We start from the raw sequence: 57671 nt of genomic DNA, 5'->3' as shown, positions 1-57671 counted from the left end.
AGCGATCCAGTAACCGGATTTACCACGCGGATCGACCACTTTTATCGGCGCAGCGGCGCGGGCGCGATGGCCCAGGCGGGTCAGCTGGATACCGCGGATATGCTCCAGCGGCAAGTTGGGAATGTTCACGTTCAGTACCGTGCGCGGTGGCAGATCGAGGTCCGCGTGGGCCTCTACCAGTTTGCGCGCAAAATAGGCCGCCGTGGGAAGGTTCTCCACTTGCCGTGAGACAAACGAAAAGGCAAACGAAGGACGCTCCAGGAAACGTCCCTCAAGGGCCGCCGCCACAGTACCGGAATACAGCACGTCGTCCCCCAGGTTCGCACCCAGGTTAATACCGGAAACCACCATGTCCGGTTCAAACTCCAGCAAGCCGTTAAGGCCCAGGTGCACGCAATCGGTAGGCGTTCCGTTGAGGCTGATAAAGCCATTGGCCAAGGTATGCGGGTGCAACGGACGGTCGAGCGTCAGCGAGCTGCTGGCGCCGCTTTTGTCCTGGTCCGGGGCGATAACCACGCATTCGGTGTAATCCGCCAGCGCAGCATAAAGCGCGGCGAGACCGGGTGCGGTTACCCCATCGTCGTTAGAAATCAGAATACGCATGGGCTGTCCGTCTGCCCCACCGGCACCAGATCGACGAGTTCACGCACCAATACGGTGGCGAAGCATCCGGCCGGGAGGACGAATTCCAGTTGCAGAATGTCAGGCTCGGGATAATGCCACGTCAACCCGCCAATGGGCAGCCGCAGGATGCGACGTTCGTGGCTCATACCGGCGTTAATCAACCAATCGCGCAGATCCGCTTCGCGCGCGGCGATTGCCTGCTCCAGTTCATGGACAGCCCCCGACGCCGGCGAGTCACCTTCGCCCCACTGTGGGCCGGTCGGGTGCAAGTCGAGAATCGCCAGACGCGGGTCACTGCACTCGGCTTCACCTGCCGGGAAGAAACTGCGGCTGTCAGTGAACGCCAGCAGATCGCCGACCTGAGCACGCTGCCAAGTACCATCGGCGACGCGTGCCGCCAGCACCTGATTAAACAGAAAACTACGCGCAGTGGAGAGCAGGCGCGAACGCACATTGCGTTGTTCCGGCAGGGCCTTGCGCGCAGCCCAGGCACGGGCGTCGACGACGTTGCCGCCGTCATGCCCGAAACGCTGGGCGCCGAAATAATTGGGAATACCTTGCCTGGCGATCAGTTGCAGACGCTCTTCGATCGCGGCCTTGTCGCCAGCGAATTGAGTCAGGCGCAACGTGAAACCGTTGGCCGAATGGGCACCGCGTTGCAGCTTGCGTCTGTGCCGACCGGTCTTGAGAATTTTCAGCGTGTCGTTTTCCGCTGCCGACAGATCTGGATCAGCCTTGCCGGGCAGTTGCACGCTGAACCACTGGCGAGTCAACGCCTGACGGTCCTTGAGGCCAGCGTAGCTGACGGTACGCAATGGCACGCCCRCAGCCTTGGCAATCCGCCGTGCCGCTTCTTCGGTATTCAGACCGCGCTTTTCCACCCAGATCCATAGGTGTTCGCCATCGCCACTCAGGGGAATATCGAGGACTTCATCAACCTGGAAATCTTCCGCCGTGGCTTTCAGCACCGCGCTGCCGAGAGCGTCACCGTAGGCCCGTGGGCCGAGCAATTGCGCCTCGTTCATGCGCGCAGCAACAAGGCAACGGAGTGCACGGCAATACCTTCTTCGCGACCGACAAAGCCAAGCTTTTCGGTGGTGGTAGCTTTCACGTTCACTTGATCCAACTCAACTTGAAGATCCGCGGCAATCAGCGCGCGCATCGATTCGATATGCGGGGCCATTTTCGGGGCCTGGGCGACGATGGTGTTATCGACGTTGCCGACTTTCCAGCCCTTGGCGTGGATCAGTGCGACGACATGACGCAACAGCGCGCGGCTGTCGGCGCCCTTGAATTGCGGATCGGTGTCCGGAAAATGCTTGCCGATATCACCCAGCGCGGCAGCGCCGAGCAACGCATCGCTCAAGGCGTGCAGCAGGACATCACCGTCGGAATGGGCAAGCAGCCCGAAGCTGTGTGCAATCCGCACACCGCCCAACGTGATGAAATCGCCTTCACCGAAACGGTGCACATCATAGCCGTGGCCAATACGCATAAAAAAACGCCCCGATTTTTGTCAGGGCGTGATTCTACCTGCTTTGTCAGACATTAGGCGCTTAGAGCGCGCGCGTGATGCTGCAAGTGGTCGTCGATGAAACTCGCGATGAAGAAATAACTGTGGTCGTAGCCGGGTTGCAAACGCAACGTCAGCGGATGACCGGCAAGTTTCGCCGCCTGTTGCAGGGCTTCTGGCTTGAGCTGGGTGGCGAGGAAATCGTCGCGATCACCCTGATCCACCAGCAGCGGCAGTTTCTCGTCGGCTTCGGCGATCAATGCACAGGCATCCCACTCGCGCCATTTCGACCGGTCTTCCCCCAAGTAGCGGGAAAAGGCTTTCTGCCCCCATGGGCAATCGATCGGATTGTTGATCGGCGAGAACGCCGACACCGACTGGTAACGCCCCGGATTGCGCAAGGCGCAGACCAGCGCACCGTGACCACCCATGGAGTGGCCGCTGATGCCACGCTTTTCCGATGCCGGGAAATGCGCCTCAACCAATGCCGGCAATTCCTGCACGACATAGTCATGCATCCGATAGTGCCGCGACCACGGTTCCTGCGTGGCATTCAGATAAAAACCGGCACCGAGACCGAAGTCCCAGGCACCATCCGGATCGCCCGGCACTTCGGGACCGCGTGGGCTGGTGTCCGGTGCGACGATAATCAGCCCCAGCTCGGCAGCCATGCGCATGGCACCGGCCTTCTGCATGAAGTTCTCGTCGGTACAGGTCAGGCCAGACAACCAGTACAACACTGGCAGTTTACCGCCCTGCTCCGCTTGCGGCGGCAGGTACACGGCAAACACCATGTCGCAACCGAGCACGTCGGAGCGGTGCCGGTAGCGCTTGTGCCAGCCGCCGAAGCTTTTCTGGCAGGAGATATTTTCCAGGCTCATAAGCGACCTCAGAAATGAATGACGCTACGGATGCTTTTGCCTTCATGCATCAAGTCAAACGCCTTGTTGATATCTTCCAGGCCCATGGTGTGGGTGATGAAGGTATCCAACGGGATCTCGCCGGTCTGGGCCATTTCGACATAGCTTGGCAACTCGGTACGGCCACGCACGCCACCGAACGCCGAACCGCGCCAGACGCGACCGGTGACCAACTGGAATGGACGGGTGGAGATTTCCTGGCCTGCGCCGGCCACACCGATGATGACCGACTCGCCCCAACCTTTGTGGCAGCACTCAAGTGCGGCACGCATCAACTGCACGTTGCCGATGCATTCGAACGAGAAGTCGACGCCGCCATCGGTCATGTCGACGATCACTTCCTGAATCGGACGATCGAAGTCTTTCGGGTTCACGCAGTCCGTGGCGCCCAATTGCTTGGCGATTTCGAACTTGGCCGGGTTGATGTCAATGGCGATGATCCGGCCAGCCTTGGCTTTGACCGCGCCGATCACGGCAGACAGTCCGATGCCACCCAGGCCGAAGATAGCGACGGTATCACCCGGCTTGACCTTGGCAGTGTTGATCACCGCGCCGATGCCGGTGGTGACGCCACAGCCCAGCAGGCAGACTTTTTCCAGCGGTGCTTCTTTAGGAATTTTGGCGACGGAGATTTCCGGCAGCACGGTGTACTCGGAAAACGTCGAGGTGCCCATGTAGTGGAAAATCGTTTCGCCCTTGTAGGAGAAGCGCGAAGTGCCGTCCGGCATCAGGCCTTTACCCTGGGTTGCACGAATCGCCTGGCAGAGGTTGGTTTTGCCCGACAGACAGAATTTGCACTTGCCACATTCCGGGGTGTACAGCGGGATCACATGATCGCCCACCGCAACCGAGGTCACGCCCTCGCCGATCGCTTCGACCACCGCGCCACCTTCGTGGCCCAGGATCGACGGGAAGATACCTTCCGGGTCCGCGCCCGAGAGGGTGTAGGCATCGGTATGGCAGACACCGGAAGCGACGACGCGCAGCAGGACTTCGCCCGCCTTGGGCATGGCGACATCGACTTCAACGATCTCGAGGGGCTTCTTGGCCTCGAAGGCAACGGCGGCGCGCGACTTGATCATGCTGACTCTCCAGTGAATAAAAACGAGACAGGGAGTGTAATACAGCGGCATACGATGAATAATCGGGACAAAAGCAAAACATTATTGCCATGCAGGGATAATCCTGATGTCCGAAAACCGCTGGGAAGGCATCGACGAGTTCGTCGCCGTCGCAGAGTGCAACCAATTCACCGCCGCGGCTGAACGCCTTGGGGTGTCTTCCTCCCACATCAGTCGCCAAATCGTACGACTGGAAGAGCGACTGCAAACCCGCTTGCTCTATCGCAGCACCCGCCGGGTCACGCTGACCGAAGCCGGGCAAACCTTTCTGCAACATTGCCAACGTTTGCAGGACGGCCGCGAAGAAGCGTTGCGCGCTGTCGGCGACCTGACCAGCGAACCCAAGGGCATGCTGCGCATGACCTGCGCCGTGGCCTACGGCGAACGATTCATTGTGCCGCTGGTGACTCGCTTCATGGGGCTGTATCCACAACTGCGTGTGGACATCGAACTGAGCAACCGCCCGCTCGATCTGGTGCACGAAGGGCTGGACCTGGCCATCCGCCTCGGCCGCCTGCAGGATTCAAGATTGGTCGCGACTCGTTTGGCACCACGGCGCATGTATCTGTGCGCCTCGCCGTCCTACCTGGAACGGTACGGTCGCCCACACAGTTTGTCGGAACTGAGTCGCCACAACTGCCTCATCGGCAGCTCGGATATCTGGCAACTGGAACAGAACGGGCGGGAATTTTCCCAGCGAGTACAGGGAAACTGGCGCTGCAACAGTGGGCAGGCGGTGCTGGATGCCGCGCTACAAGGGGTTGGATTGTGTCAGCTGCCGGATTACTACGTGCTGGAGCACCTGAAAAACGGCGAATTGATCTCGCTGCTGGAAGCCCACCAACCGCCGAACACAGCGGTTTGGGCGCTTTATCCACAGCAGCGGCATCTGTCACCGAAAGTACGCAAGTTAGTGGATTATTTGAAGGAAGGGTTGGCCGAACGGCCGGAATATCGGGTTTAAGAGAAAAGATCACAGCCTGCATAGGCGGCGATCTTTTAACGGCGGTTCGCCCAGCGCTGGCGCAACCACTCAAGGTCTTCGGGGCGAGTGACTTTGATGTTGTCGGATCGACCTTCGATCAAACGGGGTGCCATACCTGCCCACTCCATCGCCGAGGCTTCATCGGTGATGACAGCATCCGCCACCAGGCTATCCGCCAACGCCCGATGCAATGCTCCAAGGCGAAACATCTGCGGTGTATAAGCCTGCCAGATCACACTGCGATCCACTGTTTCCAGCACACGCCCGTGCTTGTCGACCCGTTTGAGGGTGTCGCGCGCAGGCACCGCCAATAGGCCGCCCACCGGGTCGTCAGCCAATTCACTGAGCAATTTATCAAGATCATCGCGCGCCAGATTCGGTCGCGCGGCATCGTGAACCAACACCCAATCCTCATCGTCAGCGCCCTGGGCATGCAGATGCAGCAAGGCGTTGAGCACTGATCCGGAACGCTCGGCGCCGCCTTCAACCCGCTGAATACGCGGATCGGCAGCACAGGCCAGATTCGGCCAGTAAGGATCGTCGATGGCAAGACTGACCACCAACCCCTTCAGGGCAGGATGATCGAGGAAACAGCCAAGGCTGTGTTCGAGAATAGTGCGCCCGCCCAGTTGCAAGTATTGCTTGGGACGGTCCGCGGCCATACGGGCACCGACGCCCGCGGCAGGAATCACGGCCCAGAAGGCCGGTAACGACTCAATCATTGGGCCAACTGGTAAAGGGTTTCACCATCCTTGACCATGCCCAACTCATGGCGAGCCCGTTCTTCAACGGTCTCCATGCCCTTTTTCAACTCACTGACTTCGGCGTCCATCACCCGATTGCGCTCCAGCAACGCCTCGTTCTCGGCGTGCTGATCCGCAATCTGCTGCTTCAGCTCGGCCACTTGCGCCAGACTGCCATTACCCACCCACAGGCGATACTGCAGGCCGGCCAGCAGCAAGAGCAAGACGAGGAACAACCAATTGGGACTGCGCATCGAATATCAGGTATCCAGTGAAAAAAGACAGCCATGCCAAACTTTGAAGCTTCTGATAGCACGAAGCCTGGAAGAACCAGGCTTGTGCTCTTAAGGCATCAGATTAGTGGCAAATCCGTCGCTGTCGCGATTTTTCCGACACAATCCGGTGTCTTTTTATCGTTTACCACTCAGCCGCGGAATTCGCTACGGCCGTTGTACTTGGCTTTGCCATTCAACTGCTCTTCGATACGCAGCAGTTGGTTGTACTTGGAAACGCGGTCGGAACGGCACAGCGAACCGGTCTTGATCTGGCCAGCCGAGGTGCCCACGGCCAGGTCGGCAATGGTCGAATCTTCGGTTTCGCCGGAGCGGTGCGAGATCACGGCAGTGTAACCAGCGGCCTTGGCCATCTGGATGGCTTCCAGGGTTTCGGTCAGGGTGCCGATCTGGTTGAACTTGATCAGGATCGAGTTGGCGATCTTTTTATCGATGCCTTCTTTCAGGATCTTGGTGTTGGTCACGAACAGGTCGTCGCCTACCAGCTGAGTCTTCTCGCCGATCTTGTCGGTGAGGATTTTCCAGCCAGCCCAGTCGGACTCGTCCAGACCGTCTTCGATGGAGATGATCGGGTAACGCTCGGTCAGACCTTTCAGGTAGTCGGCGAAACCTTCAGCAGTGAACACCTGGCCTTCGCCGGACAGGTTGTACTTGCCATCTTCATAGAATTCGCTGGCCGCGCAGTCCAGGGCCAGGGTCACGTCGGTGCCCAGCTTGTAACCGGCGTTGGCCACGGCCTCGGAGATCACTTTCAAAGCGTCTTCGTTGGAAGCCAGGTTCGGCGCGAAACCACCTTCGTCACCAACGGCAGTGCTCAGGCCACGGGCCTTCAGAACGGCTTTGAGGTGATGGAAAATCTCGGTGCCCATGCGCAGACCTTCCGAGAAAGACTTGGCGCCAACCGGCTGAACCATGAATTCCTGGATGTCGACGTTGTTATCGGCGTGCTCGCCACCGTTGATGATGTTCATCATCGGAACCGGCATCGAGTAAACACCCGGGGTACCGTTCAGGTTGGCAATGTGAGCGTACAGCGGCAGGTCCTGGTCCTGTGCTGCTGCCTTGGCCGCGGCCAGGGAAACGGCGAGGATCGCGTTGGCGCCCAGGGTCGCTTTGTTCTCAGTGCCATCGAGCTTGATCATCGCGTGATCCAGCGCTTTCTGGTCGCTTGGGTCTTTGCCCAGCAACAGGTCGCGGATCGGACCGTTGATGTTGGCTACTGCCTTGAGCACGCCTTTACCCAGATAACGGCTCTTGTCGCCATCACGCAGCTCGAGCGCTTCACGCGAGCCAGTGGAAGCACCGGATGGCGCGCATGCGCTGCCGATGATGCCGTTATCGAGAAGCACGTCTGCTTCCACAGTGGGATTGCCACGGGAGTCGAGAACTTCACGACCTTTGATGTCGACGATTTTTGCCATTGTTGTAAACACTCCAAAGTTGACGAAAACGACGCAGCTGAAGGAAATCTTTTATCGTCGGCAAGTGACAGACAGCGGGCAGGCTTGCGGACGATAAGGCTCAAGCCCGAGGGCCTGAGCATTTAAACCGTGCGGTACTTTACCGGAGAATTGAGGTTTACGCGGTTTCTACCGTCGGAAAACTCTTCACCAGTTCGTCCAGTGCTTTGAGCTGGGCCAGGAATGGCTCCAGTTTGTCCAGACGCAGGGCGCAAGGGCCGTCGCATTTGGCGTTGTCCGGGTCCGGGTGGGCTTCGAGGAACAGCCCGGCCAGCGACTGGCTCATGCCGGCCTTGGCCAGGTCAGTGACCTGGGCACGACGACCGCCGGCGGAATCGGAGCGACCGCCGGGCATTTGCAGCGCGTGGGTCACGTCGAAGAACACCGGATATTCGAACTGCTTCATGATGCCGAAGCCGAGCATGTCGACCACGAGATTGTTGTAGCCGAAGCTCGAACCACGCTCGCAGAGAATCAACTGATCGTTACCGGCTTCCACGCATTTGTTCAGGATGTGTTTCATTTCCTGGGGCGCGAGGAACTGGGCTTTCTTGATGTTGATCACCGCGCCGGTCTTGGCCATCGCGACCACGAGATCGGTCTGGCGCGACAGGAAGGCCGGCAACTGGATGATGTCGCAGACTTCAGCGACGACCGCGGCCTGATCAGGCTCGTGGACGTCGGTGATGATCGGTACGCCAAAGGCTTGCTTGATGTCCTGGAAAATCCGCATGCCCTCTTCCAGCCCGGGGCCACGATAAGAGGTCACAGAAGAACGGTTCGCCTTGTCGAAACTGGCCTTGAACACGTAAGGGATACCGAGTTTTTCGGTGACCTTTACGTACTCTTCGCAGACCTGCATCGCCATGTCACGGCTTTCCAGCACGTTCATGCCACCGAACAGCACCATTGGCTTGTCGTTGGCAATCTCGATATCGCCTACGCGGATGATCTTCTGCGCCATCAGGATTACGCCTTCTTCTGGTGTTGAGCCAAAGCGGCTTTAACGAAACCGCTGAACAACGGGTGACCGTCGCGTGGCGTCGAGGTGAACTCTGGGTGGAACTGGCAAGCGACGAACCATGGGTGATCCGGTGCTTCAACCACTTCAACCAGCGCGCCATCACCGGAACGACCGGAGATTTTCAGGCCGGCCTCGATGATTTGCGGCAGCAGGTTGTTGTTCACTTCGTAGCGATGACGGTGACGCTCGACGATCACATCCTTGGCGTAGCAATCGTGCACCAGGGAACCTGGCTCAAGCAGGCAGTCCTGAGCGCCAAGGCGCATGGTGCCCCCCAGATCGGACGATTCGGTACGGATTTCGACGGCGCCGGTGGCATCTTCCCACTCGGTGATCAGACCCACCACCGGGTGACCGCTGGTACGATCGAACTCAGTGGAGTTGGCATCTTTCCAGCCCATTACGTTACGAGCGAACTCGATAACGGCCACTTGCATGCCCAGGCAGATACCCAGGTATGGAACCTTGTTTTCGCGAGCGTATTGAACGGCAGTGATCTTGCCTTCAACACCACGCAGACCGAAGCCGCCCGGTACCAGAATCGCGTCGACGCCTTCCAGCAGCGCGGTGCCCTGGTTTTCGATGTCTTCGGAATCGATGTAGCGCAGGTTGACCTTGGTGCGGTTGCTGATGCCAGCGTGACTCATCGCCTCGATCAGCGACTTGTAGGCGTCCAGCAGTTCCATGTACTTGCCGACCATGGCGATGGTGACTTCGTGCTCCGGGTTCAGCTTGGCATCAACCACCGCTTCCCACTCGGACAGATCGGCGCTGTCGCATTGCAGGCCGAAACGCTCGACGACGAAATCATCCAGGCCCTGGGAGTGCAGAATGCCCGGGATCTTGTAGATGGTGTCGGCGTCTTCCAGCGCAATCACCGCACGCTCTTCAACGTTGGTGAACTGCGCGATCTTGCGACGCGAAGAAATGTCGATCGGGTGATCGGAGCGGCACACCAGCACGTCAGGCTGCAGGCCGATGGAGCGCAGCTCCTTGACCGAGTGCTGGGTTGGCTTGGTTTTGGTTTCGCCGGCAGTGGCGATGTACGGCACCAGTGTCAGGTGCATCAGCATCGCGCGCTTGGCGCCGACTTCGAAACGCAATTGACGGATCGCCTCGAGGAACGGTTGCGACTCGATGTCACCCACGGTGCCACCGATCTCGACCATGGCCACGTCGGCATCGCCAGCGCCCTTGATGATCCGGCGCTTGATTTCGTCGGTGATGTGCGGGATCACCTGAATGGTTGCGCCCAGGTAATCACCACGGCGCTCTTTGCGCAGGACGTGTTCGTAGACACGGCCAGTGGTGAAGTTGTTGTTCTGGGTCATGGTCGTGCGGATGAACCGCTCGTAGTGGCCCAGGTCCAGGTCGGTCTCGGCGCCGTCGTGGGTGACGAACACTTCACCGTGCTGGAACGGGCTCATGGTGCCCGGGTCAACGTTGATGTACGGGTCCAGCTTCAGCATGGTGACCTTAAGTCCCCGCGCCTCCAGGATGGCCGCCAATGAAGCCGAGGCAATGCCTTTCCCCAATGAAGAAACAACACCGCCCGTGACGAATATGTAGCGCGTCATGAAAAACCCTAGAAGTCTGCGTTAAAGCGGTCCGAGCCGCCGGGGAAAGCGAAGGAAGGCCGAAGCCCCCGATCACCTGCATTAATCACAGTGCACCTTTCAAAAAAACCGCCGCGTTGGGACAGACCGGAAGATGAAACACCGGTAGGTTGCTCGCTACACATTTTTTGGAATCGCCCAGCAAAGACTGCTTGGTAATCGGCAACTGCTGCGATTCAGGCGAATCCACAGAAGTTGTATCAAGAAGGGAGCGTAGTCTACCGGAAAGCCCCTTTCAGCTCAAACCTTGATCTTCGATCGGCGGCTGCCAATGCAAATACCAGCCACTGCGCTCACTGCCATTCAGCCCCCGCAGGTTCGCCACCGCCAGCAATTGCTGGCCCCTGTAGACCAGCGGCAATCTGCCACGGGCGAAGCCCGGCACGCCCCTTTCGTTGAGCAAACGCTTCAAGTCACGGTGACCGCGATCGGGCAAATTCATGACTTCGCCGCCCTCACGATAGCGGATCTGCAACGGGCCATCGGGGATCTGGCCGGTGAGTGTGAGCACGCCATTATCCGGTAACGCCAGCAATACCGCGGGGTCAGCCCAGGACACCGGGGATGGCGGAGTGCGCAACCATCCAACTGACAACCACCAGAGACGCCCACCAGCGCGATGCAGTTCGCCCGCCGCCAATCGCCAGACCGGACGCGCATCGCCAGTCGCATCGCGCAAATCCTGCCAACCCGACCAATGGTCACTGTCCGGCAAAGACGTCAGCGGTTTGAGCCAATGACTCAGCGCATTGCGCTGGCGTGCATCAGAGAGCTTTTCCAGGGGCGCCAGCTCCAGCGACGGCAACCCCAGCCAATCGAAATCACTGTCGGTGCCGGCCTGGGCCAGATCAATTTGCGCCAGATCGTCGAGCAACCCCTGCGCCTCACTCAGATGCGCAGCGCTGCGAGCCATGGTCGCCACTGCTTGCGGCCAGCGCGCGGTCAACACGGGAAACACCTGATGACGCAGGTAATTGCGCGAGAACTGCCGGTCCTGATTCGACGGATCTTCGATCCAGTTCAGCTGATATTCAGTGGCGTAGGCCTCAAGCTCGGCGCGAGTGACATCAAGCAGTGGTCGCAGCAGATGCGCACACCCCAAAGGACGCTCACTCGGCATCCCCGACAAACCTCTCACCCCTGCCCCGCGCATCAGCCGAAACAACAGGGTTTCCGCTTGATCGTCACGGTGCTGACCTGTGAGCAGTACTTCACCGGCGTGAGTCGCCGCGATGAAGGCGCCGTAACGCGCATCCCGCGCCGCACGCTCGAGGCTCGCGCCGCGCTCAACCTGAACACGCACAACCTCCAGCGGTACACCCAACGCATCACAGACCGACTGACAATGTTCCGGCCACGCATCAGCCGCAGCCTGCAGGCCGTGGTGGACGTGAATGGCGGTCAACGCCGGCAAGGATTCGGTTTTTGCGAGGTGTGCGAGAACGTGCAGCAGGACGGTGGAATCGAGACCACCGGAGAAGGCGATGCGCCAGGTTATGGCGTTACGCCACGGAACCAGCCCATGGAGAAGCCTGGCTGGCAGATCAATCTTCTTAGGGCTCATAGACGTCAGTCGCTTCACATAGACCCATTGTGGGAGCGAGCCTGCTCGCGAAGGCTGCTTAACATTCAACATATTTGTTGATTGTTATACCGCAATCGCGAGCAGACGAACGTCGCCCGGCTCTTCCCACAAGGCTAAAGCGCGATCAGATCAGAGACCGTAGCTCATCAGACGCTCGTAACGACGGGCCAGCAGCGCGTCGTTGTCGAACTTCTTCAACATCGCCAGTTGCGAGCTCAGCTCGGCGCGGATCGAGGCAGCGGCAGCCGCCGGATCACGATGAGCGCCGCCCAACGGCTCGCCGATCACTTTATCGACGATGCCCAGGCCCTTCAGACGCTCGGCAGTGATGCCCATCGCTTCAGCGGCATCCGGGGCTTTCTCGGAAGTTTTCCACAGAATCGAGGCGCAACCTTCCGGCGAAATCACCGCGTAGGTCGAATATTGCAGCATGTTCAGCTGATCGCAGACGCCAATGGCCAGCGCACCACCGGAACCACCCTCACCGATCACGGTGGCGATGATTGGGGTTTTCAGGCGAGCCATGACGCGCAGGTTCCAGGCAATCGCTTCGCTCTGGTTGCGCTCTTCGGCGTCGATGCCAGGGTAAGCGCCCGGGGTGTCGATGAAGGTCAGGATCGGCATTTTGAAACGCTCGGCCATTTCCATCAGGCGGCACGCCTTGCGGTAGCCCTCAGGGCGCGGCATGCCGAAGTTGCGGCGAACCTTCTCGCGCACTTCGCGACCTTTCTGGTGACCGATAACCATCACCGGTTGGTCGTCCAGACGGGCAACACCGCCAACGATGGCAGCGTCGTCGGAGAAGTGACGGTCGCCGTGCAACTCATCGAACTCGGTGAAGATGTGTTCGATGTAGTCCAGGGTGTACGGACGTTTCGGGTGACGCGCCAGACGCGCGATCTGCCAGCTGGTCAGCTTGCCGAAGATATCTTCGGTCAGCGTGCTGCTCTTGTCCTGTAGGCGGGAGATCTCATCGCCGATATTCAGCGAATTGTCATTACCGACCAAGCGCAACTCTTCGATCTTGGCTTGCAGGTCGGCGATCGGCTGTTCGAAATCTAGAAAATTCGGGTTCATAGGCGTCCGTCTAGGGTCGCGTCCAAGAGAGCTTGGGCCGGCCGGTTGTCTATTCGCGCCCTACCTTAAGGGACAGGCGCGTTCAGGTCGAGATTAAAAATTCGGGTCGGGATCAGGCGCGTTCCCATGGTAAGGAATGGCGCCTGACCGTCAACGGTATTGGAGGAAGACGTTGTCTCGCCCGAACTGGTCACGCAGGGCTTGAATCAAGGCATCCGCCGGGTCGATCCGCCAGGTCTCGCCAAACTGCAACAAGGCCTTCGCATCGGGGCTGGTGTAGTCCATGGTGATCGGGCACGCACCGCGATGACGCTTCAACAACTCGCCCAACCAGCGTAGCTGATCGCCCTTGAGATCCTTTGCATGCAACTTCAGGCGCAGGCTTTCGGCCAGGTTGGTGCGCGCATCTTCCATGCTCATCACCCGCTTGACCCGCAACCGCAGGCCACCGGAGAAGTCGTCGTTGCTGACTTCGCCTTCGACCACCACCATCGCATCGGTCTGCAACAACGACTGTGCGGAATGGAACGCATCGGCGAACAACGAGGCTTCGATCCGCCCGGAGCGGTCGTCGAGGGTGATGAAGCCCATCTTGTCGCCCTTTTTGTTCTTCATCACTCGCAGGGCGATGATCATGCCCGCGACCGTTTGCGTGTCGCGAGCCGGCTTCAGGTCGATGATGCGCTGACGGGCGAAGCGACGGATCTCGCCCTCGTATTCGTCGATCGGGTGGCCGGTGAGGTACAGGCCCAAGGTATCTTTCTCGCCTTTCAGGCGTTCCTTGAGGGTCAGCTCCTTGGCCTTGCGGTGATTGGCGTAGACGTCGGCATCTTCTTCAACGAACAGACCGCCAAACAGATCGGCATGCCCACTGTCGTGGGTACGAGCGGTTTGTTCGGCCGCCTTGATCGCCTCTTCCATGGCCGTCAACAACACCGCGCGGTTGCGGTCGATGTTGGCCTGATAGGCTTTCTGCTCATCGTGGAAATACGGGCCTAGGCGGTCCAGGGCACCACTGCGGATCAAGCCGTCGAGGGTGCGTTTGTTAATACGCTTGAGGTCGACCCGCGCGCAAAAATCGAACAGGTCCTTGAACGGCCCGTCTTGCCGCGCCTCGGTAATCGCTTCGACCGGGCCTTCGCCCACGCCCTTGATCGCGCCCAGACCGTAAATGATGCGGCCTTCGTCGTTCACCGTGAACTTGAACTCCGAGGTGTTCACGTCTGGCGCGTCGAGGCGCAGCTTCATGGTCCGCACTTCTTCGATCAAGGTCACGACCTTGTCGGTGTTGTGCATATCCGCCGACAGTACCGCGGCCATGAACGGCGCCGGATAGTGGGCTTTCAGCCACGCGGTCTGGTACGACACCAGGCCGTAGGCAGCGGAGTGGGATTTGTTGAAACCGTAACCGGCGAATTTTTCTACCAGGTCGAAAATGTTACCGGCAAGGTCAGCGTCGATATTGTTGGTGGCGCAACCTTCAATGAAACCGCCGCGCTGCTTGGCCATTTCTTCGGGTTTTTTCTTACCCATGGCTCGACGCAGCATGTCCGCGCCGCCGAGGGTGTAACCGGCCATGACCTGGGCAATCTGCATCACCTGTTCCTGATACAGGATGATGCCGTAAGTCGGCGCCAATACCGGCTTGAGGCCGTCGTACTGGTAGTCCGAGTGCGGGTACGCGAGTTCGGCGCGACCGTGCTTACGGTTGATGAAGTCGTCCACCATGCCCGATTGCAGCGGGCCCGGACGGAACAGGGCCACCAGTGCGATCAAGTCTTCCAGGCAGTCGGGCTTGAGCTTTTTGATCAGCTCTTTCATGCCTCGTGACTCGAGCTGGAACACCGCGGTGGTTTCGGCTTTTTGCAGCAGCGTGTAAGTCGGCTTGTCATCCAGCGGGATGAACGCGATGTCCAGCGGCGGTTCGTTGACCTTGGCGCGGTCGCGGTTGATGGTTTTCAGCGCCCAGTCGATGATCGTCAGGGTCCGAAGCCCCAGGAAGTCGAACTTCACCAGACCGGCAGCCTCAACGTCATCCTTGTCGAACTGGGTTACCAGACCGTCGCCCGCTTCGTCGCAATAGATCGGCGAGAAGTCGGTCAGTTTGGTCGGCGCAATCACCACGCCACCGGCGTGTTTACCGACGTTACGCACAACGCCTTCGAGCTTGCGCGCCATTTCCCAGATTTCCGCGGCTTCTTCATCGACCTTGATGAAGTCGCGCAGGATTTCTTCCTGTTCGTAGGCTTTTTCCAGGGTCATGCCGACTTCGAACGGAATCATCTTCGACAGACGATCCGCCAGTCCGTAGGACTTGCCCTGCACCCGCGCCACGTCACGGACCACAGCCTTGGCCGCCATGGAACCGAAGGTGATGATCTGGCTTACCGCGTTACGGCCGTATTTCTCGGCCACGTAATCGATCACGCGGTCGCGACCGTCCATGCAGAAGTCGACGTCGAAGTCGGGCATGGAAACCCGTTCCGGGTTAAGGAAACGTTCGAACAGCAGGTCATATTCCAGCGGGTCGAGGTCGGTGATCTTCTGCACATAGGCCACCAGCGACCCGGCACCCGACCCACGGCCAGGCCCCACCGGTACGCCGTTGTTCTTGGCCCACTGGATAAAGTCCATCACGATCAGGAAGTAACCGGGGAAGCCCATCTGGATAATGATATCCAGCTCGAAATTCAGCCGGTCGACATAGACTTGGCGCTTGGCTTCGTAGTCTTCGGTGGTGTCCTTGGGCAGCAGAACGCTGAGGCGTTCTTCCAGACCGTCGAAGGAAACCTTGCGGAAATATTCGTCGATGGTCATGCCATCGGGAATCGGGAAGTTGGGCAGGAAGTGCTTGCCCAGCTTCACTTCGATGTTGCAGCGCTTGGCGATCTCGACTGTGTTCTCCAGCGCCTCAGGCAGGTCGCTGAACAGCTCGGCCATTTCCTCGGCGCTTTTGAGGTATTGCTGATCGCTGTAATTCTTCGAACGCCGCGGATCGTCGAGGGCGCGGCCTTCACCGATGCAAACGCGGGTTTCGTGGGCTTCGAAGTCTTCCTGCTTGATGAAGCGCACGTCGTTGGTCGCCACCAGCGGCGCGCCGATTTTCTCGGCCAGGGCCACGGCGCCGTGCAGTTGTTCTTCGTCGTTGGGGCGGTTGGTGCGCTGGACTTCCAGATAGAAACGATCCGGGAACACCGCCATCCACTCGCGAGCCAGGGTTTCGGCTTCGTCCGGGTTGCCGCCGAGCATCGCCAGGCCGATTTCGCCCTCTTTCGCCGCCGACAGCATGATCAAGCCTTCGCTGGCTTCGGCCACCCACTCGCGCTCTATGATGATCGAACCATTGCGCTGGCCGTCGATGAAACCACGGGAGATCAGTTCGGTGAGGTTGCGATAACCTGTGGCGTTCATCGCCAGCAGGCTGATCCGGCTCAAGGGGTTGTCCGGATCCTTGTTCGACAGCCACAGGTCGGCGCCACAAATCGGCTTGATCCCGGCGCCCATGGCGGCTTTATAGAATTTGACCAGGGAACACATGTTGTTCTGGTCAGTGACCGCCACGGCAGGCATGTTCATGCCGACCAGGGTCTTGACCAGCGGTTTGATCCGCACCAGACCGTCGACCAGGGAATATTCAGTGTGCAGGCGTAGATGAACGAATGAAGCCGGCATAGTGATCCTGTCTAGAAACTAGAAACGTGAAGACAACAAGGCCCGGATTGTACCGGGCCTTGAGTAAAACATCAGCCTGCGACTAACCCTCGATCAGGTTTTCCCGCGCTTCATACGCCAGGCGTACCGGGGCGAACGAGCGGCGGTGAATCGGTGTCGGCCCCAGACGCGTCAGCGCCTCCAGATGAACGGGCGTCGGGTAGCCTTTGTGGCCACCGATGCCGTAACCCGGGTAAATCAGTTCGAACGCCGCCATTTCACGATCACGGCTGACCTTGGCCAGAATTGACGCCGCAGCGATGGCCGGCACTTTGCTGTCGCCTTGCACCACCGCTTCGGCGCGCATCGAGAGTTTCGGGCAACGGTTGCCGTCGATCATCGCCAGCTTCGGCTGAATGTGCAGGCCCTCGACCGCGCGCTGCATGGCCAGCATGGTGGCATGAAGGATGTTCAACTCGTCAATTTCTTCGACTTCGGCGCGAGCAATGCACCAGCTCAGGGCTTTTTCGCAGATTTCGTCGTAGAGTTTTTCACGGCGGGCTTCGGTGAGTTTCTTCGAATCGTTGAGGCCGAGAATCGGCCGGCTCGGATCAAGGATCACCGCGGCGGTCACCACGGCACCGCACAGCGGGCCGCGACCGACTTCATCGACACCTGCCACCAGATCTTCAACTTCATCGACCAGCATAAAATCCAGGCCCAGCTGCTTGCTTGCTTTGCTCATTATGCTCTGCCAATCAGGTTCAGTACCGCGTCCGCTGCCTGATTGGAGGCGTCCAGTCGCAGGGTTCGGTGGATTTCGTCAAAGCCTCGGGTCTGCTCCTCGCCACCTTCGATCAGCGGCGACAGAGTCTGGGCCAGGGCTTCGACTGTCGCATCGTCCTGCAACAACTCTGGCACCAGCAGGCGCTGGGCCAGCAAATTCGGCAACGAGACGTAGGGACTCTTCACCATCCGTTTGAGAATCCAGAACGTCAGCGGTGCCAGGCGATAAGCGACCACCATCGGCCGCTTGTACAGCAATGCTTCCAGGGTCGCGGTGCCCGAAGCGATCAACACCGCGTCGCACGCCGCCAGCGCCAGATGGGATTTGCCGTCGAGCAAGGTCAGCGGCAGATCGCGACCAGCCAGCAACTCTTCCAACTGGGCCCGGCGCTCCGGACTGGCGCACGGCATGACGAATCGCACGCCCGGACGCATGGCCCGCAGGCGCTGGGCGGTGTCGAGGAACAACGCACCGAGGCGCCCGACTTCACCGCCACGACTACCCGGCATCAGGGCAACCAACGGCCCTTCCGGCAAACCGAGTTCGGCCCGCGCGGCGGTGCGATCGGCCTCAAGCGGGATCGCATCGGCCAGGGAATGCCCGACAAACCGTACCGGCACGCCCTTCTCTTCATAAAATTTAGCTTCGAACGGGAACAGCGTCAGCATCAGGTCGCAACCTTCGCGAATCTTCAGCACCCGCTTCTGTCGCCATGCCCAGACCGACGGGCTGACGTAATGCACGGTCTTGATCCCGGCCTGACGCAGCTTGAGTTCGATATTGAGGTTGAAGTCCGGGGCATCGATACCGATGAACACGTCCGGCTTCGCGGCGATCAGGTCCGCAACCAGTTTCTTGCGACGGGCCAACAGCTCGCGCAAACGGCCCAGCACTTCCACCAGCCCCATGACAGAAAGGCGTTCCATCGGGAAATACGAGGTCAGGCCTTCGGCCTGCATCAGCGGACCGCCGACACCAATGAACTCGACCGCCGGATGCTGTGCCTTGAGCGCACGCATGAGACCCGCACCCAGAATGTCACCGGAAGCCTCACCCGCCACCAGCGCAATACGCAGATTGGCCATGATTAGCGGGTGATGCCGCGGGTCGAAGACTGGATGGAATCACGAAACACCGCGACTTCCGGGAACTGCAGCGAGGGTTCGGCCAGCTCGGCGAGCGCTTGCTCGACTGTCAGGCCTTGGCGGTAAACCACCTTGTAGGCACGACGCAGCGCGTGGATCGCCTCTTCGCTGAAGCCGCGACGGCGCATGCCTTCGAAGTTCATGCTGCGAGCTTCAGCGGGGTTGCCGAATACCGTGACGTACGCAGGAACGTCTTTGCCAATGGCAGTGCCCATGCCGGAAAAGCTGTGGGCGCCAATGTGGCAATACTGGTGAACCAGGGTGAAGCCGGACAGGATCGCCCAGTCTTCAACGTGCACATGCCCTGCCAACGCGGTGTTGTTGACCAGGATGCAATGATTGCCGATAACGCTGTCGTGACCGATGTGGGCATAGGCCATGATCAGGTTGTGATCGCCCAGGGTCGTTTCCGAACGGTCCTGAATGGTCCCGCGGTGAATCGTCACGCCTTCACGGATGACGTTGTGGTCACCGATGACCAGACGGGTTTCCTCGCCCTTGTATTTCAGATCGGGCGTGTCCTCACCTACCGAAGAAAACTGGTAGATGCGGTTGTGCTTACCGATTCGGGTCGGGCCCTTGAGAATCACATGCGGCCCGATCACTGTCCCCTCGCCGATTTCCACACCTGCGCCGACAATCGACCAAGGGCCGACTTCGACGTCGTCGGCCAGGATGGCCGTCGGATCGATGATTGCGCGAGGGTCAATCAAACTCATAGTTTGCGTTCCGCACAGATGATTTCAGCGGAGCAGACTGGCTTGCCATCGACCGAAGCCTGGCATTCGAACTTCCAGATCTGACGCTTGCAGCTGATGAACTTGGCTTCAAGGATCAATTGATCGCCCGGCAGCACCGGCTGACGGAAGCGCAGTTTGTCGGAGCCGACGAAGTAGTAAAGCGTGCCATCGGCCGGTTTCACGTCGAGCATTTTGAAACCAAGGATCCCGGCAGCCTGAGCCATCGCTTCGATGATCAGTACACCCGGCATGATTGGATGCGCAGGGAAGTGACCATTGAAGAACGGCTCGTTGATGCTGACATTCTTGTAGGCGCGAATGCGCTTGCCTTCCACATCCAGATCCACGACCCGGTCCACCAGCAGGAACGGGTAACGGTGAGGCAGGTATTCGCGAATCTCGTTGATGTCCATCATTTCGGGGGGAAGCCTATGTAAAGATTGGGAGCGCGCGACTGACGCGCACTCCTCTAGCAAATCAAGGGAGGCAGTCTAGCGGCTGTGCACACTTGATATGGAAATGGTATCAGCCATCTGATGAAGCATTACCGTCAGGGGTCACGTCCCCTACACGCTTTTCCAGCTGTCGCAGACGTCGCGCGATGTCATCGAGCTGACGGATACGTGCCGCGCTTTTGCGCCATTCGGCTGCCGGTTGCATCGCCGTACCGGAAGAATAGGAGCCCGGCTCGGTAATCGAGTGGGTCACCATGGTCATCCCGGTCAGGAAAACGTTGTCGCAAATGTCGATATGCCCCACCAGCCCTACGCCACCGGCGAGCATGCAATGCTTGCCGATTTTGGTGCTGCCGGAAATTCCCACGCACGCGGCCATGGCCGTGTGGTCACCGACCTGGACGTTGTGGGCAATCTGAATCTGATTGTCGAGCTTCACACCATTACCAATGACGGTATCGGCCAGCGCGCCACGATCGATAGCGGTATTTACGCCTATTTCCACGTCGTCTCCGATCGAGACGCCGCCGATCTGGGCAATTTTCTGCCAGATACCTTTCTCGTTGGCAAAACCGAAGCCTTCACCACCGAGCACGGCACCGGATTGAATCACCACCCGTTTGCCGATGCGCACGTCGTGATACAGCGTGACGCGCGGGGCCAACCAGCCGCCCTCGCCAATTTCGCAGCGTGCACCGATGAAGCTATGCGCACCAACGGTCACACCGGCGCCAATGCGCGCTGCACTTTCGATGACCGCAAAGGCACCGATGCTCGCCGCCGGATCGACCACCGCATCCGCTGCCACTACCGCTGTCGGATGAATACCGGCCGGCGCCTTGGGCTTGGGATCGAACAGGTGGGAAATGCGCGCATAAGACAGATATGGATCAGCCACCACCAGCGCATCACCGACAAAACCTTCAGCGTCAGCGGCCTTCAGCAGCACGGCTGCGGCCTGACTGTCAGCCAGGTATTTACGGTATTGAGGATTTGCCAGAAAGCTCAACTGAGCTGGGCCAGCCTCTTGCAAAGTGGCCAGCCCAGTAATTTCTTTCTCCGGGTCGCCACGTAAGGTGGCGCCGAGGAACTCGGCCAACTGGCCGAGCTTTATAGTCGCTGTCATGGGTTACTTCAGCTGATTCATGCGCTCGATAACCTGGCGAGTGATGTCGTACTGAGGCTTGACATCAATCACTGCGCCACGCTCGAAGACCAGGTCATAAGCACCTTTCTTGATGACTTCTTCCACAGCGCTGTCCAGTTTCGGCTTGAGCTGCTTCAGCATTTCACGGTCGGCAACGGCTTTGGCTTCGTTCAGCTCCTTGGACTGGAACTGGAAATCACGGGCCTTTTGCTTGAACTCGAGCTCCAGACGTTCACGCTCGCCTTGCTGCATCTTGTCGCCACCGGCCATCAGACGGTCCTGGATACCCTTGGCGCTGCTTTCCAGGCTCTTGAGCTTGGTCAGTTGCGGGCCGAATTTTTTCTCGGCATCCACGGCGTATTTCTTCGCCGCATCGGATTCCAGCAGTGCCATCTGATAGTTCAGAACGGCGATTTTCATGTCGGCAAAAGCCGGACCTGCAACCAGCACGGTCGCCAGGAGAACCAATTGAGTCAACTTACGCACGATGCACTCCTACAAAATCCATTGTCATTATCTTGGGTCAGACGCTTAGAACGTCTGGCCGAGGGAGAATTGGAACACTTGAGTCTCGGCATTGCTGTCCGGTTTTTTGACTGGCATCGCCAAGGCGAAGCTCAACGGACCAAGGGCGGTAACCCATGTCACACCGACACCCACCGAACTGGCCATGTTGCTCAGGCTGACGTCGTTACACTGAGTGTTGGACTTGGAACCATCGGCGTTGGTGCTCTGCTTGCAAGTCGAATCGAACACATTACCCACGTCCCAGAATACCGAAGTGCGCAAGGAACGCTGATCTTTCACGAACGGCATAGGGAATAGAACTTCTACACCACCCTGAATCAGGACGTTACCACCAAACGGCAGTGGATCCTGGTCCGGGTCGGTTGCGGTGCCCGGGTTCACGCCCCGGCTCGGCGTACTACGAGGCCCCAGGGTGCTGTCTTTGAAGCCACGAACCGAGTTGAAACCACCGGCGTAATAGTTTTCATAGAACGGCAAGCCGTCGGTCGAACCATAACCATCGCCATAGCCCAGCTCGGTGTGGAGGCGCATGGTGTAGTTTTCAGACAACGGCTGGAACAATTGACCGCGATAATCGAGCTTGAAGAACGACAAGTCGCTGCCCGGTGTCGTGGCTTCCGCAGTCAAGCTCTGGGAGTGACCACGGGTCGCCAGTACCCCTTTGTTCAAGGTGGATTCAGACCAACCGGCCGATGCCTTGAAGTTGAGGTACTGATCACCTTCCTTGTTAACGAAGTCGAAGATTTCGTCGACGGTGTAAAGACCCGTCTTGATCTTGTCTTGTTGTGCAGACAAACCAAACGTCAGACGCGAAGTCTCGCTGATCGGATAACCAACGTTGACACCTGCGCCCAGGCTGTCTACGGCGTAGCTGGCTACGTTGACATCGAGGTCTTTGTAGTCGGTCGTACGATAGAAAGCGTTGTAACCCAGGCTCACACCGTCAGCTGTCCAGTAGGGGTCGACATAACCGAAGTTATAACGGCTTTGATACTGACTGCGAGTCAAGCCGATGCTGACCTTGTTACCGGTACCCAGGAAGTTGTTCTGAGTGATCGAACCACCAAGGATCAGACCGGCGCTCTGGGCGAAACCAACGCTGGCGGTAATCGAACCGGAAGCCTGCTCTTCAACGCTGTAGTTCACGTCAACCTGATCATCGACACCCGGCACGGCCGGCGTCTCGACGTTGACTTCCTTGAAGAAGCCCAGACGTTCCAGGCGGGTCTTGGATTGGTCGATCAGGTAGGTCGAAGCCCAGCCGCCTTCCATCTGACGCATTTCACGGCGCAGCACTTCGTCTTCGGACTTGGTGTTGCCACGGAAGTTGATGCGGTTCACGTAAGCACGCTTGCCCGGATCGACAGCGAATGTGATATCGACCGTGTGGTCTTCATCGTGAGGCTGAGGCACGCCGTTGACGTTAGCGAAGGTGTAACCCTCGTTACCCAGGCGGCGGGTAATCAGTTCGGAGGTGGTGGTCATCAGCTTGCGCGAGAACACCTGGCCTTTCTGAACCAGTAGCAGGGACTTGACCTGGTCTTCAGGCACTTTCAAGTCGCCGCTGAGTTTCACGTCACGAACGGTGTACTTCTCGCCTTCGTTGACGTTGACGGTGATATAGACGTGTTTCTTGTCCGGGGTGATGGACACCTGGGTCGAAGCGATATCCATATTGATATAGCCACGGTCCAGGTAATAGGAACGCAGACGCTCCAGGTCACCGGAGAGCTTTTCACGAGCGTACTTGTCATCGTTCTTGAAGAACGACAGCCAGTTGCTGGTCTTGAGTTCGAACAGGTCGATCAGGTCTTCATCAGGAAAAACAGTGTTGCCCACCACGTTGATGTGCTGGATCGCCGCTACGGTACCTTCGTTGATGTTGACCTTCAGGGCAACGCGGTTACGCGGCTGCGGCACCACTTCGGTGTCGACGGTAGCCGAGTAGCGGCCCTGAGCGACGTATTGACGCTGCAGCTCGTTACGCACACCTTCGAGGGTCGCGCGCTGGAAGATCTCGCCTTCGGCCAGACCGGACTGTTTGAGGCCCTTCATCAGGTCTTCAGTGGAGATCGCCTTGTTGCCTTCGATCTCGATACTGGCGACCGACGGACGCTCGACTACAGTAATGACCAGGACGTTGCCTTCACGGCCCAGCTGGATATCTTGAAAGAACCCGGTTTTGAACAGCGCACGAGTGGATTCCACCAGGCGACGATCATCCGCCTGCTCGCCGACGTTCAACGGCAAGGCACCAAAGACACTACCCGCGGAGACCCGCTGGAGGCCATTGACGCGAATATCAGAGATAGTGAAGGACTCGGCGTGAACTTCGGCGATCATCAATACGGTGAGAACCGCAGTTAGCAGCAGACGTTTCATGAAGTCCTTTCTTATTCCAACTGGCAATAAAAACTGCCGCAAAATGCGGCAGATTCGCAATTCAGCGAAGCGTTACAGTCGACCCAGATCATTGACCAGAGCAAGCAACATCACCCCGACCACCAAACTGATACCGATCTGTATCCCCCAACCTTGCACCCGATCCGACAAGGGACGACCACGCGCCCACTCGATCAGATAAAACAACAAATGCCCCCCATCCAGTACAGGAATGGGCAGCAAATTCAGAACACCCAGGCTAATACTCAGATAAGCAAGGAAATTCAGGAAATCAGCGATGCCCGACTGGGCAGAAGCGCCCGCCACTTTAGCAATGGTTATCGGTCCACTCAAGTTTTTTACCGAGAGCTCGCCGAACAACATTTTCTTGAGCGAGTCGAGGGTCAGTACGCTCATGGTCCAGGTGCGTCGGGCACCCTCCCCAATCGCGGCCACCGGACCGTAACTGACTTCGCGAATCATCTCTGGTGGCCAATCGACCGCTTTCACCCCTGCGCCCAGATAGCCAGTGGGTGCCTTGCTCTCGCCGCGCGCGGCCAGCGTCACAGGGACGTCGATTTGAGCACCGTCGCGCTCAACGCGCAGCATGATTTTGGTATCCGGATGCAAACGGACGATGTCGACTACTTGCTGCCAGTCATCCAGTGCCTTGCCATCAAAGGTCAACAGGCGGTCTCCAGCCTTCAAACCCGCAGCCTTCGCCGGCCCTTTCGGATCAATTTCGGCCAGCACCGGCGGCAATGCCGGACGCCAGGGGCGAATACCCAGCGAGTGAATAGGATCCGGCTCGTTAGCCCCCTTGAGCCACTTGTCCAGCACCAGCCCACGAGGCGAATCCACGGTGGAGCCCTGTTCGCRGACCAGCACTTGCAGGGAACCGCTCTCGCCCAGGCGGCGGACCAGTTGCAGGTTCACCGCAGCCCAGCCGGAAGTGGGCTCGCCATCGATGGCAATAATTTCCTGCCCCGGACTCAAACCTGCCCTGGAGGCGATACTGCCGGATTCGACCGCGCCGATAACCGGGCGCACCTGCTCGCTGCCCAGCATTGCCAATGCCCAGAAAAACACCATCGCCAATAGAAAGTTGGCAATCGGACCGGCTGCCACGATAGCAACGCGCTGACGGACGGACTTGCGATTGAAGGCGTGATCGAGCTGATCGGCCGGCACCTCACCTTCGCGCTCGTCGAGCATTTTCACGTAGCCACCCAGCGGGATGGCGGCAACCACGAATTCAGTGCCTTTGCTGTCGTGCCAGCGCAGCAGCGGCATGCCGAAGCCCACGGAGAAACGCAGCACTTTGACCCCACAGCGACGTGCGACCCAGAAATGGCCGAATTCGTGGAAGGTGACCAGCACGCCCAGCGCTACCAGGGTGCCGACAATCATATAGAGCGCGCTCATCTACTTTCTCCGCAATCCTATCGGTGCTGCATGGGCCAACGTATTGCAGCACTTATCGGCCGTGACGACTCAACCATTGCCCGGCCAGTACCCGTGCTTTCGCATCGGCCGTAAACACTGCCTCGAGATCATCAACCGCAACCACAGGCTCGAGGTTCAATACTTCCTCGATAATACTCGCGATTTCCAGATAGCGAACCCGTCCGTCGAGAAAGGCCGCCACAGCCACTTCATTCGCGGCATTGAGCATGGCCGGCGCGCTGTTACCAGCCTCGGCGGCTTGACGCGCAAGGCGCAGGCAAGGGAAACGCTCTTCATCGGGTGCCTGGAAATCCAGGCGAGCGATGGCGAACAGATCCAACGGCGCAACGCCCGAGTCGATCCGCTCCGGCCACGCCAGGGCATTGGCAATTGGTGTGCGCATATCCGGATTACCCAGCTGCGCCAGCACCGAACCATCGACATAGTCGACCAGCGAATGAATCACGCTTTGCGGGTGAATCACCACTTCGACCTGAGAGGGCGTAGCGTCGAACAGCCAGCAGGCCTCGATCAGCTCGAGCCCTTTGTTCATCATGCTGGCCGAATCCACCGAAATCTTGCGCCCCATGGACCAATTCGGGTGAGCACACGCTTGCTCGGGGGTAACATGCGCCAGTTCGGCCAGGGGCGTCTGCCGGAACGGGCCACCAGAGGCTGTCAGTAGAATCCGGCGTACACCGACCGCGCCCAAACCACGAGAGAAGTCCTGCGGCATGCACTGGAAAATCGCGTTGTGTTCGCTGTCGATAGGCAGCAGTACCGAACCGCTTTTACGCACGGCCTGCATGAACAGCGCACCGGACATCACCAGCGCTTCTTTATTGGCCAAAAGAATCTTTTTGCCGGCCTCGACCGCCGCCAGGGTCGGACGCAAACCCGCCGCCCCGACGATCGCCGCCATTACCGCATCGACTTCCGGATCCGAGGCGATCTGACACAAGCCCTCCTCTCCCACCAGAACACGGGTCGACAGGCCAGCCGCATGCAATTCGTCCTGCAAGCCTCGGGCAGCGCCAGATTCCGGCACGACCGCGAAACGTGGCTCATGACGCACGCACAGCGCCAGCAGCTCACTCAAACGAGTGAAACCGCTCAAGGCGAATACCTGATAGCGTTCGGGGTGACGGGCGATGACGTCCAGAGTGCTCAGACCAATCGAGCCGGTCGCCCCCAGCACGGTAATCTGTTGTGGGCGACTCACGATGCCGCCATCCACAGAAGCACGGCGAACACTGGAATCGCCGCTGTCAGACTGTCGATGCGGTCCAGCACACCGCCGTGCCCCGGCAGCAGATTACTGCTGTCCTTGATCCCCGACTGGCGCTTGAACATACTTTCGGTGAGGTCGCCCACCACCGAAATGAACACGATGACCGCGGCACCGAACAGGCCCATCAGCATCTGAGCGAAACTCCAGTCCCGCGCAAAACCGACGATTGCCGTGATCACCAGGCTCAGCAGCAAGCCGCCGTACACGCCCTCCCAGCTCTTGCCAGGGCTGACCTGTGGTGCCAGCTTGCGCTTGCCGAAGGCTCGGCCGGAAAAGTACGCACCGATATCGGCGCCCCAGACCAGCACCATCACGGCCATGATCAGCCAGTTGCCCAAGGGTTCCTGCTTGATCAGGATCAGACCTTGCCAGGCCGGCAACAGAATCAACAAACCGATCGCCAGCTTGCAGGCAGCGCTGGCCCAGTGTTCGCTGGACCGCGGATAAGTCAGCACCAGATAGGTGGCCACGCCCCACCAGAGCACCGAGGCACCCAGCACCCAAGGCGCGAGCCCCGGCAGGATGTGCATGACAAACAGCATCAGCGCGACCACAGCTGCAAAAGCAACACGGATCGCCTGGCCAGCAAAACCTGCCAGGCGCGCCCATTCCCATGCCCCCAGCGTCACCACCAGCCCGATAAACAGTGCAAAACCGGACCCTTCAAGCAGGAAAAACCCGCACAGGGCAATCGGCAGCAGAATCAGTGCCGTGATGATTCGTTGTTTAAGCATTAAACCCGGGCTCCAGACTCGACCTGTTCGCTCGTTTTACCGAAGCGACGCTGGCGAGAAGCGAAATCAGCCAGCGCCTTGCGCATGGCGTCGTGTTTGAAGTCCGGCCAGAACAGGTCGGAGAAGTACAACTCGGCGTAAGYCAGTTGCCACAGCAGGAAGTTACTGATGCGATGCTCGCCACCGGTACGGATGCACAAGTCCGGCAACGGCAGATCGCCGGTCGCCAGACAGGTTTGCAACAGCTCGGGAGTGATGTCTTCAGGGCGCAGATGCCCGGCCTGAACTTCGCGCGCCAGACGTTGCGCAGCTTGCGCGATGTCCCACTGACCACCGTAGTTGGCGGCGATCTGCAGGATAAAGCGATTGACGCCGGCAGTCATAGCCTCGGCTTCACGCATGGCAGCTTGAAGCTCTGGATGAAAACGCGAACGGTCGCCGATGATGCGCAAACTGATGTTGTTGTCGTTCAGGCGCTTGGCCTCGCGACGCAGCGCCCTGAAGAACAGATCCATCAAGGCACTGACCTCATCGGCCGGGCGTTGCCAGTTCTCACTGGAGAACGCAAACAGGGTCAATACCTCAACCCCGGACTCCGCACACACCTCGATGACCGCACGAACAGCATCCACACCCGCTTTATGCCCGGCGACACCCGGCATAAAGCGTTTTTTCGCCCAACGATTATTACCATCCATGATGATCGCGACATGGCGCGGCACCGCGGACGGCGCAGTCTGCTTGGTCTTGTCCATTTAAAACTCGACCCTTATACGGCCATCAGGTCTTTTTCTTTCTCCGCCAACTTAGCGTCGATTTCAGCCACGAATTTCTTGGTCAGATCGTCGATCTCGCCAGTGGCACGACGCTCTTCGTCTTCGCTGATTTCCTTTTCCTTGACCAGGTCCTTCAGCGAGCTGTTTGCATCGCGACGGATGTTGCGCACGGCAACACGGGCATCCTCAGCGACATCACGAGCCTGCTTGGTGAAGCCCCGGCGGGTTTCTTCGGTCAGGGCCGGCATGGAGATCAGCAGCAACTCACCCAGGTTGGTCGGGTTGAGATTCAGGCCAGCGCTACCGATAGCCTTGTCGACCGCGCCCAGCATGTTGCGCTCGAAGGCAACGACTTGCAGGGTACGGGCGTCTTTAACGGTGATGTTCGCCACTTGCTTGATCGGAGTGTCGGCGCCGTAGTACGGAACCATCACGCCTTCCAGAATGCTTGGGTGCGCCTGTCCGGTACGGATACGCCCGAAGTTGTGCGCCAGCGATTCTACGGATTTCTGCATGCGCTCTTTAGCGTCTTTCTTGATTTCGTTGATCATTGTTGAACTTCCTCGATCAGGGTTCCTTCAGCGCCGCCATGTACGATATTCAACAGGGCACCGGGTTTGTTCATATTAAACACGCGCAGCGGCATCTTGTGGTCGCGGCACAGGCAAATGGCCGTCAGATCCATCACACCCAGCTTGCGATCCAGCACTTCATCGTAGGTCAGATGATCGAACTTCTCGGCATGCGGGTCTTTGAACGGGTCAGCGGTGTAGACGCCATCAACCTTCGTTGCCTTGAGCACCACATCGGCATCGATTTCGATTGCGCGCAGGCAGGCAGCCGAGTCCGTTGTAAAGAACGGATTGCCAGTACCGGCCGCGAAAATCACGACTTCCTTGGAGTTCAGGTGGCGCATGGCTTTGCGGCGATCATAGTGATCGGTCACGCCAACCATGGAAATGGCCGACATCACGATGGCCGAGATATTGGCACGTTCCAGCGCATCGCGCATCGCCAGGGCGTTCATCACAGTGGCCAGCATGCCCATGTGGTCGCCAGTGACCCGATCCATGCCGGCGGCGCTGAGCGCTGCGCCACGGAACAGGTTACCCCCGCCGATCACCAGACCGACCTGAACACCGATGCCAACCAGTTGGCCAACTTCCAGTGCCATGCGATCCAGAACTTTCGGATCGATCCCGAACTCTTCCGAGCCCATCAGGGCCTCGCCGCTAAGCTTGAGTAGAATGCGTTTATAGCGAGCCTGATAACCACTGCCCTGCTGAGCCATTGCGAATCTCTCCTGCGGCGTATTTTAAAAATTCTTTGCGAGCTGTTTACAGCTGGCGTTCACTCTAGCTTGGCGCTGCTTCAGCGCCATCGGAACATGGCTTTGTAAGCCAGTTCCAAAAGGAAACCAAATAAAATTGGCAACCCCATCTGAAAAGAGGCTGCGCGCGTAAGCGGGCAGCCTCTTCAGGGCGACAGTTAAAAAACCGTCTTATTGCTTGCTGGCAGCCAGCTGGGCAGCAACTTCTTCTGCGAAGTTGTCTACTGGCTTCTCGATGCCTTCGCCTACTTTGAAGTAGGTGAAAGAAACGATTTCAGCACCGGCTTTCTTGGCCAGGTCGCCGACCTTGATTTCAGGGTTCTTGACGAACGCCTGCTCAACCAGGCTCGCTTCAGCCAGGAACTTGCTGATACGGCCTTTGACCATGTTTTCAACGATGTTTTCTGGCTTGCCGGCAATCTTGTCAGCGTTGAGGGTCAGGAACACGCCTTTCTCGCGCTCGATCGCTTCAGCGGAAACTTCCGACGGCAGCAGGAATTCAGGGTTGGTAGCCGCTACGTGCATAGCGATGTCTTTGGCCAGCTCAACGTCGCCGCCCTTGAGAACAACCGCAACACCAATCTTGTTGCCGTGCAGGTAGCCACCAACAACATCGCCTTCAACGCGAGCCAGGCGACGAATGTTGACGTTTTCGCCAACCTTGCCAACCAGAACCAGACGATCAGCTTCACGCGCTTCGATCAGCGGAGCAGCATCGGTCAGTTTGTCAGCGAACGCTTTTTCAATGCTGGCAGCAACAAATGCCTTGAAGTCGTCCTGCAGAGCCAGGAAGTCGGTCTGCGAGTTCACTTCCAGCAGAACGGCGGATTTACCGTCTTCCTTGAGAGCGATTGCGCCTTCAGCGGCAACGTTGCCGGCTTTCTTGGCAGCCTTGATGGCGCCCGAAGCGCGCATGTCATCAATGGCTTTTTCGATGTCGCCGCCAGCCTTGGTCAAGGCCTTTTTGCAGTCCATCATGCCTTCGCCGGTACGCTCGCGCAGTTCTTTGACCAACGCTGCAGTAATCTCTGCCATTTTCAAATTCCTCTTGGATAGGTTTTCAACCATTCCACCCGATCGAACGGGCGATCAATTCTTCCCGAACCACCCTTGTTAGCTGCCGCACGTTACAGATAAAGCAGTGGGCGCCGACAAATGGTTTTCGAGGTGGCAAAAAGGGGGCCAAGCCCCCTTTTTGCTTACTGAGTCAACGCCAGGGCGTCAATTACTCAGCTGCAGCCTGAGTTTCTTCAGCTACGAATTCTACAGTGCCGCCAGCAACATTGTTGCGACCACGGATAACAGCGTCAGCCATCGAACCCATGTACAGCTGGATAGCGCGGATTGCGTCATCGTTGCCTGGGATGATGTAGTCAACGCCTTCCGGGCTGCTGTTGGTATCGACTACGCCGATAACCGGGATGCCCAGCTTGTTGGCTTCGGTGATCGCGATGCGCTCGTGATCAACGTCGATAACGAACAGAGCGTCTGGCAGACCGCCCATGTCCTTGATACCACCCAGGGAACGATCCAGCTTCTCAAGATCGCGAGTGCGCATCAGCGCTTCTTTCTTGGTCAGCTTGGCGAAAGTACCGTCTTCAGCTTGCACTTCAAGGTCACGCAGACGCTTGATGGAAGCACGGATGGTTTTGAAGTTGGTCAGCATGCCGCCCAACCAGCGGTGATCGACGTACGGCGAACCGCAACGTGCTGCTTCTTCAGCAACGATCTTGCCAGCGGAACGCTTGGTGCCGACGAACAGAATCTTGTTTTTGCCCTGGGCCAGACGCTCTACGAAAGTCAGAGCTTCGTTGAACATTGGCAGGGTTTTTTCAAGGTTGATGATGTGAATCTTGTTACGCGCGCCGAAAATGTACTTACCCATTTTCGGATTCCAGTAACGGGTTTGGTGACCGAAGTGCACACCGGCCTTCAGCATATCGCGCATGTTGACTTGGGACATGATAGTTCCTTAATAAGTCGGGTTTGGCCTCCACGTATCCCAATGACCAACCAGCAGCATCAGCTGAAGGCACCCAGGTCATCGTGTCGACACGTGTGTGGATTTAAGCTTTTCAGGGTACCCCGGAAAGCGGCGCATTTTATATCACAAGGCCGGAAAAAACGGAACCCGCATTCTGAAAACCTGGCGAATGCTTTTGATCCCGCCCTTGGAATCCCCCAAGAATGCGCCATCCTATAGAGAGAAGCGATGCACAGAAGCTCAGATTTGCCCTGATCGTCTGGTAGAATTGCGTTTTTCAGGGCCGCGACGATCGTTCGCGCAATGCCCATTTCGTTTTAGAAGGCGCCATTGAGCGCAGAGAGAGCCTGTATGACCGTCACCCTCAAAACCCCAGAGGACATCGCAAAAATGCGGATCGCCGGCAAATTGGCCGCCGATGTGCTGGAAATGATTGCCGATTATGTCAAGCCGGGCGTTACCACCGAAGAGCTGGACCGCATCTGCCACGACTACATCGTCAACGAGCAGAAAGCCATTCCTGCCCCGCTCAACTACAAGGGCTTTCCGAAGTCGATCTGCACCTCGATCAACCACGTGGTCTGCCACGGCATCCCGAACGAGAAGCCGTTGAAGGATGGCGACACGCTGAACATCGACGTCACAGTGATCAAGGACGGCTACCACGGCGATACCAGCCGCATGTTCCACGTCGGCACCGTGCCGGTCTGGGCCGAGCGTCTGTCCCAGGTGACACAGGAATGCATGTACAAGGCCATCGAACTGGTGAAACCCGGCTGCCGCCTGGGCGATATCGGTGAAGTCATCCAGAAGCACGCGGAAAAGAACGGTTTCTCGGTGGTTCGCGAGTTCTGCGGCCACGGCATTGGCAAGGTGTTCCACGAAGAGCCGCAGATCCTGCACTACGGCCGCGCCGGCACCGGCATGGAACTGAAAGCCGGCATGACCTTCACCATCGAGCCGATGATCAACCAGGGCAAGGCCGACACCAAGGTGCTGGGCGATGGCTGGACCGCGATCACCAAGGACCGCAAGCTGTCGGCGCAATGGGAACACACTCTGCTGGTGACCGATACCGGCTACGAGATCTTCACCCTGCGCAGCGACGATACCATCCCGCGCGTTTCGGCCTGATCCCGCCCGCGCCGTTCCCAGCCTTATAGAAAGGAAAGCCAATCGATGCCGCAGGTGGATCCCGAACTCTTCGACCGCGGCCAGTTCCAGGCTGAACTGGCCCTGAAGGCAAGCCCTATCGCTGCTTTCAAGAAGGCGATCCGTCAGGCCCGCGAAGTGCTCGACGAGCGGTTTCGCAGCGGCCGGGAGATTCGCCGGCTGATCGAGGATCGTGCCTGGTTCGTCGATAACATCCTGCAAAAGGCCTGGGAGCAATTCAACTGGAACTTCGAAGCCGACATCGCGCTGGTCGCGGTCGGCGGCTACGGTCGTGGCGAGTTGCACCCCTACTCTGACATCGACCTGCTGATCCTGCTGGGCGGCGCCGACCACGAAATTTTCCGTGATTCAATCGAGCGTTTTCTGACGTTGCTGTGGGACATCGGCCTGGAAGTCGGCCAGAGCGTTCGCTCGGTTGACGAATGCGCCGAGGAAGCCCGCGCCGACCTGACGGTGATCACCAACCTGATGGAAAGCCGCACCATTGCCGGTCCCGAGCGCCTGCGCCAGCGCATGCTGGACGTGACCAGCACAGAACACATGTGGCCCAGCAAGGAGTTCTTCCTGGCCAAGCGCGCCGAACAGAAAGCCCGTCACCACAAGTACAACGACACCGAGTACAACCTGGAACCCAACGTCAAGGGCTCGCCCGGTGGCCTGCGGGATATCCAGACGATTCTGTGGGTTGCCCGTCGTGAGTACGGCACCCTCAATCTGCGGGCCCTGGCCGGCGAAGGTTTCCTGGTGGAGAGCGAGAACGCCCTGCTGGCTTCGTCCCAGGAATTCCTGTGGAAAGTGCGTTATGCGCTGCACATGCTCGCCGGCCGCGCCGAAGACCGCCTGCTGTTCGATCACCAGCGCACAATTGCCGGGCTGCTGGGTTTCGTCGGCAATGACGCCAAGCACGCCATCGAAAACTTCATGCAGCAGTACTACCGGGTGGTCATGAGCATTGCCCAGCTCAGCGACTTGATCATCCAGCACTTCGAAGAAGTGATCCTGGCCCCCGAAGACGAAGCACCGCCCCAGCCGATCAACTCGCGATTCCAGCTGCACGACGGCTACATCGAGGCGCGCAACAACAATGTGTTCCGCCGCACGCCGTTCGCCATGCTCGAAATCTTCGTGCTGATGGCCCAGCAGCCGGAGATCAAAGGCGTACGCGCCGACACCATCCGCCTGCTGCGCGAGAACCGTCATTTGATCGACGACGACTTCCGCAACGATATTCGCAATACCAGCCTGTTCATCGAATTGTTCAAGTGCAAGATCGGCGTCCACCGCAACCTGCGGCGGATGAACCGTTACGGGATCCTTGGGCGTTATCTGCCGGAGTTCGGTTTTATTGTCGGGCAGATGCAGCACGACCTGTTTCACATCTATACGGTCGACGCGCACACCCTGAACCTGATCAAGCACCTGCGTAAGTTGCAGTACACCCAGGTGTCGGAAAAATTCCCGCTGGCCAGCAAGCTCATGGCCAAACTGCCCAAGCCGGAGTTGATTTACCTGGCCGGCCTGTACCACGACATCGGCAAGGGCCGGCATGGCGACCACTCGGAAATCGGCGCAGTGGACGCCGAAGCCTTTTGCCAGCGCCATCAGTTGCCGATCTGGGACAGCCGCCTGATCGTCTGGCTGGTGCAAAACCACCTGGTGATGTCGACCACCGCCCAGCGCAAGGACTTGTCCGACCCGCATGTGATCCACGATTTCGCGCAGATTGTCGGCGATGAAACCCGCCTCGATTATCTGTATGTGCTGACCGTTGCCGACATCAACGCGACCAACCCGACGCTATGGAACTCCTGGCGCGCGAGCCTGTTGCGCCAGCTCTACACCGAGACCAAGCGCGCCTTGCGTCGCGGCCTGGAAAACCCGGTGGATCGCGAAGAACAGATCCGCCAGACCCAAAGCGCAGCGCTGGACATTCTGGTACGCGGCGGCACCGACCCGGACGACGTCGAGCAGTTGTGGGCACAACTGGGCGATGACTACTTCCTGCGTCACACCGCCGGCGACGTGGCCTGGCACACTGATGCAATCTTGCAGCAGCCGGCCGACGGCGGCCCGCTGGTGCTGATCAAGGAAACCACCCAGCGCGAGTTCGAGGGCGGTACGCAGATCTTCATTTATGCGCCGGACCAGCACGACTTCTTCGCCGTGACCGTAGCGGCGATGGACCAGCTCAACCTGAACATTCACGACGCCCGGGTCATCACCTCCAGCAGCCAGTTCACCCTCGACACCTATATCGTGCTCGACACCGATGGCGACTCGATCGGCGACAACCCGGCGCGGGTCAAGCAGATCCGCGAAGGCCTGACCGAAGCCCTGCGCAATCCGGACAACTACCCAACGATTATCCAGCGTCGGGTGCCGCGTCAGCTCAAACATTTTACCTTTGCGCCACAGGTGACAATCCACAACGATGCCCAGCGTCCGGTGACCGTGCTGGAACTCAGCGCACCCGACCGTCCTGGGTTACTGGCGCGGATCGGCACGATCTTCCTCGAGTTCGACCTGTCGCTGCAGAACGCCAAGATCGCCACCTTGGGCGAGCGCGTGGAAGACGTGTTCTTTATCACCGACGCCAACAATCAGCCGCTGTCCGACCCCTTGCTGTGCAGCCGCTTGCAGGATGCAATCGTCAAACAGCTGAGCGTCAACCAGGAACCCGATATCAAACATTCGCGCATCAGCATCTGAATCAACCCAATCCCCCTGTGGGAGCGGGCTTGTGTGGCGAGGGAGCTTGCTCCCGCTGGGTCGCGAAGCGACCCCAAAAGCTTGCGACTGCTGCGCAGTCCAACGGGAGCAAGCTCCCTCGCCACACAGGCCCGCTCCCATATTGAACGAGGCCCCCATGAACAACGCTCTGAACCAGTTGCAGCCCTACCCGTTCGAAAAGCTCCGCGCCCTGCTCGGCAGCGTCACGCCAAACCCGGACAAACGCGCCATCGCGTTGTCCATCGGCGAACCGAAGCATCGCTCGCCAAGCTTTGTCGCCGAAGCCTTGGCAAGCAATCTGGATCAGATGGCCGTATACCCGACCACCCTCGGCATCCCGGCCCTGCGTGAAGCGATCGCCGCATGGTGCGAACGCCGTTTCAGCGTTCCAAATGGCTGGCTCGACCCCGCGCGCAACGTGCTGCCGGTCAACGGCACCCGCGAAGCGTTGTTCGCATTCACCCAGACCGTGGTCAACCGTGGTGAAGACGCGCTGGTGGTCAGCCCGAACCCGTTCTATCAGATCTACGAAGGCGCGGCGTTCCTGGCCGGAGCCAAGCCGCATTACCTGCCATGCCTTGACGAAAACGGCTTCAACCCGGATTTCGACGCTGTTTCGCCAGACATCTGGAAGCGTTGCCAGATCCTGTTCCTGTGCTCGCCGGGCAACCCGACCGGCGCGTTGATCCCGGTTGAAACCCTGAAAAAACTGATCGCCCTGGCCGACGAATACGATTTCGTGATCGCCGCTGACGAGTGCTACAGCGAACTGTACTTCGATGAACAGACCCCACCACCCGGCCTGCTCAGCGCCTGCGTTGAACTAGGCCGCAAAGATTTCAAGCGTTGCGTGGTGTTTCATAGCCTGTCCAAGCGTTCCAACCTGCCAGGCCTGCGTTCGGGCTTTGTGGCCGGCGATGCAGACATCCTCAAGGGGTTCCTGCTGTATCGCACTTACCACGGCTGTGCGATGCCGGTTCAAACGCAACTGGCCAGCGTTGCCGCGTGGAACGACGAAGTGCATGTGCGGGCCAACCGTGCGCTGTACCGTGAGAAATACGATGCGGTATTGGAAATCCTCAGCCCGGTGATGGATGTGCAGCGCCCGGATGGCGGTTTCTATCTGTGGCCAAACGTAAATGGCGACGACGCGGCGTTCTGCCGGGATCTGTTTGCCGAGGAACACGTGACGGTCGTACCAGGGTCTTACCTGTCTCGCGAAGTGAACGGCTCAAACCCCGGAGCAGGCCGAGTACGTATGGCGCTGGTTGCACCGTTGGCAGAATGCATTGAAGCCGCAGAGCGAATTCGCGCGTTTATTACACGCAATAAATAACTCATAAAAGCTCCGCACTATGCAATGTAGTGCGGAGCATCATCAACCAAGCCATTTATTTAATAACACCTCCACACCCAGCACACACAACAACACCCCAACAAAAAAAACTTACATATCCCTTTCGCTCGCCAATTGACGACACCAAGCAACACACACTATAAAACCCGCCTGAACATTAGACCAAAACAAAATCACATAGATAAACAAACCAATGCATCTCCAATAACGGAGACCTCAAACAACACACTCACAAGGATGACGAGTATGAACTTATGCAAGTGCATTGAGCCCGATAATATTCAGGCTTCTTATGATGCGGCAATCAATGAAGACCTAGCGAACGCGCCCCAGACAATACCAGGAGGCCGACAAAAACGCGCTGTAGGCGACCACACCAAATTCTGGAAAAAAGGTCGGACACTAAAAGTGGCTTTTCTGAGCACAAACCGTTGGTTCATCGAGGCCACACAAGGAGCAATCCACCAATGGATACCTGCCGTCTTTGACGTTCGCATCCTTTTCGTCGAAGGTTCAGAGGGTGATATCCGGATATCTGACGACTTCCATTCAGGGAATTGGTCCGTTGTTGGCACTGACGCACTGCTTGTACCGAAAGATGAACCGACCATGAATTTGCAATGGCAAGGACTAAATCAAGTTTTCTTCGGTAACGTGCTGCATGAGTTTGGTCACGCTCTTGGGCTTAAACACGAACATCAACATCCAGACGCCAATATTAACTGGAACGAAACTGCCGTTTACGAATTCATGAGCCGAACACAAAAATGGTCAAGAGAGGAGATCTATTCCAACCTGTTAAAAAAATTGGAAAAACCAAAAACCCGAACATCGCCTTATGACCGCACCTCAATCATGCACTACCCTATCCAGGCTGAACTTACTCTCGACGGTGTAGCGATAGCGCGTAACAATCGCTTATCTGCAAACGACGTAAAGCTGATGACAGAAATTTACAGCGGGAGATAAACCCAAACACTGTCAGGGGTGGATAAGCTGCCTCTGACAGTCAATATAAAGCTACACATTGTAGAGCCTTATACTTCATCCACACCGTCAATAAAAAACCCAGCCAATGCTGCTTCAACCATCAGGTCTCGACGCAAGCGCTCGCTCGTCAGCTACTCAAAGCTGCGGGCAAACGGCCGTACACTCAAAATCGCGCATAAAGCGCGGTTCACGAGCAATCGACAGCATTGAAGTGCCATATTAGCGGCTTAGACTGCAGGCCGATCGTTGCACCTATGTCGCATAGAACAGTCGATTGCCAAGACAAAAAGACAAACCCGACCACAGCCGACGCGAAACCGTCCGGTCATGGCATAATCCGTCACCTTTTATTTTCAGCACCTGCAAAGGGGGCAATTCCTTGACCGTTTCAAGCAAAACGTTGCACCTTTTCGGCATCAAAGCCTGCGACACCATGAAAAAGGCGCGCACCTGGCTCGATGAACACGCTGTCGGCTATGACTTCCATGATTACAAAGCGGTCGGAATCGACCGTGAACACCTGACCCAATGGTGCGAGGAGCACGGCTGGCAAGTGGTGTTGAACCGTGCAGGCACGACCTTTCGCAAGCTCGACGACGAACGCAAAGCCGATCTCGACCAGCCGAAAGCCATCGAACTGATGCTCGCACAACCCTCGATGATCAAGCGCCCGGTGCTCGATCTCGGTGACAGAACCCTGATTGGCTTCAAGCCAGATATCTACGCGGCCGCACTCAAGTAAGGCAGCCCGTTCCATTTTGTTAGAGGTATCAACATGTCCACTACCCTGTTCAGCCTGGCCTTTGGTGTCGGCACTCAAAACCGTCAAGGCGCATGGCTGGAAGTGTTTTACGCGCAGCCACTGCTCAATCCGTCGGCCGAACTGGTCGCTGCCATTGCACCGGTTCTGGGCTACACCGAAGGCAATCAGGCCATCGCCTTCAGCACTGCTCAGGCATCGCAACTGGCTGAAGCGCTGAAAAGCGTCGACGCTGCACAAGCTGCGCTGCTGACCCGTCTGGCCGAGAGCCACAAGCCGCTGGTCGCCACGCTGCTGGCCGAAGACGCACAGCTGAGCTCCACGCCTGAGGCTTACCTCAAGCTGCACCTGCTGTCCCACCGCCTGGTCAAGCCGCACGGCCTGAACCTGGCCGGGATCTTCCCGCTGCTGCCGAACGTGGCCTGGACCAGCCAGGGTGCGATCGACCTGTCCGAACTGGCAGAGCATCAACTGGAAGCCCGCTTGCGCGGCGAGCTGCTGGAAGTGTTCTCGGTGGACAAGTTCCCGAAAATGACCGACTACGTGGTACCGGCCGGCGTGCGTATCGCTGACGCGGCACGTATTCGTCTGGGCGCCTACGTGGGCGAAGGCACCACCGTGATGCACGAAGGTTTCGTTAACTTCAACGCTGGCACCGAAGGCCCGGGCATGATCGAAGGCCGCGTGTCGGCTGGCGTGTTCGTCGGCAAGGGTTCGGACCTGGGCGGCGGCTGCTCGACCATGGGCACCCTGTCGGGTGGCGGCAACATCGTGATCAAGGTGGGCGAAGGCTGCCTGATCGGCGCCAATGCCGGTATCGGCATCCCGTTGGGCGATCGCAACACCGTTGAGTCGGGCCTGTACGTGACAGCCGGTACCAAGGTTGCGCTGCTCGACGAAAAGAATCAGCTGGTCAAAGTGGTCAAGGCCCGTGAATTGGCCGGTCAACCTGACCTGTTGTTCCGTCGCAATTCGGAAACCGGTGCCGTGGAGTGCAAAACCCACAAGTCGGCCATCGAACTGAACGAAGCGCTGCACGCTCACAACTAAGCAGAGCGTCAAACGATCACCTTGTAGGAGCGCCGCATCGCTCGCTCCTACAAGGTCAGGCGTACACCCGCCCATGTCACCAGGGCCGAACAACATGATGATTCCTTCTCCCTGGCGCGCCGATTTTCCGGCCATCGCCGCACTGCAACGGCAAGACCAGACCTATCTGGACAACGCCGCCACCACGCAAAAACCTCAAGCCCTGCTGGATGCCCTGGCGCATTACTACGCCAACGGCGCGGCCAACGTGCATCGGGCGCAACACTTGCCTGGCGCCCATGCCACCCAGGCGTTCGAGGACAGCCGCCGCAAAGTTGCGCAATGGCTCAATGCCGGCGATTGCGGGCAGATTATCTTTACCCACGGTGCGACTTCCGCGCTGAACCTCCTGGCCTATGGCCTGGAACACCTTTTCAATCCGGGCGATGAAATTGTCATCAGCGCTCTGGAGCACCACGCCAACCTGTTGCCGTGGCAGCAACTGGCCCACCGTCGCGACCTGAAACTGGTGATCCTGCCGCTGAATGTCGACGGTTTGATCGACCTGGATGTCGCCGCGCAGTTGATCGGTCCGCGAACCCGTTTGCTAGCGGTCAGCCAGCTGTCCAACGTGCTGGGCGCCTGGCAACCGTTGCCCGCGCTGTTGGCGATGGCCAAGGCACACAACGCGCTGACCGTGGTCGATGGCGCTCAAGGCGTGGTTCATGGTCGGCRCGATGTGCAGGCACTGGGCTGCCACTTCTACGTGTTTTCCAGCCACAAACTCTATGGCCCCGATGGCCTGGGCGTGCTGTTCGGACGCAACGAAGCGCTGCAACAGCTGCGCCCCTGGCAGTTCGGCGGCGAAATGGTGCTGGACGCCAACTACCACGATGCTCGCTTTCGGTCCGCACCGCTGGGGTTCGAGGCCGGTACGCCGCCGATCGCCAGTGTGATCGGTCTGGGCGCAACGCTGGACTACTTGACCGGGCTGGATCAAGACGCCGTGTCCGCCCACGAAGCGGCGCTRCATGACTATCTGCTCAAAGGCCTGGAAGCGCGCAACGGCATTCGCCTGCTGGGCAAACCGCAGCTGGCGCTGGCCAGTTTTGTCGTCGAGGGTGTGCATAACTCTGATTTGGCGCATTTGCTGACCGAACAGGGCATCGCCGTGCGCGCCGGTCATCATTGCGCCATGCCGTTGCTCAAAAGCTTTGAACTGGCCGGGGCGATTCGGGTGTCGTTGGCGCTGTACAACAATTCCGAAGACCTTGAGCGCTTTTTCGAAGCACTGGATCAGGCCCTGGAGTTGTTGCGATGACCTTGCCCGTCGATGCCATTACAGCGCTGGACACGTTTCAGCAGGCGGCGAGCTGGGAACAGCGGGCGCGGCTGTTGATGCAGTGGGGCGACCGTCTGCCTGCGTTGAGCGATGTGGATAAAGTCGACGCCAACCGCGTGCATGGCTGTGAAAGCCAGGTCTGGCTGGTCGGCACGTTGCAGGACGGGCACTGGCAATTCAGCGCCAGCAGCGATGCGCGATTGATTCGCGGGTTGGTGGCGTTGCTGCTGGCGCGGGTCAACGGGTTGTCCGCAGTTGAGTTGCAACAGGTGGATTTGGCGGATTGGTTCAGTCAGCTGGGGCTGGGTCGCCAGTTGTCCCAGTCCCGTAGCAATGGCTTGAATGCGGTGTTGCAGCGGATGCGTGAGCTAGCGCACTGATCGTTCCCACGCTCTGCGTGGGAACGATCGAACCACAACCATTAAACCTGAGGTTTGATCCGATCCGCCGGACGCCGCACGCCCGCCACAATCTTATCCACAGCCTTGGTCGCCGCGACCATGCCAAACGTCGCCGTCACCATCATCACCGCGCCAAAGCCCCCGGCGCAGTCGAGCTTCACGCCGTCCCCGACAAAACTCTTCTGCAGGCAAATGCTGCCATCGGGTTTCGGGTAGCGCAGTTGCTCGGTGGAAAACACGCACGGCACGCTGTAGTGACGGGTCACGGTACGGGAGAAGCCATAGTCGCGGCGCAATGTAGAGCGCACTTTCGACGCCAGCGGATCGTTGAACGTGCGATTCAGATCGCAGACCTGGATCAGCGTCGGGTCGATCTGCCCTCCCGCGCCGCCGGTGGTGATGATCTGGATCTTGCGCCGCTTGCACCAGGCAATCAGCGCCGCCTTGGCGTTGACACTGTCGATGCAGTCGATCACGCAGTCGATGTTCGGCGTGATGTATTCGGCCATGGTTTCGCGGGTGACGAAGTCCGCCACCGCATGCACCGTGCAGTCCGGGTTGATCCCGCGCAGGCGCTCGGCCATCACCTCGACCTTGGGCTTGCCGACGGTGCTGTCCAGCGCATGCAGCTGACGGTTGACGTTGCTGACGCAGACGTCGTCCAGGTCGAACAGCGATATCTCGCCCACGCCACACCGGGCAACCGCTTCCGCCGCCCAGGAACCGACACCACCGACGCCGACGATCGCCACATGGGCCGCGCGCAAGCGCGCCATGCCTTCAATGCCATACAAGCGGGCGATACCAGCAAACCGCGGATCTTCTGTACTCATGACCATTACCCCAAAAACCGGCGCGCATTATAGGGCTGTCGGCGGCCAAGAGCATCTTTGCACTATGAACGGCGGTGTCGACTGCTTTAATTGACAAAAAATTGATCGGAATTGGACTACAACGCTCTGGTCAAAGAACTTAAGTCGACCTGGACTGCCCAATGTCGTGCGTTTCCCTGTTCGCTGTACGGTCAGAGAACCTCCAGTGTAGGATGCGCGCCCCTGCCACCTGGCAGCCGGCCGCCAACCGTTCCTTCGTTCCACAGCCTTTGGAACCCGAAAAAGCTATGTCATCGCGTAAATTTGGACTCAACCTGGTAGTGGTTCTAGCAATCGCCGCCTTGTTCACCGGTTTCTGGGCGTTGGTCAATCGCCCGGTCTCCGCCCCCAACTGGCCTGAACAGATCTCCGGCTTCTCGTACTCGCCGTTTCAACAAGGCCAGTACCCGCAGAAAGACCAGTATCCGACCGACGATGAAATGCGTCGCGACCTGGAGATCATGAGCAAGCTGACGGACAACATCCGGACCTACTCGGTCGACGGCACGCTGGAGGACATTCCCAAACTGGCGGAAGAGTTCGGCCTGCGGGTGACCCTGGGGATCTGGATCAGCCCGGATCAGGAGCGCAACGAGCGCGAGATTCAGCGCGCCATCCAACTGGCCAACACCTCCCGCAGCGTGGTTCGCGTCGTGGTCGGTAACGAGGCGATCTTCCGCAAGGAAATCACTGCTGCCGAGCTGAGCGTGATCCTGGATCGCGTGCGCGCCGCCGTTAAGGTTCCAGTCACCACCTCCGAACAGTGGCACGTCTGGGAAGAACACCCGGAACTGGCCAAGCACGTCGACCTGATCGCAGCTCACGTTCTGCCCTACTGGGAGTTCATCCCTGTGGACAAGGCCGGCCAGTTCGTTCTCGACCGCGCCCGTGACCTGAAAAAGATGTTCCCGAAAAAACCGTTGCTGCTCTCCGAAGTCGGCTGGCCGAGCAACGGCCGTATGCGCGGTGGCGCCGATGCGTCGCCGGCGGACCAGGCCATTTACTTGCGCACACTGGTCAACAAGCTCAACCGCCAGGGTTTCAACTACTTCGTGATCGAAGCGTTTGACCAACCGTGGAAGGCCACTGACGAAGGCTCGGTAGGCGCGTACTGGGGCGTGTTCAACGCCGCGCGCCAGCAGAAATTCAACTTCGAAGGCCCGGTGGTCGCGATCCCGCAATGGCGTGTGCTGGCGATCGGCTCTGCCGTGTTGGCCCTGCTGTCCCTGACCTTGCTGATGATCGACGGCTCGGCCCTGCGCCAACGTGGTCGTACCTTCCTGACCTTTATCGCGTTCCTCTGCGGTTCGGTGCTGGTATGGATCGGTTACGACTACAGCCAGCAATACAGCACCTGGTTCAGCCTGACGGTAGGCTTCCTCCTCGCCCTCGGTGCACTCGGGGTGTTTATCGTTCTGCTGACGGAAGCCCATGAACTGGCCGAAGCGGTCTGGACCCACAAACGCCGGCGTGAATTCCTGCCCGTGGTGGGCGAATCAGACTACCGACCGAAGGTGTCGATTCACGTGCCCTGCTACAACGAGCCGCCGGAGATGGTCAAACAGACCCTCAACGCGCTGGCCAACCTCGACTATCCGGACTTCGAAGTCCTGATCATCGACAACAACACCAAGGACCCGGCGGTCTGGGAACCGGTGCGTGATTATTGCGAAACTCTTGGCCCACGCTTCAAGTTCTTCCACGTCGCACCGTTGGCCGGCTTCAAGGGTGGCGCACTGAATTACCTGATTCCCCATACCGCCAAAGATGCCGAAGTGATTGCGGTGATCGACTCGGACTACTGCGTCGACCCGAACTGGCTCAAGCACATGGTGCCGCACTTCGCCGACCCGAAAATCGCCGTGGTGCAATCGCCACAGGATTACCGCGACCAGAACGAAAGCACCTTCAAGAAGCTCTGCTACGCGGAATACAAAGGCTTCTTCCACATCGGCATGGTCACCCGCAACGACCGTGACGCGATCATCCAGCACGGCACCATGACCATGACCCGGCGCTCGGTGCTCGAGGAACTGGGCTGGGCCGACTGGTGTATCTGTGAAGACGCCGAACTGGGCCTGCGTGTGTTCGAAAAAGGTCTGTCGGCGGCGTACTACCACACCAGCTACGGCAAAGGCCTGATGCCCGATACCTTTATCGACTTCAAGAAACAGCGTTTCCGCTGGGCCTATGGCGCGATTCAGATCATCAAGCGTCACACCGCCAGCCTGCTGCGCGGCAAGGACACCGAGCTGACCCGTGGCCAGCGTTACCACTTCCTCGCGGGCTGGCTGCCGTGGGTGGCGGACGGCATGAACATCTTCTTCACCGTCGGCGCGCTGTTGTGGTCGGCGGCGATGATCATCGTGCCGCAACGGGTCGATCCACCGCTGCTGATTTTCGCGATCCCGCCATTGGCGCTGTTCGTGTTCAAGGTGGGCAAGATCATCTTCCTGTACCGCCGCGCGGTCGGGGTCAACCTGAAAGACGCCTTCTGCGCCGCGTTGGCCGGGCTGGCGTTATCGCACACCATCGCCAAAGCGGTGCTGTACGGTTTCTTCACCAGCAGCATTCCGTTCTTCCGCACACCGAAGAATGCCGATAACCACGGCTTCTGGGTGGCGATTTCGGAGGCTCGCGAAGAGCTGTTCATCATGCTGCTGCTGTGGGGCGCGGCACTGGGGATCTTCCTGGTGCAGGGTATACCCAGCAACGACATGCGCTTCTGGGTGACCATGTTGCTGGTGCAGTCGCTGCCGTACCTGGCGGCGCTGATCATGGCGTTCCTGTCGTCGCTGCCCAAACCTTCGGTAGAAGCTGCGCCGGTACCGGCGTAATCCGTTATTAGATAACGTCAAACGGCGGCCTTCGGGCCGCCGTTTTGCTTTAGAATGATCGCCTTTTTCAATGCCAACAAACTCGGTAGGAGCTGCTTCGGCAGCTCCTACATGTTTACCGTGCGCACCTCGGAGTTCTTACATGACGGCCCACGCCGACCTTTCGCCGACACTTCAACTCGCCATCGACCTGATCCGCCGTCCATCCGTGACGCCGGTCGACGCCGATTGCCAGAAGCAGATGATGCAGCGCCTGGGCGATGCCGGTTTTATGCTGGAGCCGATGCGCATCGAAGATGTGGATAACTTCTGGGCGACCCACGGCAAACATGACGGTCCGGTGCTGTGCTTCGCCGGTCACACCGACGTGGTGCCGACCGGTCCGGTGGCGGCCTGGCAGATCGATCCGTTCAACGCGGTGATCGACGAACACGGCATGCTCTGCGGCCGTGGCGCGGCAGACATGAAAGGCAGCCTTGCGTCCATGACCGTGGCAGCCGAGCGTTTCGTTGCCGACTATCCGGATCACAAGGGCAAGGTCGCGTTCCTGATCACCAGTGACGAAGAAGGCCCGGCCCACCACGGCACCAAGGCTGTGGTCGAGCGCCTTGCCGCCCGCAAGGAACGTCTGGACTGGTGCATCGTCGGCGAGCCGTCGAGCACGACCCTGGTGGGTGACGTGGTCAAGAACGGCCGTCGCGGCTCCCTCGGCGCCAAATTGACCGTGCGCGGTGTGCAGGGCCACGTGGCGTATCCGCACCTGGCGAAGAACCCGATCCACCTCGCCGCCCCGGCGCTCGCCGAACTTGCCGCCGAGCACTGGGACCACGGCAACGATTTCTTCCCGCCGACCAGTTTCCAGATCTCCAACGTCAATTCCGGCACCGGTGCGACCAACGTGATTCCGGGTGATCTGGTGGCGGTATTCAACTTCCGCTTCTCCACCGAGTCCACCGTCGAAGGCCTGCAAAAGCGCGTCGCCGACATTCTCGACAAGCATGGCCTGGACTGGCACATCGACTGGGCGCTGTCCGGCCTGCCGTTCCTCACCGAGCCGGGCGCGCTGCTCGACGCGGTGTCGGCGAGCATCAAGGACATCACTGGTCGTGACACCAAAGCCTCCACCAGCGGCGGCACTTCAGATGGGCGCTTCATCGCGACCATGGGCACCCAAGTGGTTGAACTGGGCCCGGTCAACGCGACGATCCACCAGGTCAACGAGCGTGTACTGGCGGCCGACCTCGACGTGCTGACCGAAATCTACTACCAGACCCTGATCAAGTTGCTCGCCTGATGCTCGCCTGTCCGATCTGCAGCGAACCGCTGAACGCGGTGGACAACGGCGTGGCCTGCCCCGCCGGGCATCGTTTCGACCGCGCACGACAGGGTTACCTGAACCTGCTGCCGGTGCAGCACAAGAACAGCCGTGACCCTGGGGATAACCAGGCGATGGTCGAAGCCCGTCGCGACTTTCTGAACGCCGGCCATTACGCGCCGGTGGCCAAGCGTCTGGCGGAGCTGGCGGCCGGTTATGCGCCGCAGCGCTGGCTGGACATCGGTTGTGGCGAGGGGTATTACACCGCGCAAATCGCCGAAGCCTTGCCCAACGCCGATGGCTATGCTCTGGACATTTCCCGGGAAGCGGTCAAACGCGCCTGCAAACGCAACCCTGCGCTGACCTGGTTGATCGCCAGCATGGCGCGGGTGCCATTGGCCTCGGGCAGCTGCCAGTTTCTGGCCAGCGTGTTCAGCCCGCTGGACTGGGAAGAAGCCAAACGTCTGCTCAGCCCCGGTGGCGGCTTGATGAAAGTCGGGCCGACCAGCGGCCATCTGATGGAATTGCGTGAGCGGCTGTACGACGAAGTGCGCGAGTACACCGACGACAAGCACCTGGCGCTGGTGCCGGAAGGCATGGCGTTGCAACACAGCGAAACCCTGGAATTCAAACTGACGCTGGTCAATGGTCAGGATCGCGCGAATCTCTTGGCGATGACACCTCACGGCTGGCGCGCCAGTGCCGAACGCCGGACAGCAGTCATTGAACAAGTGGAACCGTTCGAGGTCACCGTTTCGATGCGCTACGATTATTTCGTTCTGCAGTAGTAGTTAGAGAACAACTTTAATTTTTGGTCTTGAGTAAAGGCTCAAGGCCGGCTAAATCCGCGAATGGATTTTTCAGACCCGCAGTGAGGACATCCATGCGCCAACCGGACATCGAGATTTACCTGAAAGACGCCGACGTCGATCACAAAGCCATCGCGGCCTGGCTCGGCGCGGCTCTAGGCCCGTGCACCGACTGGGTTCAGAAAGGCCAGACCTACAAGTGCAAGGCTGGTAGCGTGCCAGTGACCTGGCTGCCCAAAGCCGTAGGCAAATGGAACAGCCTGTACCTGGAAAGCGACCAGACCCCATGGGAAGACGACATCGCTTGCGCCCGCGCTGCATTTGCCGCATTGAACGTCGAAGTGCGTTGTGCGCCGGGTAGCTGGGTCGAGGAAGAAGGTGAGGAAACGGCAGATCGCTGGATTCGCATCAGTGTCGATGGTGAAGAAGAGATCACCTGGAAAACCGCGTAATCTGCGTAATCTGCGTAAGCATAAATCTGTAGGAGCGAGGCTTGCCCGCGAAGCTTTTAGCGCCAGTGATGACGCCTTCGCGGGCAAGTCGGATCGCCGCACCGCTCGCTCCTACAGGGTTCTGCGGGTTTACAGACCTACAACATCCTCAGCCTGCAATCCCTTCTGCCCTTCCACCACCGCATATTCAACCTGCTGACCTTCAGTCAGCGAGCGATGCCCTTCGCCACGGATCGCGCGGTAGTGCACGAACACGTCCACCCCGTCCTGGCGCTGAATGAAGCCATAACCCTTGGCGTCGTTGAACCACTTCACGTTGCCGGTTTCGCGTGTTGCCATCTGTTCATACTCCCTTTTTATTATTGAATGGGCTTTTCGCAGGAAAGCCTTGAGGAACGTCAGCCTGCATCCGACGTCCATTGAAGGGCCCCGGCGACAGACCGCCGAGTATATGACAGGTGCGAAAACTCTCAACAGGAGTTTACTTCGCTGCTTTTTTGCCGATTTTCGATGAATCCGGCACACTATCGCCCGCCCGAGCAAACGCTCGGTTTTATTCACTCACGCAGAAGCCGTATGACCCGCTCCCCGTTCCGCCGTCTTGTGTTTGGCACCCTGCGCCGACTGCTGTACCTCTGGGTTCGCTCAGAGACGATCAACCAGTCGTCGTTCACCCTTAACCTCGACCGCAGCCGGCCGGTGTTCTACGTCCTGCAAAATCCTTCGCTGACCGACCTTGCCGTGGTCGATACCGAATGCAGCAAGGCCGGCCTGCCCCGTCCGGTATTGCCGGTATCAGTGGGTGCGCTGGTGGAGCCCGCCGCGTTCTTTTACCTGACACCGGATCCCGACTGGCTCGGCCGTCAGGACAAGCGCGGTGCGCCGCCAACCCTGACCCGTCTGGTCAGCGCCCTGAGCCAGAACGCCGCCGAAGACGCGCAGATCATCCCGGTCAGCGTGTTCTGGGGCCAGTCGCCAGACAGCGAGTCGAGCCCATGGAAGCTGCTGTTCGCCGACAGCTGGGCGGTCACCGGACGGTTGCGCCGGTTGCTGAGCATCATCGTGCTGGGGCGCAAGACCCGGGTGCAGTTCTCGGCGCCGATCCATCTGCGCGAACTGATCGAACACAACAAGGGCCACGAGCGCACGGTGCGCATGGCCCAGCGGATTCTGCGGGTGCACTTCCGCAATCTGAAAGCCGCGGTGATCGGCCCGGACATTTCCCACCGGCGTAACCTGGTGAAAGGCCTGCTCAACCAGCCGCTGGTCAAGCAAGCGATCCTCGACGAAGCCGAGCGCGAAAACATCTCCCCGGAAAAAGCCAAGGCCCAGGCCTTGCGCTACGGTAACGAAATCGCCTCCGACTACACCTACACCGCGATCCGCTTCATGGAAGTGGTGCTGAGCTGGTTCTGGAACAAGATCTACGACGGGATCAAGGTCAACAACATCGAAGGCGTGCAAAAGGTCGCCCCGGGTTACGAAGTGATCTACGTCCCCTGCCACCGCAGCCACATCGACTACCTGCTGCTGTCCTATCTGCTGTTCCGCAACGGCCTGACCCCGCCGCACATCGCCGCCGGGATCAACCTCAACATGCCGGGGATCGGCGGTCTGTTGCGTCGCGGCGGTGCGTTCTTCATGCGCCGCACCTTCAAGGGCAATCCGCTCTATACCTCGGTGTTCAACGAATACCTGCACACTCTGTTCACCAAAGGTTTCCCGGTCGAGTACTTCGTCGAGGGTGGCCGTTCACGCACCGGGCGCATGCTGCAACCGAAAACCGGGATGCTCGCGATCACGCTGCGCAGCTTCCTGCGTTCGTCGCGCATGCCGATCGTGTTCGTGCCGGTCTACATCGGTTACGAGCGCGTGCTGGAAGGCCGCACCTACCTCGGCGAATTGCGTGGCGCGAGCAAGAAGAAAGAATCGATCTTCGACATCTTCAAAGTCATCGGCGCGCTCAAACAGCGTTTCGGTCAGGTCGCGGTGAACTTCGGTGAGCCGATCAAACTGGCGGAGTTCCTCGACAGCGAACAGCCAGACTGGCGCCAACAGGCACACGGCCCGCAATTCAAACCGGCCTGGCTCAACGAAACCACCAACCGCCTTGGCGAGAAAGTCGCGCAGCATCTGAACGAAGCGGCGGCGATCAACCCGGTGAATCTGGTAGCCCTGGCGCTGCTGTCCACCAGCCGCCTGGCCCTGGACGATCGCGCCATGGCGCGGGTGCTCGATTTGTATCTGGCGCTGTTGCGCAAGGTTCCCTACTCGCCGCACACCACCCTGCCGGACGGTGACGGCCGCGCGCTGATCGAACATGTGAAGGACATGAACCTGCTGTCTGAGCAGAACGATGCGCTGGGCAAGATTCTGTACCTGGACGAACAAAACGCCGTCCTGATGACCTACTACCGCAACAACGTGTTGCACATATTCGCGTTGCCGTCGCTGCTGGCGAGTTTCTTCCAGAGCGCGTCGCGCATGAGCCGCGAGCAGATCCTGCGCTACACCCGTGCGCTGTACCCGTACTTGCAATCGGAGCTGTTCATTCGTTGGACACTGGACGAACTCGATGGCGTGATCGATCAGTGGCTCGAAGCCTTCGTCGAGCAAGGCCTGCTGCGTTTCGAGAAGGACGTGTACCTGCGCCCGGCACCAAGTTCGCGGCATTTCGTATTGCTGACGCTGCTGTCGAAAAGCATTGCCCAGACCTTGCAGCGCTTCTACATGACCGTTTCCCTGCTGCTCAACAGCGGCCAGAACAGCATCAGCGCCGAAGAACTGGAAGACCTGTGCACCGTCATGGCCCAGCGCCTGTCGATCCTCCACGGCCTGAACGCCCCGGAGTTCTTCGACAAGAGCCTGTTCCGTCATTTCATCCAGACAATGCTGGACCTCGACGTGCTGCGCCGCGACAAAGCCGGCAAGCTGAGCTACCACGAACTGCTGGGTGAACTGGCCGAAGGCGCCGCCAAGCGGGTGCTGCCAGCGGAGATTCGCTTGTCGATCCGTCAGGTGGCACTGCATCGCAGTGAAGATGCGGCGGACCAAGTCGCGACGGCGGCGCAAACCGACTAAATTTCAACATCGTTCCCAACCTTATTTACGAACAAGGAAGCCACCATGCTCCGCCCTACCCTTCGCTTCGCCGGCCTGTGCGCAGGCTTGATGATCTGCGCCAACGCCCTGGCACTGTCACTCAGTGACCTGTCGCAACAAGACGCCACCGGCGGGCTCAAGGACGCCCTGACCCAAGGCGCGCAGCTGGCCGTCAAACAACTGGGCACACCCGGCGGCTTCAGCAACAACCCGGACGTGAAAATCGAACTGCCGGGAAAACTGGGCAAGGTCGCCAAGAAAATGAAACAGTTCGGCATGGGCGATCAGGTCGATCAACTGGAAACCAGCATGAACAAGGCAGCTGAAGCGGCGGTAACGCAGGCTCAGCCGATTCTGGTGGATGCGGTGAAGAAGATGACCGTGGAAGATGCCAAGGGGATTCTCAGCGGCGGCCAGGATTCGGCCACTCAGTACCTGAGCAAAACCAGCCGCGAACAGATCCGTACCAAGTTCTTGCCGATCGTCAAGCAAGCCACCGACCAGGTGGGTTTGGCTCAGCAATACAACGCGTTCGCCGGGCAAGCCGCGACGCTGGGTGTGCTGGATGCGAAAAATGCCAACATCGAAAGCTACGTCACCGAGCAGGCGTTGAACGGGTTGTTCGAGATGATTGGCAAACAGGAAGAAACCATTCGCAAGAACCCTGCGGCAGCGGCGACCAGTTTGGCGAAGAAAGTTTTCGGCACACTCTAAACCCACTGGCAGCGGGCCTGTGGCGAGGGGGCTTGTCGGAATGCCGCACCGCCACAGGCCCGCTCCCACATGGACTGCACTTGACTGACGGGCATTACCCACCTCCCGCGCCCGATCATCCCTAATGGGCGGCCGTCACAATTTGTCTCATCTTCAGTTATGCTCGCCGTTCGTCGTGAACGCCGGAGCCGCTGATCTTATGTCCCCCACTCGCCCGTTTRTCCCCCTCGCCCTTGCTCTGCTGAGTGCTTGCGCCTCGCAACCGAAACAGAACCTGACCGTGGAAAAACAAAGCGAATGCCCGGCGAAACTGCACAACGGGCAAACCCTGATCCTGACGCTGCCGAGCAACCCGACCACGGGTTACCGCTGGGCGATCCAGGATTCAGCCGGTGGTGTGTTGCGCGCGCTCAGCCCCGAGGTTTACAGCAACCCGGAAGACGCCGGGATCGTCGGCAGTGCCGGCGTCTCGACCTGGCGTTTCCAGGCCTTCGCCACCGGCACTGGCCGCCTGCGGCTGACTTACTCACAACCGTGGGCACCGGAAGTACCGGCGGTGCAAACCTTCGACTGCGCCATCGCGGTTAACTGATCGTGGGCTGGCTGATTCTGGCGCTGATGGGCGCGGTGACCTTTATGTATGGCCTGAGCGTGCATGCCGCGCTGCTCTGCCTGCTGGTCAAACCGATGCCTGTGCTGGCCCTGCTCGGCTGGTTGCACGATGCACCGCCCAGCGAGTATCGACGCTGGATCAGCCTGGGTTTGATTTTCTCCTTGGTCGGCGATGTGTTGCTGGCATGGCCACAAGACTTGTTCGTGTTTGGACTTGGAGCATTTTTGCTCGCGCATCTGGCGTATCTGAAGGCTTACTTGAGCGATTGCCGGCGTCTGGCTGTGTTGCCGCTGATCCTCGCCTTCGGCGTGGGTGCCGTGCTGCTGGGGATTCTGATTTCCAATGGCTTGGGGCCGCTGCTGGTCCCAGTGATCGTCTACGGCCTGGCCATCAGCGCCATGCTCTGGCGCGCCCTGGCCCGACTCGGCACCGATGTACCCAAACGCTCGGCGCTGCTGGCTGCGGCGGGCGCGGTGGCGTTTGTGTGTTCTGACAGCGTGATTGGCATTAACCGGTTTGTGATGCCATTTCATGCCGCGCCTTACGTGATCATCCTGAGTTACTGGCTGGGGCAATGGGGGATTGCGGCGGCGTTCACCCAGAAACCGCGCTGAATCCTGTGGCGAGGGAGCTTGCTCCCGCTGGGCTGCGAAGCAGCCCCAACCCAGGCGACACCAACTTCCCAGACAAAACCCACTTACCGGATGACGACTGCTGCGCAGCCGAACGGGAGCAAGCTCCCTCGCCACAACAGCATGTCTCTGCATTAACCGAGGTTAGTCCGGCGGTTTATCAGCAAACCCGCGCATCCCCGCGCCAAGTTGGCTAAAATGCCGGCCTTTTCCACCTACACCGCTGGAACCGCCGTGAGCAAAGAATCCGATCGCCTTTTCGCCCAGCCTTTGGCCCAGGTGCCTGACTTCGCCTTTAACGAGGACGTGGTGCGGGTGTTCCCGGACATGATCAAGCGCTCGGTGCCGGGTTATCCGACCATCGTTGAAAACCTCGGCGTGCTCGCCGCGCAATTCGCTCAGCCAAACAGCGTGCTCTACGATTTGGGCTCGTCGCTGGGTGCCGTGACCCAGGCCTTGCGCCGCCACGTGCGCACCGACGGCTGCCGCGTCATCGCTGTGGATAACTCCGCTGCCATGGTCGAGCGTTGCCGCGAATACCTCAACGGCCAGGACTCGATGTTCCAGGAGTTGCTGCCGGTGGAAGTGATCGAAGGCGACATCCTTGCCCTGGAATTTCAGCCGGCCTCGGTGGTGGCGCTGAACTTCACCCTGCAATTCATCGCCCCGGACCAGCGCACCGCGCTGCTCGCGCGCATCCGCCAATCGCTGTTGCCCGGTGGCGCGCTGATTCTCTCGGAGAAGCTGCGCTTCAATGACCCCGAAGAACACGCGCTGCTCACTGACCTGCACGTGGCCTTCAAACGCGCCAACGGCTACAGCGAACTGGAAATCGCCCAGAAGCGCAGCGCCATCGAAAATGTCATGAAGCCCGACAGCCTCGAAGAACATCGCGAACGCCTGTTGGCCGCCGGTTTCTCGAAAGTCGTGCCGTGGTTCCAGTGTCTTAACTTTGCCTCGTTGATTGCCTTGCCATGATTGATTTGTCCCCCCTCGCCCGCCGTCTGGCCGGTACTCCGCTGGCCGAATGGGCCAACACCCTGCAAGTGCAACTCGACAAGAAAATGGAAAAAGGTCACGGCGACCTGGAGCGCTGGCAGAGCGCACTGGATGCATTGCCGAAGATCCAGCCGAGCGAAGTCGACTTGTTGAACGGCCTTAAGCTGGACACCGATTGCGACGATGAAACCCGCGCGCAAATGCGCACCGCGCTGATGGGTTTGTCTCCTTGGCGCAAAGGGCCGTTTGACCTGTTCGGCGTGCATGTCGACACCGAATGGCGCTCGGACTGGAAATGGTCCCGAGTGGCTCCGCATCTGGACCTGAAGGGCAAACGCATCCTCGATGTCGGCTGCGGCAACGGCTATTACATGTGGCGCATGCTCGGTGCCGGGGCCGACAGCGTAATCGGCGTCGACCCCAACTGGCTGTTCTTCTGCCAGTTCCAGGCGGTGCAGCGTTACCTGTCCGAGCCCAATGCCTGGCACCTGCCCTTCCCTTTCGAAGACCTGCCGCCGAACCTGGAAGGGTTCGACACCGTGTTTTCCATGGGCGTGTTTTACCACCGTCGTTCGCCGATCGAGCATTTGCTGGCGCTGAAGGATTGCCTGGTCAAGGGCGGTGAACTGGTGCTGGAGACGCTGGTGATCGAAGGCGATCAACAACAGGTATTGGTGCCGGAAGACCGTTACGCACAGATGCGCAATGTCTGGTTCCTGCCGTCGGTGCCGGCGCTGGAGCTGTGGCTGCGTCGCGCCGGGTTCAGCGATGTGCGTTGCGTGGATGTGAGCATGACCACGGTCGAGGAACAACGCGGGACGGAATGGATGAAGTATCAGTCGTTGAGCGATTTCCTTGATCCGGATGATCACAGCAAAACGATCGAAGGGCTGCCGGCGCCGATGCGTGCGGTGATTGTTGCCCGCAAGTAAAAGCTTCGCGGGCAAGGCGGCCTACCTGTCGCCGCCTAATCCGCTGGCTTGGCCCTACGGGCCTTGAAGAACTCGCTCAATACTGCCCCGCACTCCTCGGCCAACACCCCGCCTTCGTACAGCACCCGGTGATTCAAAAAGCCCTGGGTAAAAAACTGCCCCTGGCTCTGCACAATTCCGGCCTTGGGCTCCAGCGCGCCATACACCACCCGCGCAATCCGCGAATGCACGATCAACCCGGCGCACATGCTGCACGGCTCCAGCGTCACGTATAGCGTACTGCCCGGCAGGCGATAGTTGCTGGCGGCCTGGGCGGCGGCGCGGATCGCGACCATCTCGGCGTGGGCGCTGGGGTCATTGCCGCTGATCGGGCAATTGAAACCGCGCCCGATGATTTCACCGTCCTGCACCAGCACAGCACCCACCGGCACTTCACCCAGCGCCGCGCCTTCGGCGGCGAGGGCCAGGGCTTCGCGCATGAAATCACGATCACGGCTGCGGTCGATAATCGCCGCGGGGCGTATCTGACGCATCACGCCACCTCGATGGCGGCCATCAGGCCGGTTTCCATGTGGTCGATCACATGGCAGTGGAACATCCAGACGCCCGGGTTATCAGCCACCAGCGCCACTTGCGCGCGCTCGTTCTTGCCCAACAGGTAAGTGTCGGTGAAGTACGGGATAACCTTGTGCCGGTTCGAAGAAATAACCTTGAAGCTCATGCCGTGCAAATGGACCGGGTGCTGATACTGAGTCATGTTTTTCAATTCGAAAATATAGCTTTTGCCCTTTTCGAGCTTGGCAATCGGTCGGTCGGCGCAGGTCTTGTCGGTGATATCCCAGGCCTTGCCGTTGATCTGCCACAGGCTGGGCGGCTTGCCATTGTCGACGTTGACCGACACCGAGCCCACCCATTCAAAATTGAAGTTGAGTTTCTCGGCATTGGCCAGGTCTGGCTCGGCCACCGGGTTGGCGGGCAGTGCCGGCGGCCACTCGGTCGGCGCGTCGGTATTGGCCACTGAGCGCAAGGTGCCCAGGCGTACCGGACCGTTGCGCAGGGACAGTTCTTCGCCGGCCGGCGGAGCCTTGATTGCCAGGCAAATGCGCATGCCCGGGCCGAGCCAGTATTCCTTGCCCAGTGGGCGCGGTTCGATGGGATTACCATCCAGCGCATAGATCTGCGCCTCGACGCCGGGGATGTTGAGGCGATAAGTCAGGGTGTTGTCGAGGTTGAGCAGGCGTACGCGGGTGATCTGCCCGGCAGGCAAGTCGATCACTGCTTGCGAGATGCCATTGATGGTCGACAGGCGCCCAGCCGTACCGCCACGGGCCGCTTCACGAGGAATGCTGAACGGCACGAAAGCGCCTTCTTCATCGACATGCCAGCTCTTGAGGCTCAAGGTCTTTTCGTACTTGAAACCGGTGGGCTCGCGCTCTTCGATGATCAGCGGACCGACCAGCCCGCGACCGAGTTCTTCGCTGCTGTTCACGTGCGGGTGATACCAATAGCTGCCGGCGTCGGRCACACGGAACTTGTAGTCGAAGTATTCGCCCGGCAGTACCGGCAATTGCGACACGTAGGGCACGCCGTCCATTTCCAGCGGCAGACGGATGCCGTGCCAGTGAATGGTGGTCGCCACTGGCAAGTGGTTGATGAAACGCACCCGCAGCCATTCGCCCTGACGCACGCGCAACTCAGTGCCCGGCGCCGAGGGGCCGAACGCCCAGGCCTCGGTCTTGTGCCCGGTCACCAGTTCGACGTCCAGCGGGGCGGCGATCAGCTCATAGTCGTGGCCGGCCTCAGCGTCGGCCATCTTGCCCAGCCAGTAACGCGACGCGCCACCGGCCCCCACGCCAACCACCACAAGACCGGCCAGACCACCGAGTATTTGTCGACGGGTAAAGGACATGAACTCAACTACCTCACGTATCAGCCACAGGCGCGGTGCCTGCAAAAGGCGAATACGATACACCTGCGGATGAGAAACAGTAAGGGCAACGCGTGGGAACGATCACTGCAAACCGGTGAGCAGATGCACCACTCCACCGTCCAGCATCATCACGCCTGGCACTCCAGCCGCCGTCAACGCCTGCCGATCCATCCGCGCCACATCCCGTAACTCCACCCGCATCCGGGTCAGCGCCATGGGCTGATGTGACTTGAGGTTATCCGCACCGCCCAGTGCGGCCACGACATTCGGTGCCAGACCGGAAACGGCTTGAGCCACCGGTTTTGGCTCATCTACCACCAGATCCGGGGTCAACGCTTTCCAGAACGCCCGCTGCATTTTCTCGAACATGCTCAGTTCTCCAGAACCAGTGAAGTATCGACCGTCGCCTCGTGGTGCAGCCGCAATGCCTCGCGTACCTGCTCGGCACTTTCCAGCCCCAGCACTTGCTGGGCGATGGCCTGACAGTCCAGCAGGTCGACTTCGCGAACCGCCGCCTTGATCGCCGGAATCAGCGGCACGCTCACCGACAACTCATCCACGCCAAGCCCCAGCAACAACGGCACCGCCAGATGTTCCGAAGCCAGGGCGCCGCACACACCGACCCATTTGCCATGGGCATGGGCGGCTTTCACAGTACCGGCGATCAAGCGCAGCACCGATGGATGAAAGCTATCCGCCTGGCTGGCCAGCCGCGGGTGATCGCGGTCCATGGCCAGGGTGTATTGGGTCAGGTCGTTGGTGCCAATGGAGAAGAAATCCACCTCGGGCGCAAACAGATCCGCCATCAGCGCCGCTGCCGGCACTTCGATCATGATCCCCAGTTTCGGCAGTTCCGTGAGTCCTGCTGCCAGCGCTTCCTCTTCAAGCAGCTGACGGGCCAGCCGCAACTCCGACAACTGCGTGACCATCGGCAACATGATGTGCAGCCGAGCCAACCCGGCGCTGCTCAGGATCGCCTTGAACTGATCGCGCAACAGCTGCGGACGCTCCAGGCACAAACGAATGCCGCGCATGCCCAGGAACGGGTTGGTTTCGCGGTCCATCGGCACGTAGGCCAATGGTTTATCGCCGCCGACATCCAGGGTCCGCACCACCAGATTGCGCGCAGGCCCCAATGCTCGGGCGATGGCCCTGTAGGTGGACGCTTGCTCGTCATGGCTCGGTGCATGGTTGCGATCCAGATAAAGAAACTCCGAACGCAACAGACCGACGCCCTCGCCGCCCAGTGTCATGGCCTGCTCAGCTTCGGCCAGCGAAGCGATGTTGGCGGTGATTTCAACGTGATGACCATCGCGGGTACAGGC

Annotated in this window: 53 protein-coding genes (1 of these 53 running past the window's edge); 19 read left to right on the top strand and 34 right to left on the bottom strand. The window is 59.3% G+C overall.

Annotated elements, in window-relative coordinates:
• The 5 genes in view from surE to AC1DIS_RS01025 are tightly spaced (at most 53 nt apart) and all read right to left on the bottom strand, a layout consistent with a single transcriptional unit that may run on beyond the window.
• Positions 1-603 carry the 5' portion of a 5'/3'-nucleotidase SurE gene (gene surE / locus AC1DIS_RS01045; protein WP_018926998.1) on the bottom strand. Its footprint begins 147 nt before the window's first position, so 603 of the gene's 750 nt are visible here — the first part of the coding sequence; the start codon lies at positions 601-603; the stop codon falls past the left edge of the window.
• Positions 591-1649: a tRNA pseudouridine(13) synthase TruD gene (gene truD / locus AC1DIS_RS01040; protein ID WP_477780719.1), complete on the bottom strand. Its 1059-nt coding sequence runs from the start codon at positions 1647-1649 to the stop codon at positions 591-593. The genes surE and truD overlap by 13 nt, the downstream gene beginning before the upstream one ends.
• The gene (gene ispF / locus AC1DIS_RS01035) at positions 1646-2119 is read right to left on the bottom strand and encodes a 2-C-methyl-D-erythritol 2,4-cyclodiphosphate synthase (protein WP_018927000.1); all 474 of its coding nucleotides are present in this window, start codon (positions 2117-2119) and stop codon (positions 1646-1648) included. The genes truD and ispF overlap by 4 nt, the downstream gene beginning before the upstream one ends.
• Positions 2120-2172: 53 nt before the next feature.
• Positions 2173-3018 carry an S-formylglutathione hydrolase gene (fghA, locus tag AC1DIS_RS01030; RefSeq protein ID WP_064620040.1) on the bottom strand — a complete coding sequence of 282 codons (846 nt, stop codon included), beginning with the start codon at positions 3016-3018 and terminating at the stop codon, positions 2173-2175.
• An 8-nt stretch (positions 3019-3026) separates the two neighbouring features.
• Complete coding sequence (locus tag AC1DIS_RS01025) at positions 3027-4139, bottom strand: S-(hydroxymethyl)glutathione dehydrogenase/class III alcohol dehydrogenase (protein WP_007907184.1); 1113 nt, start codon at positions 4137-4139, stop codon at positions 3027-3029.
• Positions 4140-4245: 106 nt separating this feature from the next.
• Between AC1DIS_RS01025 and AC1DIS_RS01020 the strand changes: the two genes are divergently transcribed.
• Positions 4246-5142 (top strand): LysR substrate-binding domain-containing protein, encoded by an 897-nt coding sequence (locus AC1DIS_RS01020; RefSeq protein WP_018927003.1) that lies wholly within the window; start codon positions 4246-4248, stop codon positions 5140-5142.
• A gap of 35 nt (positions 5143-5177) precedes the next feature.
• Here the strand turns inward: AC1DIS_RS01020 and ispD are convergent, their stop codons facing one another.
• From ispD to rpsB, 23 genes are all read right to left on the bottom strand, one after another.
• Complete coding sequence (ispD, locus tag AC1DIS_RS01015; RefSeq protein WP_019581012.1) at positions 5178-5885, bottom strand: 2-C-methyl-D-erythritol 4-phosphate cytidylyltransferase; 708 nt, start codon at positions 5883-5885, stop codon at positions 5178-5180.
• Positions 5882-6160 carry a cell division protein FtsB gene (gene ftsB / locus AC1DIS_RS01010; RefSeq protein ID WP_007907178.1) on the bottom strand — a complete coding sequence of 93 codons (279 nt, stop codon included), beginning with the start codon at positions 6158-6160 and terminating at the stop codon, positions 5882-5884. The genes ispD and ftsB overlap by 4 nt, the downstream gene beginning before the upstream one ends.
• Before the next feature lie 170 nt (positions 6161-6330).
• Positions 6331-7620 carry a phosphopyruvate hydratase gene (gene eno, locus AC1DIS_RS01005; RefSeq protein ID WP_007940523.1) on the bottom strand — a complete coding sequence of 430 codons (1290 nt, stop codon included), beginning with the start codon at positions 7618-7620 and terminating at the stop codon, positions 6331-6333.
• Positions 7621-7777: 157 nt separating this feature from the next.
• Positions 7778-8623 carry a 3-deoxy-8-phosphooctulonate synthase gene (kdsA, locus tag AC1DIS_RS01000; RefSeq protein WP_015093773.1) on the bottom strand — a complete coding sequence of 282 codons (846 nt, stop codon included), beginning with the start codon at positions 8621-8623 and terminating at the stop codon, positions 7778-7780.
• Between the two features lie 5 nt (positions 8624-8628).
• On the bottom strand, positions 8629-10260 hold the full coding sequence (locus AC1DIS_RS00995) for a CTP synthase (RefSeq protein ID WP_026286489.1): 1632 nt from the start codon (positions 10258-10260) through the stop codon (positions 8629-8631).
• A 274-nt stretch (positions 10261-10534) separates the two neighbouring features.
• Positions 10535-11863, bottom strand: coding sequence for a tRNA lysidine(34) synthetase TilS (gene tilS / locus AC1DIS_RS00990; protein ID WP_477748756.1), 1329 nt, complete (start codon positions 11861-11863; stop codon positions 10535-10537).
• Positions 11864-12013: 150 nt separating this feature from the next.
• Entirely contained in the window at positions 12014-12961 is a 948-nt protein-coding gene (locus AC1DIS_RS00985; protein ID WP_018927007.1) for an acetyl-CoA carboxylase carboxyltransferase subunit alpha, read from the bottom strand.
• Positions 12962-13111: 150 nt separating this feature from the next.
• Positions 13112-16633, bottom strand: coding sequence for a DNA polymerase III subunit alpha (gene dnaE, locus AC1DIS_RS00980; RefSeq protein ID WP_018927008.1), 3522 nt, complete (start codon positions 16631-16633; stop codon positions 13112-13114).
• An 82-nt stretch (positions 16634-16715) separates the two neighbouring features.
• A complete protein-coding gene (rnhB, locus tag AC1DIS_RS00975; RefSeq protein ID WP_018927009.1) occupies positions 16716-17357 on the bottom strand; it encodes a ribonuclease HII in 642 nt (213 codons plus the stop codon).
• On the bottom strand, positions 17357-18484 hold the full coding sequence (gene lpxB, locus AC1DIS_RS00970) for a lipid-A-disaccharide synthase (protein ID WP_064620046.1): 1128 nt from the start codon (positions 18482-18484) through the stop codon (positions 17357-17359). The genes rnhB and lpxB overlap by 1 nt, the downstream gene beginning before the upstream one ends.
• A 2-nt stretch (positions 18485-18486) precedes the next feature.
• Positions 18487-19263 (bottom strand): acyl-ACP--UDP-N-acetylglucosamine O-acyltransferase, encoded by a 777-nt coding sequence (gene lpxA, locus AC1DIS_RS00965; RefSeq protein WP_018927011.1) that lies wholly within the window; start codon positions 19261-19263, stop codon positions 18487-18489.
• Positions 19260-19700, bottom strand: a complete 441-nt coding sequence (gene fabZ / locus AC1DIS_RS00960; RefSeq protein ID WP_007940511.1) for a 3-hydroxyacyl-ACP dehydratase FabZ — start codon at positions 19698-19700, stop codon at positions 19260-19262. The genes lpxA and fabZ overlap by 4 nt, the downstream gene beginning before the upstream one ends.
• A gap of 109 nt (positions 19701-19809) precedes the next feature.
• Positions 19810-20865, bottom strand: a complete 1056-nt coding sequence (gene lpxD, locus AC1DIS_RS00955) for a UDP-3-O-(3-hydroxymyristoyl)glucosamine N-acyltransferase (RefSeq protein ID WP_477748755.1) — start codon at positions 20863-20865, stop codon at positions 19810-19812.
• 3 nt (positions 20866-20868) lie between these two features.
• Positions 20869-21372, bottom strand: coding sequence for an OmpH/Skp family outer membrane protein (locus tag AC1DIS_RS00950; protein WP_007940508.1), 504 nt, complete (start codon positions 21370-21372; stop codon positions 20869-20871).
• A gap of 45 nt (positions 21373-21417) precedes the next feature.
• On the bottom strand, positions 21418-23796 hold the full coding sequence (bamA, locus tag AC1DIS_RS00945; RefSeq protein WP_018927013.1) for an outer membrane protein assembly factor BamA: 2379 nt from the start codon (positions 23794-23796) through the stop codon (positions 21418-21420).
• Between the two features lie 72 nt (positions 23797-23868).
• A complete protein-coding gene (gene rseP / locus AC1DIS_RS00940; protein ID WP_477780718.1) occupies positions 23869-25221 on the bottom strand; it encodes a sigma E protease regulator RseP in 1353 nt (450 codons plus the stop codon).
• 52 nt (positions 25222-25273) lie between these two features.
• Entirely contained in the window at positions 25274-26464 is a 1191-nt protein-coding gene (gene ispC, locus AC1DIS_RS00935; RefSeq protein WP_086944759.1) for a 1-deoxy-D-xylulose-5-phosphate reductoisomerase, read from the bottom strand.
• Positions 26461-27267, bottom strand: a complete 807-nt coding sequence (locus AC1DIS_RS00930) for a phosphatidate cytidylyltransferase (protein WP_086944758.1) — start codon at positions 27265-27267, stop codon at positions 26461-26463. The genes ispC and AC1DIS_RS00930 overlap by 4 nt, the downstream gene beginning before the upstream one ends.
• Positions 27267-28022 carry a polyprenyl diphosphate synthase gene (gene uppS / locus AC1DIS_RS00925; RefSeq protein WP_477780717.1) on the bottom strand — a complete coding sequence of 252 codons (756 nt, stop codon included), beginning with the start codon at positions 28020-28022 and terminating at the stop codon, positions 27267-27269. The genes AC1DIS_RS00930 and uppS overlap by 1 nt, the downstream gene beginning before the upstream one ends.
• 14 nt (positions 28023-28036) lie before the next feature.
• A complete protein-coding gene (gene frr, locus AC1DIS_RS00920; RefSeq protein ID WP_007940501.1) occupies positions 28037-28594 on the bottom strand; it encodes a ribosome recycling factor in 558 nt (185 codons plus the stop codon).
• Positions 28591-29334: a UMP kinase gene (pyrH, locus tag AC1DIS_RS00915; RefSeq protein WP_003198235.1), complete on the bottom strand. Its 744-nt coding sequence runs from the start codon at positions 29332-29334 to the stop codon at positions 28591-28593. Before pyrH ends, frr begins: the two co-directional genes overlap by 4 nt.
• Positions 29335-29544: 210 nt before the next feature.
• Complete coding sequence (gene tsf, locus AC1DIS_RS00910) at positions 29545-30408, bottom strand: translation elongation factor Ts (protein WP_018927018.1); 864 nt, start codon at positions 30406-30408, stop codon at positions 29545-29547.
• Positions 30409-30598: 190 nt separating this feature from the next.
• On the bottom strand, positions 30599-31336 hold the full coding sequence (gene rpsB / locus AC1DIS_RS00905; protein WP_018927019.1) for a 30S ribosomal protein S2: 738 nt from the start codon (positions 31334-31336) through the stop codon (positions 30599-30601).
• Positions 31337-31708: 372 nt separating this feature from the next.
• Between rpsB and map the strand changes: the two genes are divergently transcribed.
• From map to AC1DIS_RS00865, 8 genes are all read left to right on the top strand, one after another.
• Positions 31709-32491, top strand: a complete 783-nt coding sequence (gene map, locus AC1DIS_RS00900; RefSeq protein WP_018927020.1) for a type I methionyl aminopeptidase — start codon at positions 31709-31711, stop codon at positions 32489-32491.
• A 45-nt stretch (positions 32492-32536) separates the two neighbouring features.
• A complete protein-coding gene (locus tag AC1DIS_RS00895) occupies positions 32537-35239 on the top strand; it encodes a [protein-PII] uridylyltransferase (protein ID WP_064620056.1) in 2703 nt (900 codons plus the stop codon).
• A gap of 157 nt (positions 35240-35396) precedes the next feature.
• Positions 35397-36596 (top strand): succinyldiaminopimelate transaminase, encoded by a 1200-nt coding sequence (gene dapC, locus AC1DIS_RS00890; protein ID WP_064620059.1) that lies wholly within the window; start codon positions 35397-35399, stop codon positions 36594-36596.
• 267 nt (positions 36597-36863) lie between these two features.
• Positions 36864-37586, top strand: a complete 723-nt coding sequence (locus tag AC1DIS_RS00885; RefSeq protein ID WP_177343103.1) for a M12 family metallopeptidase — start codon at positions 36864-36866, stop codon at positions 37584-37586.
• A gap of 400 nt (positions 37587-37986) precedes the next feature.
• Positions 37987-38349, top strand: coding sequence for an ArsC family reductase (locus AC1DIS_RS00880; RefSeq protein ID WP_064620065.1), 363 nt, complete (start codon positions 37987-37989; stop codon positions 38347-38349).
• Between the two features lie 33 nt (positions 38350-38382).
• The gene (gene dapD, locus AC1DIS_RS00875) at positions 38383-39417 is read left to right on the top strand and encodes a 2,3,4,5-tetrahydropyridine-2,6-dicarboxylate N-succinyltransferase (protein WP_064620069.1); all 1035 of its coding nucleotides are present in this window, start codon (positions 38383-38385) and stop codon (positions 39415-39417) included.
• A gap of 94 nt (positions 39418-39511) precedes the next feature.
• Positions 39512-40717 (top strand): aminotransferase class V-fold PLP-dependent enzyme, encoded by a 1206-nt coding sequence (locus tag AC1DIS_RS00870; RefSeq protein ID WP_477780716.1) that lies wholly within the window; start codon positions 39512-39514, stop codon positions 40715-40717.
• Complete coding sequence (locus AC1DIS_RS00865; RefSeq protein ID WP_064620073.1) at positions 40714-41118, top strand: SufE family protein; 405 nt, start codon at positions 40714-40716, stop codon at positions 41116-41118. The genes AC1DIS_RS00870 and AC1DIS_RS00865 overlap by 4 nt, the downstream gene beginning before the upstream one ends.
• 41 nt (positions 41119-41159) lie before the next feature.
• Here the strand turns inward: AC1DIS_RS00865 and tcdA are convergent, their stop codons facing one another.
• Positions 41160-41972, bottom strand: a complete 813-nt coding sequence (tcdA, locus tag AC1DIS_RS00860) for a tRNA cyclic N6-threonylcarbamoyladenosine(37) synthase TcdA (RefSeq protein ID WP_408981025.1) — start codon at positions 41970-41972, stop codon at positions 41160-41162.
• 287 nt (positions 41973-42259) lie between these two features.
• On the opposite strand from tcdA, the gene AC1DIS_RS00855 reads away from it, so the two are divergent.
• The 4 genes from AC1DIS_RS00855 (at position 42260) to AC1DIS_RS00840 (ending at position 47424) form a co-directional block, all read left to right on the top strand.
• On the top strand, positions 42260-44848 hold the full coding sequence (locus AC1DIS_RS00855; protein ID WP_064621348.1) for a glycosyltransferase: 2589 nt from the start codon (positions 42260-42262) through the stop codon (positions 44846-44848).
• 142 nt (positions 44849-44990) lie between these two features.
• Complete coding sequence (gene dapE / locus AC1DIS_RS00850; RefSeq protein WP_028939204.1) at positions 44991-46142, top strand: succinyl-diaminopimelate desuccinylase; 1152 nt, start codon at positions 44991-44993, stop codon at positions 46140-46142.
• A complete protein-coding gene (locus AC1DIS_RS00845) occupies positions 46142-46951 on the top strand; it encodes a putative RNA methyltransferase (RefSeq protein WP_018927030.1) in 810 nt (269 codons plus the stop codon). The genes dapE and AC1DIS_RS00845 overlap by 1 nt, the downstream gene beginning before the upstream one ends.
• A gap of 95 nt (positions 46952-47046) precedes the next feature.
• The gene (locus AC1DIS_RS00840) at positions 47047-47424 is read left to right on the top strand and encodes a hypothetical protein (RefSeq protein ID WP_018927031.1); all 378 of its coding nucleotides are present in this window, start codon (positions 47047-47049) and stop codon (positions 47422-47424) included.
• Between the two features lie 129 nt (positions 47425-47553).
• Here AC1DIS_RS00840 and AC1DIS_RS00835 read toward each other — a convergent pair whose 3' ends face one another.
• Positions 47554-47763 carry a cold shock domain-containing protein gene (locus AC1DIS_RS00835; RefSeq protein WP_007940478.1) on the bottom strand — a complete coding sequence of 70 codons (210 nt, stop codon included), beginning with the start codon at positions 47761-47763 and terminating at the stop codon, positions 47554-47556.
• A gap of 237 nt (positions 47764-48000) precedes the next feature.
• Here AC1DIS_RS00835 and plsB point away from each other — a divergent pair, with 237 nt between their 5' ends.
• The 6 genes from plsB (at position 48001) to cmoB (ending at position 54416) form a co-directional block, all read left to right on the top strand.
• On the top strand, positions 48001-50505 hold the full coding sequence (gene plsB / locus AC1DIS_RS00830; protein WP_477748754.1) for a glycerol-3-phosphate 1-O-acyltransferase PlsB: 2505 nt from the start codon (positions 48001-48003) through the stop codon (positions 50503-50505).
• A gap of 45 nt (positions 50506-50550) precedes the next feature.
• Positions 50551-51240 carry a DUF4197 domain-containing protein gene (locus tag AC1DIS_RS00825; protein WP_007940472.1) on the top strand — a complete coding sequence of 230 codons (690 nt, stop codon included), beginning with the start codon at positions 50551-50553 and terminating at the stop codon, positions 51238-51240.
• A 199-nt stretch (positions 51241-51439) separates the two neighbouring features.
• The gene (locus tag AC1DIS_RS00820; RefSeq protein ID WP_477780715.1) at positions 51440-51832 is read left to right on the top strand and encodes a protease inhibitor I42 family protein; all 393 of its coding nucleotides are present in this window, start codon (positions 51440-51442) and stop codon (positions 51830-51832) included.
• Positions 51833-51834: 2 nt separating this feature from the next.
• Positions 51835-52467, top strand: a complete 633-nt coding sequence (locus AC1DIS_RS00815; RefSeq protein ID WP_477743276.1) for a lysoplasmalogenase — start codon at positions 51835-51837, stop codon at positions 52465-52467.
• A gap of 216 nt (positions 52468-52683) precedes the next feature.
• The gene (gene cmoA, locus AC1DIS_RS00810; protein ID WP_018927038.1) at positions 52684-53463 is read left to right on the top strand and encodes a carboxy-S-adenosyl-L-methionine synthase CmoA; all 780 of its coding nucleotides are present in this window, start codon (positions 52684-52686) and stop codon (positions 53461-53463) included.
• A complete protein-coding gene (gene cmoB / locus AC1DIS_RS00805; RefSeq protein WP_007940467.1) occupies positions 53460-54416 on the top strand; it encodes a tRNA 5-methoxyuridine(34)/uridine 5-oxyacetic acid(34) synthase CmoB in 957 nt (318 codons plus the stop codon). The genes cmoA and cmoB overlap by 4 nt, the downstream gene beginning before the upstream one ends.
• A 35-nt stretch (positions 54417-54451) precedes the next feature.
• Here the strand turns inward: cmoB and tadA are convergent, their stop codons facing one another.
• From tadA to AC1DIS_RS00785, 4 genes are all read right to left on the bottom strand, one after another.
• Positions 54452-54949: a tRNA adenosine(34) deaminase TadA gene (gene tadA / locus AC1DIS_RS00800; protein ID WP_018927040.1), complete on the bottom strand. Its 498-nt coding sequence runs from the start codon at positions 54947-54949 to the stop codon at positions 54452-54454.
• A complete protein-coding gene (locus AC1DIS_RS00795) occupies positions 54949-56325 on the bottom strand; it encodes a multicopper oxidase family protein (protein WP_477780714.1) in 1377 nt (458 codons plus the stop codon). The genes tadA and AC1DIS_RS00795 overlap by 1 nt, the downstream gene beginning before the upstream one ends.
• A 102-nt stretch (positions 56326-56427) precedes the next feature.
• Positions 56428-56715, bottom strand: a complete 288-nt coding sequence (locus tag AC1DIS_RS00790; protein WP_111454288.1) for a PTS sugar transporter subunit IIB — start codon at positions 56713-56715, stop codon at positions 56428-56430.
• A gap of 2 nt (positions 56716-56717) precedes the next feature.
• Positions 56718-57671, bottom strand: a 954-nt coding sequence (locus tag AC1DIS_RS00785) for a phosphoenolpyruvate--protein phosphotransferase (RefSeq protein WP_477780713.1), incomplete at its 5' end; no start/stop codon positions are given.

Source organism: Pseudomonas sp. 05N433 (genome assembly GCF_056396925.1).
The sequence above is the reverse complement of the archived record's forward strand: the minus strand, read 5'-3'. Positions and strand labels throughout refer to the sequence as shown.

Bases quoted from the DNA above. Each gene is read 5' to 3' on its own strand.
- AC1DIS_RS01020 (WP_018927003.1), top strand. From the start codon at position 4,246: ATGTCCGAAAACCGCTGGGAAGGCATCGACGAGTTCGTCGCCGTCGCA.
- ftsB (WP_007907178.1), bottom strand. From the start codon at position 6,160: ATGCGCAGTCCCAATTGGTTGTTCCTCGTCTTGCTCTTGCTGCTGGCC.
- eno (WP_007940523.1), bottom strand. From the start codon at position 7,620: ATGGCAAAAATCGTCGACATCAAAGGTCGTGAAGTTCTCGACTCCCGT.
- ispD (WP_019581012.1), bottom strand. From the start codon at position 5,885: ATGATTGAGTCGTTACCGGCCTTCTGGGCCGTGATTCCTGCCGCGGGC.
- AC1DIS_RS00995 (WP_026286489.1), bottom strand. From the start codon at position 10,260: ATGACGCGCTACATATTCGTCACGGGCGGTGTTGTTTCTTCATTGGGG.
- tsf (WP_018927018.1), bottom strand. From the start codon at position 30,408: ATGGCAGAGATTACTGCAGCGTTGGTCAAAGAACTGCGCGAGCGTACC.
- ispF (WP_018927000.1), bottom strand. From the start codon at position 2,119: ATGCGTATTGGCCACGGCTATGATGTGCACCGTTTCGGTGAAGGCGAT.
- AC1DIS_RS00895 (WP_064620056.1), top strand. From the start codon at position 32,537: ATGCCGCAGGTGGATCCCGAACTCTTCGACCGCGGCCAGTTCCAGGCT.
- fghA (WP_064620040.1), bottom strand. From the start codon at position 3,018: ATGAGCCTGGAAAATATCTCCTGCCAGAAAAGCTTCGGCGGCTGGCAC.
- pyrH (WP_003198235.1), bottom strand. From the start codon at position 29,334: ATGGCTCAGCAGGGCAGTGGTTATCAGGCTCGCTATAAACGCATTCTA.
- AC1DIS_RS00825 (WP_007940472.1), top strand. From the start codon at position 50,551: ATGCTCCGCCCTACCCTTCGCTTCGCCGGCCTGTGCGCAGGCTTGATG.
- kdsA (WP_015093773.1), bottom strand. From the start codon at position 8,623: ATGGCGCAGAAGATCATCCGCGTAGGCGATATCGAGATTGCCAACGAC.
- AC1DIS_RS00885 (WP_177343103.1), top strand. From the start codon at position 36,864: ATGAACTTATGCAAGTGCATTGAGCCCGATAATATTCAGGCTTCTTAT.
- AC1DIS_RS00985 (WP_018927007.1), bottom strand. From the start codon at position 12,961: ATGAACCCGAATTTTCTAGATTTCGAACAGCCGATCGCCGACCTGCAA.
- rnhB (WP_018927009.1), bottom strand. From the start codon at position 17,357: ATGAGCAAAGCAAGCAAGCAGCTGGGCCTGGATTTTATGCTGGTCGAT.
- AC1DIS_RS00865 (WP_064620073.1), top strand. From the start codon at position 40,714: ATGACCTTGCCCGTCGATGCCATTACAGCGCTGGACACGTTTCAGCAG.
- rpsB (WP_018927019.1), bottom strand. From the start codon at position 31,336: ATGTCCCAAGTCAACATGCGCGATATGCTGAAGGCCGGTGTGCACTTC.
- AC1DIS_RS00835 (WP_007940478.1), bottom strand. From the start codon at position 47,763: ATGGCAACACGCGAAACCGGCAACGTGAAGTGGTTCAACGACGCCAAG.
- AC1DIS_RS00840 (WP_018927031.1), top strand. From the start codon at position 47,047: ATGCGCCAACCGGACATCGAGATTTACCTGAAAGACGCCGACGTCGAT.
- cmoB (WP_007940467.1), top strand. From the start codon at position 53,460: ATGATTGATTTGTCCCCCCTCGCCCGCCGTCTGGCCGGTACTCCGCTG.
- AC1DIS_RS01025 (WP_007907184.1), bottom strand. From the start codon at position 4,139: ATGATCAAGTCGCGCGCCGCCGTTGCCTTCGAGGCCAAGAAGCCCCTC.
- AC1DIS_RS00790 (WP_111454288.1), bottom strand. From the start codon at position 56,715: ATGTTCGAGAAAATGCAGCGGGCGTTCTGGAAAGCGTTGACCCCGGAT.
- lpxD (WP_477748755.1), bottom strand. From the start codon at position 20,865: ATGACAGCGACTATAAAGCTCGGCCAGTTGGCCGAGTTCCTCGGCGCC.
- dapD (WP_064620069.1), top strand. From the start codon at position 38,383: ATGTCCACTACCCTGTTCAGCCTGGCCTTTGGTGTCGGCACTCAAAAC.
- tilS (WP_477748756.1), bottom strand. From the start codon at position 11,863: ATGAGCCCTAAGAAGATTGATCTGCCAGCCAGGCTTCTCCATGGGCTG.
- tcdA (WP_408981025.1), bottom strand. From the start codon at position 41,972: ATGAGTACAGAAGATCCGCGGTTTGCTGGTATCGCCCGCTTGTATGGC.
- lpxB (WP_064620046.1), bottom strand. From the start codon at position 18,484: ATGGCCAATCTGCGTATTGCGCTGGTGGCGGGTGAGGCTTCCGGTGAC.
- tadA (WP_018927040.1), bottom strand. From the start codon at position 54,949: ATGCGTCAGATACGCCCCGCGGCGATTATCGACCGCAGCCGTGATCGT.
- dnaE (WP_018927008.1), bottom strand. From the start codon at position 16,633: ATGCCGGCTTCATTCGTTCATCTACGCCTGCACACTGAATATTCCCTG.
- lpxA (WP_018927011.1), bottom strand. From the start codon at position 19,263: ATGAGTTTGATTGACCCTCGCGCAATCATCGATCCGACGGCCATCCTG.
- dapC (WP_064620059.1), top strand. From the start codon at position 35,397: ATGAACAACGCTCTGAACCAGTTGCAGCCCTACCCGTTCGAAAAGCTC.
- AC1DIS_RS00930 (WP_086944758.1), bottom strand. From the start codon at position 27,267: ATGCTTAAACAACGAATCATCACGGCACTGATTCTGCTGCCGATTGCC.
- AC1DIS_RS00845 (WP_018927030.1), top strand. From the start codon at position 46,142: ATGCTCGCCTGTCCGATCTGCAGCGAACCGCTGAACGCGGTGGACAAC.
- plsB (WP_477748754.1), top strand. From the start codon at position 48,001: ATGACCCGCTCCCCGTTCCGCCGTCTTGTGTTTGGCACCCTGCGCCGA.
- bamA (WP_018927013.1), bottom strand. From the start codon at position 23,796: ATGAAACGTCTGCTGCTAACTGCGGTTCTCACCGTATTGATGATCGCC.
- cmoA (WP_018927038.1), top strand. From the start codon at position 52,684: ATGCCGGCCTTTTCCACCTACACCGCTGGAACCGCCGTGAGCAAAGAA.
- fabZ (WP_007940511.1), bottom strand. From the start codon at position 19,700: ATGATGGACATCAACGAGATTCGCGAATACCTGCCTCACCGTTACCCG.
- AC1DIS_RS00855 (WP_064621348.1), top strand. From the start codon at position 42,260: ATGTCATCGCGTAAATTTGGACTCAACCTGGTAGTGGTTCTAGCAATC.
- map (WP_018927020.1), top strand. From the start codon at position 31,709: ATGACCGTCACCCTCAAAACCCCAGAGGACATCGCAAAAATGCGGATC.
- frr (WP_007940501.1), bottom strand. From the start codon at position 28,594: ATGATCAACGAAATCAAGAAAGACGCTAAAGAGCGCATGCAGAAATCC.
- dapE (WP_028939204.1), top strand. From the start codon at position 44,991: ATGACGGCCCACGCCGACCTTTCGCCGACACTTCAACTCGCCATCGAC.